Source organism: Streptomyces sp. CB01635 (assembly GCF_002803065.1).
In the GTDB taxonomy this organism is placed as follows: Bacteria; Actinomycetota; Actinomycetes; order Streptomycetales; family Streptomycetaceae; genus Streptomyces.
The window spans coordinates 335261-391964 of the sequence record NZ_NNBL01000005.1; the positions used below are offsets into that span (position 1 = coordinate 335261).

The 56704-nt window shown below is 70.3% G+C and carries 53 protein-coding genes and 1 pseudogene (1 of these 54 only partly in view); 20 read left to right on the forward strand and 34 right to left on the reverse strand.

Annotation, left to right across the window (positions count from 1 at the left end):
- From CG723_RS18940 to CG723_RS46260, 6 genes are all read right to left on the reverse strand, one after another.
- Positions 1-313 carry the beginning of an amino acid ABC transporter ATP-binding protein gene (locus CG723_RS18940; protein ID WP_100594609.1) on the reverse strand. It extends 440 nt beyond the left edge of the window, so 313 of the gene's 753 nt are visible here — the first part of the coding sequence; it begins with the start codon at positions 311-313; its stop codon lies beyond the left edge, outside the window.
- Between the two features lie 8 nt (positions 314-321).
- Positions 322-1287 carry an amino acid ABC transporter permease gene (locus CG723_RS18945; protein WP_100594610.1) on the reverse strand — a complete coding sequence of 322 codons (966 nt, stop codon included), beginning with the start codon at positions 1285-1287 and terminating at the stop codon, positions 322-324.
- Between the two features lie 2 nt (positions 1288-1289).
- Positions 1290-2237: an ABC transporter substrate-binding protein gene (locus tag CG723_RS18950; protein WP_100594611.1), complete on the reverse strand. Its 948-nt coding sequence runs from the start codon at positions 2235-2237 to the stop codon at positions 1290-1292.
- Between the two features lie 239 nt (positions 2238-2476).
- Positions 2477-3370, reverse strand: a complete 894-nt coding sequence (locus tag CG723_RS18955; RefSeq protein WP_100594612.1) for a hypothetical protein — start codon at positions 3368-3370, stop codon at positions 2477-2479.
- A complete protein-coding gene (locus tag CG723_RS18960; RefSeq protein WP_100594613.1) occupies positions 3367-4782 on the reverse strand; it encodes a phenylacetate--CoA ligase family protein in 1416 nt (471 codons plus the stop codon). The genes CG723_RS18955 and CG723_RS18960 overlap by 4 nt, the downstream gene beginning before the upstream one ends.
- A 98-nt stretch (positions 4783-4880) precedes the next feature.
- On the reverse strand, positions 4881-5030 hold the full coding sequence (locus CG723_RS46260; RefSeq protein WP_159032486.1) for a hypothetical protein: 150 nt from the start codon (positions 5028-5030) through the stop codon (positions 4881-4883).
- A 169-nt stretch (positions 5031-5199) separates the two neighbouring features.
- Between CG723_RS46260 and CG723_RS18965 the strand changes: the two genes are divergently transcribed.
- Together CG723_RS18965 and CG723_RS18970 are read left to right on the forward strand one after the other, a co-directional pair.
- Positions 5200-6087, forward strand: a complete 888-nt coding sequence (locus tag CG723_RS18965; protein ID WP_100594614.1) for a TIGR03619 family F420-dependent LLM class oxidoreductase — start codon at positions 5200-5202, stop codon at positions 6085-6087.
- A 97-nt stretch (positions 6088-6184) separates the two neighbouring features.
- A complete protein-coding gene (locus CG723_RS18970; protein WP_100594615.1) occupies positions 6185-6493 on the forward strand; it encodes a zinc-ribbon domain-containing protein in 309 nt (102 codons plus the stop codon).
- A gap of 4 nt (positions 6494-6497) precedes the next feature.
- Here CG723_RS18970 and CG723_RS18975 read toward each other — a convergent pair whose 3' ends face one another.
- The 6 genes from CG723_RS18975 to CG723_RS19000 all read right to left on the reverse strand — a co-directional run bounded on the left by CG723_RS18975 (position 6498) and on the right by CG723_RS19000 (position 12417).
- A complete protein-coding gene (locus CG723_RS18975) occupies positions 6498-7064 on the reverse strand; it encodes a 2'-5' RNA ligase family protein (protein ID WP_234374382.1) in 567 nt (188 codons plus the stop codon).
- A 44-nt stretch (positions 7065-7108) separates the two neighbouring features.
- Positions 7109-7744 carry an LAETG motif-containing sortase-dependent surface protein gene (locus CG723_RS18980; protein ID WP_107489203.1) on the reverse strand — a complete coding sequence of 212 codons (636 nt, stop codon included), beginning with the start codon at positions 7742-7744 and terminating at the stop codon, positions 7109-7111.
- Between the two features lie 106 nt (positions 7745-7850).
- A complete protein-coding gene (locus CG723_RS18985) occupies positions 7851-9056 on the reverse strand; it encodes a Gfo/Idh/MocA family protein (protein ID WP_100594616.1) in 1206 nt (401 codons plus the stop codon).
- Positions 9057-9140: 84 nt separating this feature from the next.
- A complete protein-coding gene (locus CG723_RS18990) occupies positions 9141-10484 on the reverse strand; it encodes an ABC transporter substrate-binding protein (protein ID WP_100594617.1) in 1344 nt (447 codons plus the stop codon).
- A gap of 15 nt (positions 10485-10499) precedes the next feature.
- Entirely contained in the window at positions 10500-11417 is a 918-nt protein-coding gene (locus CG723_RS18995; protein WP_100594618.1) for a carbohydrate ABC transporter permease, read from the reverse strand.
- A gap of 28 nt (positions 11418-11445) precedes the next feature.
- Positions 11446-12417, reverse strand: a complete 972-nt coding sequence (locus CG723_RS19000) for a carbohydrate ABC transporter permease (RefSeq protein ID WP_100594619.1) — start codon at positions 12415-12417, stop codon at positions 11446-11448.
- Between the two features lie 212 nt (positions 12418-12629).
- On the opposite strand from CG723_RS19000, the gene CG723_RS19005 reads away from it, so the two are divergent.
- Positions 12630-13784, forward strand: a complete 1155-nt coding sequence (locus tag CG723_RS19005; protein ID WP_100594620.1) for an ROK family transcriptional regulator — start codon at positions 12630-12632, stop codon at positions 13782-13784.
- 136 nt (positions 13785-13920) lie between these two features.
- Here CG723_RS19005 and CG723_RS19010 read toward each other — a convergent pair.
- Positions 13921-14418 (reverse strand): annotated as a pseudogene (locus CG723_RS19010) (NUDIX hydrolase); the annotation flags it as partial.
- Positions 14419-14504: 86 nt separating this feature from the next.
- Between CG723_RS19010 and htpX the strand changes: the two are divergent.
- Both htpX and pspAB read left to right on the forward strand, forming a co-directional pair.
- Positions 14505-15431, forward strand: a complete 927-nt coding sequence (gene htpX, locus CG723_RS19015) for a zinc metalloprotease HtpX (RefSeq protein ID WP_267893705.1) — start codon at positions 14505-14507, stop codon at positions 15429-15431.
- A 17-nt stretch (positions 15432-15448) separates the two neighbouring features.
- Entirely contained in the window at positions 15449-16039 is a 591-nt protein-coding gene (gene pspAB, locus CG723_RS19020) for a PspA-associated protein PspAB (RefSeq protein WP_100594621.1), read from the forward strand.
- A gap of 28 nt (positions 16040-16067) precedes the next feature.
- On the opposite strand, the gene CG723_RS47605 is transcribed toward pspAB, so the two are convergent.
- The 6 genes from CG723_RS47605 to CG723_RS19045 form a co-directional block, all read right to left on the reverse strand.
- On the reverse strand, positions 16068-16208 hold the full coding sequence (locus tag CG723_RS47605) for a hypothetical protein (protein ID WP_234374383.1): 141 nt from the start codon (positions 16206-16208) through the stop codon (positions 16068-16070).
- Positions 16208-16666, reverse strand: coding sequence for an HAD family hydrolase (locus CG723_RS19025; RefSeq protein ID WP_234374384.1), 459 nt, complete (start codon positions 16664-16666; stop codon positions 16208-16210). Before CG723_RS19025 ends, CG723_RS47605 begins: the two co-directional genes overlap by 1 nt.
- 116 nt (positions 16667-16782) lie before the next feature.
- Positions 16783-17580 (reverse strand): family 1 encapsulin nanocompartment shell protein, encoded by a 798-nt coding sequence (locus CG723_RS19030; protein ID WP_100594622.1) that lies wholly within the window; start codon positions 17578-17580, stop codon positions 16783-16785.
- Complete coding sequence (locus CG723_RS19035; RefSeq protein WP_100594623.1) at positions 17577-18617, reverse strand: Dyp-type peroxidase; 1041 nt, start codon at positions 18615-18617, stop codon at positions 17577-17579. Before CG723_RS19035 ends, CG723_RS19030 begins: the two co-directional genes overlap by 4 nt.
- A 76-nt stretch (positions 18618-18693) precedes the next feature.
- Positions 18694-19188: a DUF5709 domain-containing protein gene (locus tag CG723_RS19040; RefSeq protein WP_234374385.1), complete on the reverse strand. Its 495-nt coding sequence runs from the start codon at positions 19186-19188 to the stop codon at positions 18694-18696.
- Positions 19189-19535: 347 nt separating this feature from the next.
- Positions 19536-20708 carry a hypothetical protein gene (locus tag CG723_RS19045; RefSeq protein WP_234374386.1) on the reverse strand — a complete coding sequence of 391 codons (1173 nt, stop codon included), beginning with the start codon at positions 20706-20708 and terminating at the stop codon, positions 19536-19538.
- Between the two features lie 212 nt (positions 20709-20920).
- On the opposite strand from CG723_RS19045, the gene CG723_RS19050 reads away from it, so the two are divergent.
- Positions 20921-21139, forward strand: a complete 219-nt coding sequence (locus tag CG723_RS19050; protein WP_100594626.1) for a hypothetical protein — start codon at positions 20921-20923, stop codon at positions 21137-21139.
- 58 nt (positions 21140-21197) lie between these two features.
- Here CG723_RS19050 and CG723_RS19055 read toward each other — a convergent pair whose 3' ends face one another.
- On the reverse strand, positions 21198-22133 hold the full coding sequence (locus CG723_RS19055; protein WP_100594627.1) for an SDR family oxidoreductase: 936 nt from the start codon (positions 22131-22133) through the stop codon (positions 21198-21200).
- Positions 22134-22353: 220 nt separating this feature from the next.
- On the opposite strand from CG723_RS19055, the gene CG723_RS19060 reads away from it, so the two are divergent.
- Positions 22354-22818, forward strand: coding sequence for a pyridoxamine 5'-phosphate oxidase family protein (locus tag CG723_RS19060; protein ID WP_100594628.1), 465 nt, complete (start codon positions 22354-22356; stop codon positions 22816-22818).
- A gap of 143 nt (positions 22819-22961) precedes the next feature.
- Here the strand turns inward: CG723_RS19060 and CG723_RS19065 are convergent, their stop codons facing one another.
- Both CG723_RS19065 and CG723_RS46265 read right to left on the reverse strand, forming a co-directional pair.
- Positions 22962-24569: an MDR family MFS transporter gene (locus CG723_RS19065; protein WP_100594629.1), complete on the reverse strand. Its 1608-nt coding sequence runs from the start codon at positions 24567-24569 to the stop codon at positions 22962-22964.
- Positions 24570-24741: 172 nt separating this feature from the next.
- A complete protein-coding gene (locus tag CG723_RS46265; protein ID WP_159032487.1) occupies positions 24742-25416 on the reverse strand; it encodes a TetR/AcrR family transcriptional regulator in 675 nt (224 codons plus the stop codon).
- Between the two features lie 239 nt (positions 25417-25655).
- Here CG723_RS46265 and CG723_RS19075 point away from each other — a divergent pair, with 239 nt between their 5' ends.
- Positions 25656-26216, forward strand: coding sequence for a DUF4232 domain-containing protein (locus CG723_RS19075; protein WP_100594630.1), 561 nt, complete (start codon positions 25656-25658; stop codon positions 26214-26216).
- A gap of 179 nt (positions 26217-26395) precedes the next feature.
- On the opposite strand, the gene CG723_RS19080 is transcribed toward CG723_RS19075, so the two are convergent.
- The 3 genes from CG723_RS19080 to CG723_RS19090 form a co-directional block, all read right to left on the reverse strand.
- A complete protein-coding gene (locus tag CG723_RS19080; RefSeq protein WP_100594631.1) occupies positions 26396-27118 on the reverse strand; it encodes a PP2C family protein-serine/threonine phosphatase in 723 nt (240 codons plus the stop codon).
- 231 nt (positions 27119-27349) lie between these two features.
- The gene (locus CG723_RS19085; protein WP_100594632.1) at positions 27350-27754 is read right to left on the reverse strand and encodes a nitroreductase/quinone reductase family protein; all 405 of its coding nucleotides are present in this window, start codon (positions 27752-27754) and stop codon (positions 27350-27352) included.
- A 61-nt stretch (positions 27755-27815) separates the two neighbouring features.
- On the reverse strand, positions 27816-29300 hold the full coding sequence (locus CG723_RS19090; protein ID WP_100594633.1) for an MFS transporter: 1485 nt from the start codon (positions 29298-29300) through the stop codon (positions 27816-27818).
- Between the two features lie 257 nt (positions 29301-29557).
- Between CG723_RS19090 and CG723_RS19095 the strand changes: the two genes are divergently transcribed.
- The 8 genes from CG723_RS19095 (at position 29558) to CG723_RS19130 (ending at position 38905) form a co-directional block, all read left to right on the forward strand.
- The gene (locus CG723_RS19095; RefSeq protein ID WP_100594634.1) at positions 29558-30004 is read left to right on the forward strand and encodes a hypothetical protein; all 447 of its coding nucleotides are present in this window, start codon (positions 29558-29560) and stop codon (positions 30002-30004) included.
- 120 nt (positions 30005-30124) lie between these two features.
- Complete coding sequence (locus CG723_RS19100) at positions 30125-31033, forward strand: TIGR03619 family F420-dependent LLM class oxidoreductase (protein WP_100594635.1); 909 nt, start codon at positions 30125-30127, stop codon at positions 31031-31033.
- Positions 31034-31172: 139 nt separating this feature from the next.
- Positions 31173-32195 carry a LacI family DNA-binding transcriptional regulator gene (locus tag CG723_RS19105; protein ID WP_100594636.1) on the forward strand — a complete coding sequence of 341 codons (1023 nt, stop codon included), beginning with the start codon at positions 31173-31175 and terminating at the stop codon, positions 32193-32195.
- Positions 32196-32345: 150 nt separating this feature from the next.
- On the forward strand, positions 32346-33758 hold the full coding sequence (locus CG723_RS19110; protein ID WP_100594637.1) for an extracellular solute-binding protein: 1413 nt from the start codon (positions 32346-32348) through the stop codon (positions 33756-33758).
- Between the two features lie 30 nt (positions 33759-33788).
- Positions 33789-34736, forward strand: coding sequence for a carbohydrate ABC transporter permease (locus CG723_RS19115; RefSeq protein ID WP_100594638.1), 948 nt, complete (start codon positions 33789-33791; stop codon positions 34734-34736).
- A 32-nt stretch (positions 34737-34768) separates the two neighbouring features.
- Positions 34769-35644, forward strand: a complete 876-nt coding sequence (locus CG723_RS19120) for a carbohydrate ABC transporter permease (RefSeq protein ID WP_100594697.1) — start codon at positions 34769-34771, stop codon at positions 35642-35644.
- A gap of 78 nt (positions 35645-35722) precedes the next feature.
- Positions 35723-37324 carry a glycoside hydrolase family 13 protein gene (locus CG723_RS19125; protein WP_100594639.1) on the forward strand — a complete coding sequence of 534 codons (1602 nt, stop codon included), beginning with the start codon at positions 35723-35725 and terminating at the stop codon, positions 37322-37324.
- Between the two features lie 150 nt (positions 37325-37474).
- The gene (locus CG723_RS19130; protein WP_100594640.1) at positions 37475-38905 is read left to right on the forward strand and encodes a PP2C family protein-serine/threonine phosphatase; all 1431 of its coding nucleotides are present in this window, start codon (positions 37475-37477) and stop codon (positions 38903-38905) included.
- Between the two features lie 58 nt (positions 38906-38963).
- Here CG723_RS19130 and CG723_RS19135 read toward each other — a convergent pair whose 3' ends face one another.
- Complete coding sequence (locus tag CG723_RS19135; protein WP_100594641.1) at positions 38964-40463, reverse strand: DNA-binding protein NsdB; 1500 nt, start codon at positions 40461-40463, stop codon at positions 38964-38966.
- A 233-nt stretch (positions 40464-40696) separates the two neighbouring features.
- Here CG723_RS19135 and CG723_RS19140 point away from each other — a divergent pair, with 233 nt between their 5' ends.
- Entirely contained in the window at positions 40697-41875 is a 1179-nt protein-coding gene (locus CG723_RS19140; protein ID WP_100594642.1) for an aminoglycoside phosphotransferase family protein, read from the forward strand.
- Positions 41876-41946: 71 nt separating this feature from the next.
- Here CG723_RS19140 and CG723_RS19145 read toward each other — a convergent pair whose 3' ends face one another.
- The 6 genes from CG723_RS19145 to CG723_RS19170 all read right to left on the reverse strand — a co-directional run bounded on the left by CG723_RS19145 (position 41947) and on the right by CG723_RS19170 (position 50747).
- Positions 41947-45045: a ThuA domain-containing protein gene (locus CG723_RS19145; RefSeq protein WP_234374387.1), complete on the reverse strand. Its 3099-nt coding sequence runs from the start codon at positions 45043-45045 to the stop codon at positions 41947-41949.
- Between the two features lie 99 nt (positions 45046-45144).
- Positions 45145-46020: a sugar phosphate isomerase/epimerase family protein gene (locus CG723_RS19150; RefSeq protein ID WP_100594644.1), complete on the reverse strand. Its 876-nt coding sequence runs from the start codon at positions 46018-46020 to the stop codon at positions 45145-45147.
- Entirely contained in the window at positions 46017-47225 is a 1209-nt protein-coding gene (locus CG723_RS19155; RefSeq protein ID WP_100594645.1) for a substrate-binding domain-containing protein, read from the reverse strand. Before CG723_RS19155 ends, CG723_RS19150 begins: the two co-directional genes overlap by 4 nt.
- Positions 47222-48232 (reverse strand): ABC transporter permease, encoded by a 1011-nt coding sequence (locus CG723_RS19160; protein WP_100594646.1) that lies wholly within the window; start codon positions 48230-48232, stop codon positions 47222-47224. Before CG723_RS19160 ends, CG723_RS19155 begins: the two co-directional genes overlap by 4 nt.
- Entirely contained in the window at positions 48229-49230 is a 1002-nt protein-coding gene (locus CG723_RS19165) for an ABC transporter permease (protein ID WP_100594647.1), read from the reverse strand. The genes CG723_RS19160 and CG723_RS19165 overlap by 4 nt, the downstream gene beginning before the upstream one ends.
- On the reverse strand, positions 49227-50747 hold the full coding sequence (locus tag CG723_RS19170) for a sugar ABC transporter ATP-binding protein (RefSeq protein WP_100594698.1): 1521 nt from the start codon (positions 50745-50747) through the stop codon (positions 49227-49229). The genes CG723_RS19165 and CG723_RS19170 overlap by 4 nt, the downstream gene beginning before the upstream one ends.
- 202 nt (positions 50748-50949) lie before the next feature.
- On the opposite strand from CG723_RS19170, the gene CG723_RS19175 reads away from it, so the two are divergent.
- Positions 50950-52155 (forward strand): ROK family transcriptional regulator, encoded by a 1206-nt coding sequence (locus CG723_RS19175; protein WP_100594648.1) that lies wholly within the window; start codon positions 50950-50952, stop codon positions 52153-52155.
- Positions 52156-52480: 325 nt separating this feature from the next.
- Positions 52481-54466, forward strand: coding sequence for an N-acetylmuramoyl-L-alanine amidase (locus CG723_RS19180; protein WP_100594649.1), 1986 nt, complete (start codon positions 52481-52483; stop codon positions 54464-54466).
- Positions 54467-54535: 69 nt separating this feature from the next.
- Here CG723_RS19180 and CG723_RS19185 read toward each other — a convergent pair whose 3' ends face one another.
- Positions 54536-55036, reverse strand: a complete 501-nt coding sequence (locus CG723_RS19185) for a hypothetical protein (protein ID WP_100594650.1) — start codon at positions 55034-55036, stop codon at positions 54536-54538.
- A 208-nt stretch (positions 55037-55244) separates the two neighbouring features.
- Complete coding sequence (locus CG723_RS19190; RefSeq protein WP_100594651.1) at positions 55245-55868, reverse strand: CGNR zinc finger domain-containing protein; 624 nt, start codon at positions 55866-55868, stop codon at positions 55245-55247.
- Positions 55869-55875: 7 nt separating this feature from the next.
- Here CG723_RS19190 and CG723_RS19195 point away from each other — a divergent pair, with 7 nt between their 5' ends.
- On the forward strand, positions 55876-56631 hold the full coding sequence (locus CG723_RS19195; protein ID WP_100594652.1) for a leucine-rich repeat domain-containing protein: 756 nt from the start codon (positions 55876-55878) through the stop codon (positions 56629-56631).
- The last annotated feature ends 73 nt before the right edge of the window (positions 56632-56704 follow it).

The following is a 56704-nucleotide window of genomic DNA, read 5'->3' on the forward strand; positions in this document are numbered from 1 at the left end:
GAGCCGTCATGTGCGGGAAGAGGTTGAACCGCTGGAACACCATGCCGATGTCGCGCCGCCGGGCGGCGACCTCGCGCTCACGCAATTCATGGAGGCGGGCACCCTGCGGCCGGTGGCCGACCGGTTCGCCGTCGACGGAGAGGCGGCCCCCGTCGATCTTCTCCAGATGGTTGATGCACCGCAGGAACGTGGACTTGCCGGACCCCGAGGGCCCCAACAGGCAGCACACCTGTCCGCGTTCGACCGTCAGGTCGATGCCTTTGAGGACCTGGAGCTTCCCGAAGTGTTTGCGCACGCCCTCGGCGTGCACCATGGGCGCGTTCAACGGCCCGCCTCCTTCTGTGTGCGGCTTCGTAGGGCGGTGAGGGATCCGGCGCAGAGGCGTCGCAGTGGGGAGACCGCGGCGCCGCGGGCCGTGCCGCGCCCGTAGCGGCGTTCGAGCCACGCCTGCGGAACGCTCAGGACGCTGACCAGAGCCAGGTACCAGAGGGACGCCACCACGAGCATGGGGATGACCTGGTAGTTCTGCCCGTACACGTCCTGGATGTTGGACATCAGGTCGTGCGCCGCGATCACGGACACCAGGGCGGTCATCTTGAGCATGTTGATCGTCTCGTTGCCCAGCGGCGGGATGATCACCCGCATCGCCTGGGGCAGCACGATCCGCCGCATGGTGAGCGCCGGGCGCATGCCGAGCGAGTGGGCCGCCTCGGTCTGCCCCGCGTCGACGGAGCGGATCCCGGCGCGGACGATCTCGGAGGCGTACGCGGCCTCGTTCAGGCCGAGCGCGAGCAGGGCCGCGACGGCCGGGGTGAGCAGGGTGTTGGTGTCGGCCTGGAGCAAGGTGACGCCGCTGAACGGGATACCGATCATCACGTGCTGGTAGAGGGCTCCGGCGTATCCCCAGAAGATGATCTGGACGAGCAGCGGAGTGCCGCGGAAGACCCAGACGAACAGCGACGAGAGGCCGTACAGGACCGGGTCGTCGGAGAGCCGCATGACGGCCACGAGGGTGCCGAGGACGAGGCCGAGGGTCATCGCGGCGACGGTCAGCCACAACGTGGTGGCCAGACCGTCGAAGATGAGCCCGGCGAACAGGTAGTGGCCGACGACGTCCCAGTGCAGGTTGCCGTTCTTGGCCAGCGAGCCGATGAGGCCGGCCAGCGCGACGACGGCGGCCACCGCGGAGATCCAGCGACCCCAGTGGCGGACGGGGACGATCTCGAAGGCGTCGGGTGCGGGGGTCTCGCCCGTGCGTTGCCGGCCCGTGGGGGTGGTGGTGGCCATCTCTAGTCCACCGCCGCGTTCTTGGTGGCTTCCTTCACGGCGATGGAGGCGACGCCGTACTTGTCGCAGATCTTGGTGAGGGTGCCGTCGTCGATCAGGGCCTGGAGCGCCCGCCGGATCGCGTCGGTCAGTTGCGGAAGTTGTCTGGTGACCGCGATGCCGTTGGGTGAGGCGCGGTAGCCTGCCGGCGCCTTGGGGTCCTCGGCCAGGTCGAAGGCCTTGCCGCCGTCGGCGGTCTTGGCGGACCATCCGGCGGCGGGTTTGGTGACGACCTCGGCCGTCACCTTGCCCGAGCGCAGGGCGAGTTGGGCGTCCGAGTCCTTGGGGAAGGTCTGGATGTCGGCCGCCTTCCGGCCGGCCGCCCGGCAGTCGGCCTGGTGGGCCTCGAGCAGCTTGTACTGGTTGGTCGCCGCCTGGACACCGACCTTCCTGCCGCAGAGGTCGTCCAGCGTGCTGATCTTCGCCGGGTTGCCCTCGGTCACCAGGATGCCCGAGCCGGATCGCGAGTAGTCGACGAAGTCGACGACCTTCTGCCGCTCCTTGTTGTCGGTCAGGGCCGACATCGCGGCGTCGAACTTGCCGGCCTGGAGGGCGGGCACGATGCCGTCGAACTTGGTGGGGGTGAAGGCGAACCTGACGCCGAGCTTCGCGCCCAGGGCCTGGCCGAGGTCGTAGTCCAGGCCGGTCAGCTCGCTCTTCCCCTCGGTGACGAACATCGCGAACGGCGGGTAGGGGACGTCCGTGGCCACGCGCACGGTGCCCGCCTTCCTGATCCGCTCGGGCAATGCCTCGTGCAGTGCCGCGTCCCGCGTGACCGTGACCCCGGCGACCTTGTCCCGGGACGCCGGCCGGGCTCCGTCGGCGCCGCCGGCGCCGCAGCCGGAGATCACCGCCAGAGCCGTGCAGGCCAGCACGGCAGTCGCCCCGCGGCGGGGCACAGAGATGTACATCAACATCGTTCCCTCTCGGACGTCCGAAGCGCGCGGAATCACCTCCGCCGACGTCCCAGAAGTTACACATCAATGTTGTCGATGGCTAGATGTAATAAACGTTACGCGCCTGGCTCGGGCTCGGGCAGTCATCTGTTCCATGTCCCGGCGGCAGGTACGCAGCCCGACGCACCCATCGGCACCGGGCGGGCGTCGTCGTCGTCGTCGAGGACGGGGTGCCGGCGTGCAGGTCCGACGGTCTACGCGGCCACGGAGGCGGGCGCCGGAGCGGGCGGGCGAACGTCCGCCATGCGGCGCTCGGGCCCACGCCGCCGCAGCACCAGATGACCGGCGAACGCGGCGGGCCCGAAGAAGATCTGCGCGGGCACGATCTCGGGGAGATGCCCGGTGAGCGCCTCGACCGTGACCGGTGTGAGGGTCGGCAGCAGCGCGCCGAACACGGCGACGAGTCCGAGAGCGGTGGCGAGACCGGACCGCCCGTAGGCCTTGTACGCGACGGTGCTGTAGAGGGCGTACACGAGGAGGTCACCCATGCCGAGCACCGCGCCGAGGTCTCCGACGCGCAGGCCCGCGGAGGGCGCGAAGGCGTAGCCCTGCACGGCGTCGAAGAGCCGCTGCGTGATGGGCACGGCCGTGGCGAAGAACAGGTCGTACGCGGCGAGGGCGAGCGCGAACCGGGCGACGTGCCGCAGGCGGAGGCCGCCCTGGGCGTTGAGATTGGCGGCGCCGACCGCCATCAGCATGATGACGGTGCTGTTGATCAGCCAGTACGGGAGCGCATGGGTCGGATCGTGTTCGGCGGTGCGCGCGGCGAACCAGTCGGCCGCGAGGAGCGCGGCGATGAGGAGCCACCGGAGCCGGGCGCTTCGGACCACGGGGCCGTATGCGACGGCGAGGCCGCCCGCCAGGGTGAGACCGAGGACGGGCGGCAGGAGCGCACCGGGCAGGGCCAGGTAGAGGAACGGCAGGGCGACGACGAAGCCCATCATGATGACCATGTCGTTGCCGTTGAAGGCTCCGACTGCCGGCCGCGGCAGGGTGACGAGCCGGAAGTACGCGACGCCGGCGAGCGAGACGCCCACGGCGATGCCCAGCGTGACGAGGGTGAAGAACACGGACTGTGCGGCGCTCACGAGGCCCTCCCGGCGAAGCTGTGCTCGACCAAGTCGCAGCGGTACCGCCGCAGTTGGTGTCCCTCGGCGTCGGTGAGGGCGACGGTCGCGTCGATGCCGGCCCCGGCAAGGCGGCCGGCGATGTCGGCCGGAGTGTTGTCCCCGGCGCACGCGGCCGCGAGTTCGAGGCGTAGCCGGCCGTCGGTGACATCGGTCCGGTAGCGCATCGGCCACCTGACGCCCGGCAGTGCGTCGAGGACCTCGATGATGTCGCGCGGCATCACGGCCCCGGCGCGGGTGCTCAGCACGTGGTCCGCCTTGCCGAGAATGTGCGAGGTGGCCGGGACGTTCGCCATCTCGCAGGTGAGGGGCACGTCGGGCAGGCGCCGCACGAGATCTCGGGTGTCGTAGCGGAAGAGCGGCATGCACTCCCGGTACGGGAAGAACGGGGTGGCGACGATGGTGCCGAGCGCCCCGGGCTCGGCCGGATCCCCGGTCTCCAGGTCGCACACCTCGACGAGGCCGATCCCGGCGTCGATGTGCAGATGCCGCTGCGCGCAGATCGCGCCCGCGACCGGAGTCACCTCCGTCATGCCGTAACCGTCGTGGACCGGGGCGCCGAAGGTCTCCTCCGCGGCTGAGGCCAGCGCCGGCGACAGGACTTCGCTTCCCACGTTGATGCGCCGCAGCCGGAAGTCGGCGGGACCGAGGCCCCGTTCACGCGCGAGGACGACCAACTGGCCCAGATAACTCGGGTAGGTGACCATCAGGGTCGGGGCGGGGGTGTCGGTGCCTACGGTGAGGTCGAGGGTCTCGGCGGGGGGCACCAGGCCGACCATGCGGATCGCGGCCCCGGCCATGCGGGCCACCTGCATCTCCGCGTACGCGGTGCCGGTGGCGCGGGAGCTGACGTTGAACTGGATGAGGTCCGTGGTGCGTACATTGCCGCGCAGGACCTGCGAGAGAGCGACCAGAGCGGGCCACAGCCGCTCCTCGTAACGGGAGTACCAGACCTCGGCGGGACGGCCCGTCGTGCCGGTGGTGCGCGAGGCGAGGAACGGCTCACCGCACAGAAAGTCACGCGGCCGCTTGACGAGGTCCGTCTTCGTGGTGACGGGGACGCGGCCCATGGTGTCGACGGTCAGCGTGGCGGGGTCGACGCCCGCGGCCTCGAAGTGCTCGGCGTAGAAAGGCGACTTGTCGGCCAGTCGCCTGGCAGTGCGGCGCAGGGCCTTGTTCGTCAGGTCGGCACGCAGTTGCGGATCGGCGGCCGCGCCCCGCAGGAGTTGCTCGACATCCTCTCCCGGCGAGCCGAACTCGGCGATCGTCGCCAGAGCGTCCTCGACCAGCCGCTCGGCGGACCGTACGTCGATGGGGCGGCCGAGCACCATCGCCAGCGCCATTCGGAACTGCCGGATCCCCGCGTCGAACATGGTTCCTCCCCCGCCTCCGACACATCGCGCACCGTGACCCCCTGAAACGCAGCAAAGAGACGGGGCGGGCGGCCGTCGCCGCCCGCCCCGTCGCCGCGTCAGCTGGGACAGTTGGTGAAGAGCACCGCCGCCAGCGAACCCATGACGTACTTGGTGTGCTTGAGCGTGGAAACGATCGCGGACATTCGAAAACCCCCTCCATCGTTCGGATGACCTTCACCGGCTGGTGAAAGCACAACGATGCTCATTGCGGCAAACTCTCCTGTCAAGAACACATCCAGCGATCCATCGTCCGCACCGAAACATGCAATCGGACGAGATCGTCCCGCGTCCCGCCACTCCCGCGTTCACGCGATGAGTTCCGGCGCCGCTCACGGTCATACACGGAGCAGCACCCCCGACAGAGGAGAGCTCCCGATGGACATCCCCCGCATCGGCTTCAGCCTGCCGAGCTACGGACCGTATGCAGGCCCCGAGGCCATCGCCGAAGTGGCGCGGGCCGCCGAGCGGTTCGGGTTCGACAGCGTGTCCCTGTCCGAGCGGCTGCTGCTCCCGGCCGGACCCGACTGGCGCAACGAGGCGCGGCTGCCCGAGGCGTACGTGTGGGATCCCCTGGAGACGCTGACCTGGGCCGCGGCGCACACGAGCCGGATCAGGCTGGCGACGGGCATCGTCAACGCACTGTTCCAGCCGCCGCTGATCCTGGCCCGGCGGCTCGCCACCCTCGACCGGCTCTCCGGCGGGCGGCTCGACGTGGGGATCGGGCAGGGCTGGCTGCCGGAGGAGTTCACGGCCACCGGGGTGCCGGCCGGTCGCCGGGGCGCGGGCTTCGAGGAGCACATCGCCGCGATGCGGGCCTGCTGGGGTCCGGACCCGGTGGAGTACGAGGGGAAGTTCTACCGGATCCCGCTGTCGACCGTCGGGCCGAAGCCGGTGAACGGCCCGCTCTCCCTGGTGATCGGGGCGGGCGCGCGTTCTGCGGTGGAGCGGGCGGCCCGGCTCGGCGCGGGGTTCGTCACCGTGGCGTTCCCCCAGGACTGGGACACCGCCCGTACCCAGATCGGCTGGTACCGGGAAGCCGGCGGCGCCGGTCCCGTGGTGATCCGGATCCTCGCGGTCTCCCAGGACACACCCGACCCGGTGGCCACACTGGTCGACGGCGCGCGTGAGGAACGTGAGCGGTGCGTGGAGCTGGGTGCGGACGAGATCCAGTGGGGTGACCTCAATCTGGCGGAGGTTCCCATCAGGGACCAGGTGGCCGCGATGGAGGCGATGGCGAAGGCCCTGGACCTCGACGCCTCCTGAGGACCACTGCGCCCGACCGGCCTCGGCGTGCTCCCTTTACGATGGCGGCATACCGCCGCTCATGTGCCGGCGGGCCGCCGGTCGGGAGGGGCCACCAATGATCATTTTCGGTACGCGGGGATATCTGTACCAGCTCGCGATGCTCACGTTCGTCTGTGGTAATTGCGGGAATCCCGCGGCGCACGCGCTGCGGAAGTACGTCACGAAGTTCACGCTGTTCTTCGTGCCGCTGTTCCCCATCTCGACCAAGTACCGCTCGCAGTGCACGTTCTGCGGGATCGAGCACCACCTCGCCAAGGAGCAGGCGGAGGCGCTGCTCGCGCAGGCCGCCGCGCCCGCCGGTCACCCGGCCCAGGGCCAGCAGCAGCCGGGCCAGCCGCTCGGCCAGAACCCGTACCAGCAGTAGTCGTTCAGGGGCTGGCGGCGAACGGCGCCGTGAGGCGCAGCCGCCAGTCCCGGTCGGTACGGACCACCAGATCGACCCGCCAGGCCGCCACGCGCAGCGGAAGCAGCGGCCGCACCCGGTCCCGCACGAGCTCCGCCTCCTCGTCCGTGGCCCCCGTCGCCAGCGTGACATGCGGCTCGGGACGCTCCCCGAACCGGCCGCCGTACGGCGCGATGTGCGGCCAGCGTGCGCAGAACGCATCAGCCACGGCCTGCAGCGCGGGCACGGGCACGGCGACGAAGCGCGGCGCCACCACGAAGTCCTTGAGATCCGTCTCGACCGCCGGCAGCGATGCCGCGAGGTCGCGTACCCCGGCGTCGACGTCCGCCGTCAGCTCCGCCGCGGGCAGGAACGGGTAGAGCAGCGAGACATGGGCGGGCAGGCCCTTTCTCACCAGCGCGGGGTTGACCTCCGCCGCCGCTTCGAGCAGCGGGTTCGCCATGGGCAGGGTGATGACCAGAGCGCTCCGGTCCTCCGGGGCGCGCCCCTCGCCGACGGCCGTCATGGCCACCTCACCTCCGTGCTCGGACATGCGTGCGGGGGCGGACCAGGATCGGCCCGCCCCCGCACATCTTCTCAGCCCTGAGCGGCGCTGCGGCGCTTGCGCGTCGCCCACACGAGGCCGCCACCCGCGACGATCACCACGGCGGCTGCCCCGGCGATGAGCGGCGTGGCGCTGGACGAGCCCGTCTCGGCGAGGTCACCCGAGTCGGAGCTCGGCTTGGACGAGGGCACCGCGGCAGCGGAGCTCGTCGCCGTGCTGGGCTTGTCGCTCGGCGTCGGAGTCGCCGAGTCGGCGGGCTTCGTCGGCGTCGGCGTCGGCTTCGGCGTGTCCGACGGCTTGGGCGTGCTGCCCTCGCACACCGGAGCCGTCTTCTGCTCGTCGCGCGAGTACTGGTCACCGTCGCTGGCCTTCACGACCAGGCGGACCGTGAGTTCCTTGCTGTGCTCGGGCAGGTCCAGCTTCTTGTGGAAGTCGTTCTGGAACTTCTCGGTGGGCAGCAGGTCCTTTCCGTCCACCGTGACCGTCACCGTGTTGTCGGACCGCGACCCGTAGTTGGTCAGGTCGAGGCTGACCTGGGAGCAGGTCACCTCCCACACGGGGGTGTGCGCCTGCGCCGGGCTCGCGAAGAGCCCCACGCCGAACGCACCTGCCGTGGCGGCCGCTATGAGGGCGCCCGATGCCCGCCACGTCTTCTTGTTCTCAACCACAGAATTTTCCTCCGCGAGTGTTCGCCCCGTCTGACAGTGCGCGCACCCTACTCCTGACGCACCAGGGGCTCGCAACCGCCTCCCCTTAATCGCGCGCACCCCTGGTTCAGAGGGAGTTGGGAGCGTCCCCGAAGTCCGGGATGTCCAGACGTGCACCCCCTCGAAGGGCCGACTCGTGGGCGACGATGCCGGGCAGGGTGTAGCGGGCGGCGACCCACGCGTTCACCGACGGCAGGGTCCTCGTGGCGACGGCGGTGACGAAGTCGTCGACGAGGAAGTGGTGGCTTCCCTCGTGGCCGTTGGGCATGTGGTCGAACTCCCGGGGCAGCCGGGCGCGGTCGTGCACGGGCGCCGAACCGGAGGTGAACGCGTCCCTGAGCGCGGGCGCGATGTGCTGGAGCGAGGGATCGTCGGCCGGCAGGGTCGGCTTGGGCTGCAGGAGCTCCGAGATGTCCTGGACCCCCTTTTTGTCCTGCCAGAAGCTGACCGTGGCCAGCTGCTCCATGCTGGCGTCCGTGCCGAAGAACCGGAACCGCGATTCCCGGATGTGCGACGGATAGCCGACCCTGCGGAACTCGTTCGTACGGAACGAGCCGCCGCCCGCGACCTCGAAGAGCGCCGTCGCGTTCGACAGGTCGTTGCCGAACTGGCTGACCTCCTTGTCGAAGACCCCGTCACCGCGCTCGTCGGGCACACCGATCGCGGAGACGCTCACGGCGTGGGTCTGCCAGGCGCCGAGCACGCCGCCGACGGAGTGCGTCGGGTAGAGCAGGGGCGGATAGCTGGCGGTGGCCTTCCAGTCGTCGCCGCCGCTGTACCGGTAGGCGTCGTAGAAACCGAGGTCCATGTCGTGGACGTAGTCGCCCTCGGCGTAGAAGAGCCGCCCGAACGCACCGTCGGCGATCTGGTTGCGGGCGTGCACCGTCGCCGGGTTGTACTGGCTGGTCTCGCCCATCATGTACGTCAGCCCCGTGTCGCGCACGGCGTCGATGATCGCGGCGATCTCGTCCTCGGTGATCGCCATCGGCACCGCCGAGTACACGTGTTTCCCGGCGCGCAGCGCCTTCAGGACGAGCGGGCCGTGGGTCCAGCGCTGGGTGAAGACCGCCACGGCGTCGACCGCGTCGGACTCCAGCATGGCGTCGAACGAGGGGAAGGTGCCGGTGAGCCGCTCGGCGGCGACGAGCTGTTCGGCACGCTCCGGCAGCAGGTCCGTGACGTGGATGTCGCCGACACCGGGGTGGGCGCGGAACAGTTTGGCGAACTGCCCGGAGAACTGCCCGGCGCCGACGATGCCGATGGAGAACGTCATGAGGATCCCTTCACAGACTGAACTTCACTGAACGTCGAAGAACTTCACGGAACTTCACTGCACGCTCCTCCACTTCCCTGAACTTCACTGGGAGAGCAGGAGGTTGATCTGGCTGTTGGTGCGGTCGAGGTCGCCGACGGGCGCGTCGTTGGCGTAGATGTCCTGCATGGTGGGACGCATCAACGCGTACACGTCCGCCGCGTAGTTGGTGATCGGGAAGGAGAAGGTCGTCTTGTCGGCGACCGGCTTGGTGAACGCCGTGACGTCGATGCCGTCCTTCTTGTACGCGGCCACGGCCGCCGCCGTGCCGTCCTTGGTGGCCGGGAACACGATCCCGTGCTCGCCGACCGTCCGCTGGCAGGCGTGGGAGGCGAGGTAGGCCACCCACTTCTCGGCGCCCGGCTTGTTGCGCGCGTTCTTGGTGACGGAGTCGGCGAGGCCGTTCATCATGGTGGCGCGCCGGCCGCTCGGGCCGACCGGGGTGACGGCGGTGCCGGTCTCGATGCCCTTGAACCCGTAGTACGTCTTGATCATCCACGAGCCGTTGAGCGAGGTCGCCGCCGTACCCGAACCGAACTGCACATCGGGGCCGTTGGTCTGGGAGAAGTCCTTCTGGGGCGGGAGATAGCCCTTCTTGGCGAGACCGAAGTACCAGTCGATCGCGGCCTTGAACCTCTTGTCGTCATAGTTGTAGTGGGTGCCCCAGGCCGGCTGGTCGGTGTAGCGCCAGCCCATGGACGCGGCGAACGCGCTCCACTGGGTCTGGCCGTCGCCGTCGCCCGCGTCGTTCGTGGCGAGGCCGTAGACCTTGACGTGGTTCTTGTCGAAGCCCTTCTCGTCACCACGCACGCCGTTCCTGTCGACGGTCAGGTGCGCGACGGCCTTCTCGAAGGTTCCGCCGTCCTCGGGGTTCCAGGTGAGGTTGTTCAGCTGGCCGGCGGTCAGTCCGGCCTCGCGCGTCATCTTCTTGTTGTAGAAGAGGGCTACGGTGTCCCAGTCCTTGGGCGCGCCGTAGCGGTGCCCGTCCTGGCCGACCCAGGCGGCGGCGAGCCCGGGCTGGTAGTCCGCGTCCTTGATGCTCCTCGTGTGCGGGAGCCTGTCGAGGGGCGCGAGCACCTCCAGGTCGGCGAACTGGGCGAACTTCTGGATGTGATCGGTGAACACATCGGGCTGGGTGCCCGCGATGAAGCTCGCGGTGAGCTTGGTCCAGTAGTCGTTCCACCCCATCTGCGTGATCCGTACGTCGAGGCCCGGGTTCTCCTTCTCGAAGTCCTTGGCGCAGGCCTCGTACGCGGGCAGCTGGTTGGAGTCCCACAGCCAGTACGTGACGGTGTGCGAGGCGGAGCCGGAGGAGGATCCCGCCGAACAGCCGGACACCAGTGAGAGGGCGAGCGCCCCCGCGAGGGCGGTGAAGGCACGCAGTCGCATCAGGTTCCTGCCTCTCTACTTGATCCCGCTGAAGCCGATGGAGTTGACGATGCGCCGCGCGAAGCAGCCGAAGAGCACGAGCATCGGGAGCGCGGCCACGAGCGTCGCCGCCATCAGGCCCGACCAGTCGGTGCCGCTCTGCGGGGTCTGCGCGCGGAAGATGCTCAGCGCGACGGTGAGCACGCGCGAGCTGTCGCTGTACGACACCATCAGCGGCCAGAAGTAGTCGTTCCAGGCCGTGATGTACGTGAGGACGCCGAGCGTGATGACGGGGGTCGACGCCATCGGGAGCAGCACGCGGAAGAAGATCCGCACCTTGCCGGCACCGTCGAGCAGCGCGGCCTCCTCGACCTCGCGGGGCAGGTTCATGAAGAACTGCCGCAGGAAGAACACCGCGAAGGGCGTCATGAACAGGCCGGGCAGGGCGATCCCGAGCAGCGTGTCGACCAGGCCGAGCTGTTTGATCAGGATGAAGTTCGGCAGGAACGTGAAGATGGTCGGCACCATGAGCCCGGCGAGGAAGAGGCCGAACATCCGGTCCCTGCCGCGCCAGCGGAGCCGGGCGAAGGCATATGCGGCCATGGCGGAGAACAGGATCTGGCAGACGGTGATCAGCGTCGAGACGACCACGGAGTTCAGCAGATAGCGCCAGAAGTCGATCGACCCGCCCGCGCCGCCCTGGGCGAGCGCTTCCTTGGTGCTCTGCTGCCCGAAGACCCGGGCGAAGCCGCCGCCTGTCAGGCCGGTGGGCAGCGGGGACGAAGGGTCGGCGGTGAGCGCGGCGTTGGAGGACAGGGCGGTGCGCAGGATCCAGTAGAACGGCACCAGGGTGATGACGACGATCGCGGTCATCACGGCCCAGGCGAGGGCGCGTCCGGGCGAGATCCTGTGCCGGGCGCGGGTGCGGGGCGCTGTGGTGGTCACGGCGGCCATGGCGATGGCTCCTTTCTCTCGCTCGTCGCTAGCCGAGGTCGGTGTGTCCGGCGCGGGTGAGCCGGTACTGGATGACGGTGATCACGCTGAGGACGACCAGCAGGGCCACGGACATGGCGGAGGCGTAGCCGAACTGGAAGCGGCCGAAGGCGGAGCCGTAGATGTACAGCTGGAGGACGTTCGTGGCGTTGGCGGGCCCGCCGCCCGTCGTCACGGCGACGGAGTCGAAGACCTGGAACGAGCCGATGACGGTCATGATCAGGACGACGGCGAGCACCGGCCGCAGCAGCGGCAGCGTGACGCGCCAGAACATCCGCCACTCGCTCGCGCCGTCGACCTTCGCCGCCTCGTACACGTCGGAGGGGATGGCCTGGAGCCCGGCGAACAGGAGCAGCGCGGTGTAGCCGACGTGGCGCCATACGTTGATCAGCGCGATGGTCGGGATCGCCCAGGTCTCGTCGGTCAGGAAAGGGATGTGGTCGAAGCCGAACGCGCCGATGACGCGGTTGCCGATGCCCAGCTGGGTGTCGAGCATCCACAGCCAGACGATGCCGGCGACGACGTTCGACACGAGGTAGGGCGTCAGGACGATCCCGCGCAGCAGCGCCGACTTCGTGAGCCGCTGCATCAGGACGGCGATGGCGAGCGCCGCGACCGTCTGGACGCCGATGTTGATGATCACGTACTCGACAGTGACCTTCAACGATCCCCAGAAGATGGGGTCGTTGACCATGCGCACATAGTTGTCGAGGCCGACCCACTCGGCGGGCGTGAGCAGGTTGAAGCGGGTGAAGCTCAGATAGATCCCGCGCAGCGTGGGCCAGAGCAGGAAGACCAGGAAGCCGAGCAGCGCCGGGGCGATGAAGACCGCCGCCAGGGCGCCGTCCCCTCCGCTTCCGCCACCGTCTCGTTCCCTGATCCGGTCCTTGGTCTTGTTCCTGGCTGCTTCGGCACCAGGCAGCCGCACACGGGTGGGTGGGCTGCTTGAGGCGACAGTCATCTGAGACTCCCTCGTCCGCGACTCGTCCTCGCGCCGATTACTTTTGATGCGGAACAATCACGGCGTCAAGAGGCGTGCACCGACCTTCCCAAGGGCACCTTTCCCCGCACCGAACCTTGACATTGCTTCCGTCTCGGAATAATTCTTTGTCACAGGCTGTGACAGGCTCAGACCCGCACGCCACGCCCATCGACAACCAGCGCGAGGAGCCCATGAGCGCACGTACCGCGAGCTGGCTGCCCCTGAGCCCCGGTGAACGCGCGGTGGCGATCGAGGTGTTGACGCACGGCCCGCTGTCCCGCAGCGAGATCGCCAAGCGGCTCAGCCTGTCCCCCGGCAGCCTCACCCGCCTGACGAAGCCGCTCATCGAGTCGGGCCTGCTGGTCGAGGAGGCCACGACGGCGGCATCCCTGCGCCAGGGACGCCCCTCGCAGCCGCTCGACATCGTGGCCGGGTCACAGAGCTTCGCCGGGTTCAAGATCACGGGTGACGCGGTCTACGGGGTGGTCACCACCCTCAGGAGCGAGATCGTCGCCCGCCGCTCCGAGCCCCTGGACACGCACGATCCGGAGGAGATCGCGGACCTCCTGCACCGGATGACCACCGGTTTCCAGGAGAACTTCCCCCGCCTCGCCGGAATCGGCATCGGCGTGGGCGGCAACGTCAGACACCGGGCGACCGTCGTCGCGAACGCGTTCCTCGGCTGGGAGGAGGTGCCCCTCGCCGAGATGGTCGAGGAGCGCACGGGGCTGCCCGTCGTCGTCGACAGCGACGTGGCGGCGCTGATCGAGGCCGAGGCCTGGTTCGGCGCGGGCCGCGGCCTCGACCGGTTCGCGGTCCTCACCATCGGGGCGGGCATCGGCTACGGCCTCGTGCTCGGCGGGCGCCTGGTCCGCACCGGCGAGGACGGCCACGGCGTCGGCAAGCGCTGGATCATCAACGCCAACGGCCCGCTCACCCCGGAGGGCGAACGGGGCAGTGCCATGGCCCTGTTGACCATCCCCAGCATCTGCTACCAGGTCCGCGCGGCCACCGGCCGGAACGTGACGTACGAGGAGATCCTGGCCGGCGCCGCCTCCGGCGACCCGCTCTGCTCCCGCGTGATCGACGAGGCGGCCCGGGCCCTGGGCACCCTGGTCGCACAGATCGCCAACTTCGCGATGCCGGAGAAGATCCTGCTGGCGGGCGAGGGGGTGGGCCTGGCCGACGTAGCGGGCGGCACGGTCCACGAAACGATCCTCGCCAACCGCCACCCCAAGGCGGACCCCGTCCACCTGGAAACAAAGGTCTCCGACTTCCACGAGTGGGCCCGCGGCGCCGCGGTCCTGGCCATCCAGGTACTGGTACTGGGGACGAACGAGGGGTGACAGGCGCCTTAGCGGGAGCCCCGGGCCGGGCCGGGCCGAGCAGGACGCCGGCGATCAGATCGTGGACCAGGAACTCGCCCGGTCCACGGTTCTCCTTGAGCCGGTCCAGGTCGGCAGCACCGAACCAGCCGTACGCGGAGTGCTTGGACCACTCCAGGGCGGGGTGGCCCAGATCCCCGTCGACCTCGACGACCCAGTCTGCCTCGTGCCGTCGGCCGCCACCGTCGTCGCCGGTCCAGGTGGAGACACCGAGGAACGCATCCACCCGCCGCAGGCGCCAGCCCGTCTCCTCGTCGATCTCGCGGGCCAGCGCGCCGAGGAGACTCTCGCCCGGCTCGACATGGCCGCCGACGATGTCCCACGTGTCGGGAAAGAGGCGCCGGTCGGGGCTTCGCCTCTGCGCGAAAGCCTGCCCCTGCGCATTGAGGATCACGGCACCCACGGTCCACACCGCGCCCCGCTTCATCACGGGTAGGGCAGGTGACACGGCGGTCCCTTCGTACTGCTCGCGCGGTGGCATGGCGCCACCCCTGAAGGACACCTGCGCGACCCGGCAGGACGGCGGGAGCCGGGACTGACAGGGAACTGACAGGGTCCGTGCGCTACTGGTCGGAAGAGCCCCGGTAAGTGGCATCGTGGAAGGTGAGCGCACCGCCGGTCCCGCTCCGTGTGAGCGGCCCGTACGGCGGGGCGCGCCGCGGAGCGAAGGCGGTGACGGCTGTGACAAGCACCCTGAAGGCCGGAGGGAGCCGGTTCAAGGCCGACCGGCAGCTGACCGTGCGCATGCTGGTCACCGTGTTCCTGCTGGGCCTGCTGTACGTGGCGTTCATCGGCGCGCTCCTGGTCCTGCTCAAGTCGACGCTCCTGGTCGTCGTGCTCGCCGCGGGACTCCTCGCGTCGCAGTACTGGTTCTCCGACCGGATCGCCCTGTACGCCATGCACGGCCGGATCGTGACCCGTGAGGAGCAGCCCCAGCTGCACGGCGTCGTCGACCGGCTGTGTGCGACCGCCGACATGCCGAAACCACAGGTGGCCATCGCCGGCACCGACCTGCCGAACGCCTTCGCCACCGGCCGCAACGCCGATCACGCGGTGCTGTGCGTGACCACGGGCCTGCTGCGCCGTCTGGAGCCCGACGAGCTGGAGGGCGTCCTCGCGCACGAGCTGTCCCACGTCGCGCACCGCGACGTGGCAGTGATCACCGTGGCGTCGTTCCTCGGAGTGATCGCCGGCATCGTCGTGCGCTTCGCGTTCTACTCCGAGCTGCTCGGCGGCCGCCGCAGGACCGACCAGAACACGCTGGTCGTCCTCGCGGTGGTGGTGGGCGTCTCGGCCGCCGTCTACGCGATCAGCTTCGTCCTCATCCGGGCGCTGTCCCGGTACCGGGAGCTGGCCGCCGACCGGGCCGCGGCGCTGCTCACGGGCAGGCCGTCCGCGCTGGCGTCCGCGCTGACCAAGCTCGACGGGGACATCGCCCGCATCCCGAACAAGGACCTGCGGACGGCCCGCGCGTTCAACGCGTTCTACTTCATCCCGGCGCTGTCGAAGACCGCCCCGCTCCCCCGTCTCTTCTCCACGCACCCCTCGCTCGAACAGCGCCTCGACCAGCTGGCGGCGATCTCCGCCGACCTCGGCCGCCCGGCCTGAGCCCCGAAGGGATCCACATGGGTTTCCTGGACATCCTGCTCGGGCGCACCAGGCCCGCCCCACCGGACCTCGACCGGCTCTTCGGCCTGCCGTCGGCCGCGGTCACCCTTGAGGCGGCGGCCGGGTTCACCCCGACCGGCCTGGGCTCGGTGTGCTTCACGACCGTGGAGGGGACGGCCTTCGACACGATCCGCCAGGACGTGGGGGCGCTCCTGAACGCCGACGCGGAACGGGCCGTGGCGACGGAGTTCAGCCGGGACGAATACGGCTACACCTGGCTGCTCTCCCAACGTGCCCCCTCGGACCTCCCGGCTCTGGTCGGCGATCTCCACGCGGTGAACGCCACACTCGAAGGCAACGGCTTCGGCCCCCAACTCCTCTGCTCCCTGGCCGGCTTCCACAACGCCGAGGGCCACTCACTGGCGCTCGTCTACCTCTACAAGCGGGGCACGTTCTACCCCTTCGCGCCGCTCCCGGGCGAGAAGCGCGACAACGCCCTGGAACTGCGCGTACGCGCGGTGGTCGGCGACGACCTCCGTATAGAGCCGGACCTGGAACGCTGGTTCCCGGTGTGGGGCGCACCCGGCCTGGAAGGGGCCAGGTCCTGACGCCGCACCCAGGCGCAGAGCCCGCTCCCTACATTCGTTCCGCCTCCACGAGCCGGAGCACGGCGTCGAGCCCGCGTCGAGCCCCGGGGGCCGCCCCGGAGGGCAGGACGTAGGCGCGCAGCCCCGCGGCGACGGCCCCGCCGTCCTTGGCCGGGTGATCGCCCACCATCAGGGCCTCGGCGGGCGAGACGCCCAGTTCGTCGCAGGCCAGGAGAAGAAGCCGTCGAGCCCGCGCCGGGCGAAGGTCGCTCGCAGATCCCAGCCGACGTCACTGACGACGCCCAACGGAATCCCCCTGCCGGCAAGCCGGACAAGGGTCGCCTCCACATCGGCGTACGGCACCCAGTGTTCGGGCTCGCGCAGCTGCTCGTACAGCACGTCGGCGACCGGAGCCAGCCGCGGAGCCGACGCGTACCAGGTGGTGAAGGCGTGCCGGTGGGCCTTCGCGGACACGTCCCTGCCGAGCTGCGCGGCGACCACGTCCGGGTCGGTGAGGCCGGCTTCGAGTCCGTCGAGGATGGCGTCCATCACCGGGCCATCGACGGGCCCCAGTACGGCCCTGATCCTGTCGGCGTACGTGCCGATCTGGAACAGGGTGCCGGAGAAGTCGAAGAGAACGGCACGCACAGGCAGTTCGGATACAGCGGGTCCGGCGCGCAGAGGCCCTTCGGGCCCGGAAACGCCAGGTCGACTCATCCGGTCTTTCTAACCGCCCCGGCACGCCCCGTCAACAATCCCAGCCGTCACGCCCGCAGAGCGACAACGGCCTCGTCCGTGTACATCAGGAACGTCAACGTCTCCTGGAAGTACAGCTCGACGCCGGTCGCGTCGTGCGAGGTGTAGCCGATGGACAGGTCCTGGCCGATGCGGAGTTCGTAGTCGCCGCCGCGGGTGGTCAGGACGAACGCGCCGTTGATCGCGGGTGCCCAGATCAGATCGCCGTCGAGGAGGCGGGCGATGTGGCCGGACACGGGGAAGCCGTGGTCGGTGGTCTCACTGACCGCCGTGTACGCCTCCGCGCCGAGCAGCAGCGAGTACGGGCCGTCGACGCCGGCAAGGCGCAGAGAACTGAGGGCCCTCGCGATGGTGTCGGGGTAGTCGCGAGGCTCGGCCGGCAGACTCAGGACGGGGTTGGACGTGCGCTCGCGGACGCCTTCGATCCGGGCCGCGGCGTAGCCGTCGAAGATGGCCTGGTCCTCGGCGAAGGCCATGGTGCGGGCCGCGTCCTTGACCGGCTGCCAGTCGGAGTCGTTGGAGCCGCGCGCGACATCGTCCACGGCCTCGCGGCTGACGGTGAAGGGAACGCGCAGTTCGACGAGCGGCTGGGCCTCGCGCAGGCGTGCCATGACTCCCGGGGCGGGCGGCGTGACGGACCGCAGATGCCCGGTGCCGACGGCGGCGAGTTCGAGCCCGTCGGGGCCGGTGACGTCGAGGACGCGGCGTCCCGCGACATGACGCTGGAAGGTCCGGCCGGCCTCTTGCTCGATCTCCGCCCAGGCGGCTTCGCTGATGGGGGCGAGTTCGCGGTGCAGGTTGTTCATGACGCGGGGGCTCCTTTGAGGCCGCCGATGCCCAACGAGCCGTCGGGCGGGGCGACGACGGGCTGCGGTGACGCGGCAGGGAGGGGAAGTTCGCGTGCGGCGTCCGGCAGGGCGGGCGGGTCCGGCAGGTTGTCGAGGAAGTCTGCGGTCGGAACGAAGAACAGGTTGCCCGTGACGGCGGTGGAGAAGTCGAGGATCCGGTCGGTGTTGCCGGGAGGACTGCCGATGAACATGTTCTCGAGCATCTGCTCGGTGACCGCGGGGGTCCGCGCGTACCCGATGAAGTACGTCCCGAACTCGCCGCGCCCCAGGGTGCCGAACGGCATGTTCTTGCGGAAGATCTTCCGTTCCTCGCCGTCCTCGGTAATGGTGTTGAGGGCGACGTGGGAGTCGGCGGGCTTGGTCTCGTCGGACATCTCGATGTTGTCGGCCTTCGAACGGCCGATGACCTTCTCTTGCTCCTCCGTCGACAGAGCGTTCCAGGCAGTCATGTCATGCAGGTACTTCTGCACCACGACGTAGCTGCCGCCCGCGAACGGGGCGTCCTCGTCGCCGATGAACACGGCAGAGCGCGCCGCGTCACCGGTCGGGTTCTCGCTGCCGTCGACGAACCCGAGCAGGTCCCGGTCGTCGAAGTAGTTGAAGCCGTGCACCTCGTCCACAACGGTCACGGCGTCGCCGAGCTGACCGACGATGTGGCCGGCCAGCTCAAAGCAGAGGTCCATGCGCCGCGCCCGCACATGAAAGAGCAAATCCCCCGGAGTGGCGACGGCCCGATGCCGATCGCCGTTCAGCTCACGAAAGGGATGCAGCCCAACAGGCCGCGGCCCGCCGAACAACCGATCCCAGACAACAGACCCGATCCCGACGGTGCACGACAGAAACGAGTCGGGTGAGCGGAACGAGACCGAGCGCAGCAGCCCGTTCAAACCACCGAGCTGGTCGCGTACGCGGGGTTCGGCGCCAAGTGCCGTGGTCACCACGAGAAAAAGGGCCGCTGTCGAGTGCGGCGCCATGACAGGCTGCGTTTGCGTCACTGACTCTCCCGCAGGGGTGCACGATGCGGTCGGCTGACTTCCGTCACCCTAAGCCGGGCTCACCTCTCCCGCACGGTCAGTCGGTGACCCGCCGTGGATCACGTCCTCTGCGGACGTCCTCCACGAGATGCATGGCAGCCTCCTCTGCGGACGCGGCCGCGCCGTCGATCCCGACGTCCTCGGCGAACAGCTCGCCCTCCTCGTTCTTGCGCACGCCTTCGTCGGGCGATACGAGCCGACCGGAGCGCTCGGCCCCCACCTCGTCGTCGAGCGACTCGCCATCGGTGTCCCACGTGTCGCCAATACCGTCGTCATCAGGAACCACCAGATCGGGGACCTCCTCGGACAGACGCTCGTCCAGCGTCTCGCCGAGCCGCTGCTCCGTGCAGGTGACACCGGTGTGCTCGACCCCCCAGGGCCGCTCGGGCGGCGAATAGCCCTGGTCGAGCGGATCGGTGACGCCGCCGCCTAGCAGGGTGTCCTCCTGGTCGAGGAGCCCCTCGTCGTCCTGGACCTCGGACCCGTCGGGCTGGTAGACGTCGTCTCCCCGCCCTTGATCGTCGATGTCCACGTCGCCTCCTTCAGCGGTGGCCTCTGTCTCCATTGTGGGCAGCGAGGGGGCGGCACGTCTTGCGGAAGGACGGACGGCCCGGAAACGGAAGTGCCCCGACCGTGACGGGGGATCACGGCCGGGGCGGTCTGAGTGGTCGCGGATGGCGGTCGCCTCTCGGCGGGGGCTCCACAAGGCATCAGCCGAACGATCGTCCTTGCAGGCAAATGAGATGAGGCCCGGGGACACAGCTCCATCCGCGTCCACGTCTAGTTTAACGAAGAACCACCCCGGGGAATTCCCCGCCCCGCAACCGGCCCTATGAACTACGTCACGGACCGCACCGAACCCCGCCGCCCACCCTTCCGTCACGGCGTCACAGCCACACCCTCCAGTGCCGAGATCCGCCGGCCGATGGCCTCGAGCGCACCGGGCCGCTGCCCGGGAACCGCACGCCGCAACCGCGTAAGAGAGGCCGCAAGCGCACGGGCCTGCGCCGGATCACCAAGCTGCTCCCACTGGTGATGAGCGCGATCGACGGCAGCCTCGACATCCTCCGAGCCCACCGCCTGCCCGCGCGCGAGCCGAGCCTCGGCCGCAGCTGTCCACAGTTGGCAACTGCGCCCAGGATCCTGAGCGAGCCGCGCAAGATCGGCACGCACCTCGAGCCAGTGGAGCGCCTCCGGCGACCCCGCACCATGGGTACGCAGAGCAGTGCTCTCCCACATAGCGGCGAGGGCAGCGGCCTCACCGTGCCGCCCGGACTGCGCGGCGGCGAGGATCGCCGGGTGCGGGTCGGCATCAGGACGAGGCTCGACGACAGGTACCTCCTCCTGCCTGGCGGCCGGCACAGGCGGGCGGGGAGCCGCCGGAACAGGCCCCGGCCCACCATCGACCGCGAGGAACAGGGCACCATCCGGACCGGCCTCCCCAGCCGCCTGAGCATGAAGATGCGCAAGCGGCGGACGGTGCCCGTTACGCCATATCGAGGCGTAGGTCTTGAGATAACCGGGCACGGCGGTAGAACGACGCGGAGGAGGAGGCGAGACCCGCCCGAACAAACGAACACCCACCCCCACGCCGAACCCCCCGCCCCGCACCAGCTCCCAGGCATCCCCATCGGCCACCAGGTCAAGGACAACCGTGGTGGTGTCGGGCCGCCGCAACGCGAGTTCGCCGGTGAGCCAGTGCCAGGGCAGGGAGGTGTACCGCAGGGTCGACGGAGTGGTACGGGCCAGGGCGAGATGAAGCAGACGCTGGCGCTGATCCAGATGAAGCTGCCCGGTCACGAACAGGGCGAGAGGCCCGGGCGCGGCGACCGCCGTGCGGATGCGGGTGAGGACCGTCTGCGGGTCGACGGGATCGGCGAGTTCGACGACGGTCGCGGCGGCGGTGCCGGTCAGGGCACTGGGCGGTACGGCCGCGAGCGCGGGCAGTACGGAAGTCGCGTCGATGAGGCAGCTCTTGTTCGCCGGGGCGGCCGCAAGGAGCAGCGCGGTCCCGGTCACTGTCTGTTCCCCGTTGTCCTGCTGAGTGGTCACCACTACAGCACCGTAACTGGTCCTTCTGTGCCGCGCGTGACCGTCAGGAGCAGCTCGACTGGTGCTCATACAGGGCGATTTGGACGTAATCGGGAAGTGGCTGCCGCACGCGCACGCGTTCCGTCATTGTTGGCGGAACGAGAACGCCACGCGTCCGGCGCCGGGACCCCGTCCGGGTGCGGAGCCGATTCACCTCACGGAAGCTGAGGACTATGGACGAACCTGAAGGATTTCCCCCTGTAGTCGTGCACGCCACTCAGCCCGGCGGGCGCCGGGTGACGATCCGCGGCGAGGACGCCGGGCTGGCCACCGGGCAGGAGGACGTGCTCGAGTTCCTGCGGCGCGCGGGCCTGGAGGACGCGCGGCTGGACGACCCCGAGCTGGTCGAGTGGCGGGGTGGCGGCACGCAGGTGTGGCCGGCGCAGATCTAGACCAACCGCCGAGCCCCCAGCCCCAGCACCCAGCACCCAGCACCCAGCACCCACAGCGTCAGCGGTAAGAGCCCGCATCAGCCGGCTTGCCCGGATCCTGCACCTCGACGAGATAGCGCCATGCGTCGGGCCGGCTCCCGTCGACGTCGGTGAACCCGTACACCTGGGCAAGTGCCCCACTGGACGTCGACTGCCCGTTCCAGCGGGCCACTTCGGGGTCGGCGGCGAGCGCGGCGACGGCCCGGCCGACGTAGAACGGGGTCTCGGAGATGCCGAAGTGCGGTGTCCGTTCCAGGGCGTCGCGCCAGTTGTCCTCGGTGACGCCGTAGTGCCCGAGCATGATCTCCGAGCGGAGCCAGCCCGGGGTGAGGGCGAGGGCTGTGGCGCCCCGCGGACCCAGCTCCTGCCCGAGGGCGAAGCCCATGCGCAGGACGGAGCTCTTGGCGAGGTCGTAGAAGAAGGAGACGCGATAGTTGTCGCGGTTGTATTCAGCCGTGCCGTCGGTCACCTCGACCACGAGACCGCCGGGGTTGCGGAGCAGGAGCGGCAGTGCGTAGTGACTGGTGATGGCGTGTGTCTCGACGGCGAGGCGGAGCAGCCGAAGCCCGTCGTCGAGGTCGTGCTCCCAGACCGGGGTGTCCCAGGCGAAGAGGTTCTCGCCGCCCCAGATGTCGTTGACCAGCACGTCGAGCCGACCCTGTTCGTCGGCGATGCGGTCGACGAGGGCCTTGACCTGGGCGGACTCCAGGTGGTCGGTGGGCACGGCGATACCGCGTCCGCCGGCCGCGGTCACCAGGTCGGCCGTGTCCTCGATGGTCTCCGGCCGGTCGTACTCGGAGCGCCGGGCCCGCGTGGTGCGCCCGGTCACGTACACCGTGGCGCCGGCCGCGCCGAGTTCCACGGCGATGCCCCGTCCCGCGCCGCGGGTCGCACCCGCCACGAGGGCGACCTTGCCGTCCAGCCGGGCGCTTCCGGTCCCGGGTTCCTGCGTCATGAAGCCGCCTCCTCGCTGCTGCCGGACAGGCCGTCGTGGCCCGTCCTCGGTTCGAGCATGACCCGAAATCAGGACACCGAGTGTCGCCATTCCTGAGCGGATGACGGCGATGACGACGCCCAGAACGTGAAGCGCCTTCTCGCCCATCGGTCACATTCCAGGGCCGACCCGTGTCATAACAGTGACCAGGGAACCCGCCCGATGCGACAGGGAGACGCCGATGCAACCCGCCCGGACCGCGAAACAGCGCAAGCAGGACACCCTCGACCGGCTCGAACGCGACGAGGACGTATGGGTGGCCACGGCGGACACGTCGGACGGGGAAGGCGCGACGCCCTATCTCGTGCCGCTGTCGTTCCTGTGGGACGGTTCGACGCTGCTGCTCGCCACCCCGGCGGCCAGTCCCACGGGACGCAATCTGCGGTCCGCGGGGCGGGCCAGGCTCGGCATCGGGCCGACGCGTGACGTAGTCATGATCGAGGGCACGGTACGGACGCTGACGGCCACGGAGCTCCCGGACGACGTCGGTGACGCGTTCGCGGCGAAGACAGGGTTCGACCCGCGCGGGCTGACCTCGGAGTACCTCTATTTCCGGGTCACGCCGCAGCGGGTCCAGGCCTGGCGGGAGGCCAACGAGCTGGCGGGCAGGGAGCTGATGCGGGAGGGCGAGTGGACCGAGGACTGAACCACCGGCACCGCCGCACGAGTTGAAGCCCACCGCCACTCACCGCACCCCGAGCCCGAAAAACACAGAACGCGCCCGCCGAATACCCCTTCGACGGGCGCGCCCAGCGCCACACAAACAGCCGGCTGACCCGACCGACCGACTCAGCCGGCGGCAGGCTCCAACTCCTTCTCCTCGCCGCCCGGCCGCGCCGTCTCGTTCTCGGCATGCCAGTCCTCGTTGTCGGCGAGCGGCTTCTCCTTCAGCACGAAGGCGAGGACGAGACCGACCGCGAAGACGGGCACCAGGTACAGGAAGATCGGCACGAGTGCCTCCTGGTACGAGGAGACAACCGTGGCGCGCAGGTCGGCCGGCAGGGCCCGTACGAGCGCGGGCGTCAGTGAGTCGCTGTCGCCGACCTTCGACGCGGCGTCCGCGGGCAGGCGCGTGGCGAGCTGGTCGGTGAGGCGGCTGGCGAAGACCGCGCCGACGACGGCGGTTCCCAGGGTCGCGCCGATCTCACGGAAGAAGTTGTTCGCGGAGGTGGCGGTGCCGACCTCGGCGCCCGGGAAGTCGTTCTGCACGGCGAGTACGAGGGTCTGCATCATCAGGCCGACACCGGCGCCCGCGAGTCCGACGTACAGGCAGACCAGCCAGACCGGGTCGCTCACGTCGAGGCGGGACATCAGGAACGCGACGAGCATGATGATGACCGTGCCGACGATCGGATAGACCTTGTAGCGGCCGGTCTTGCTCATGATCGCGCCGGACGGCAGCGCCGTGGCCATGATGCCGACGACCATCGGGATGAGCAGCAGCCCCGACTCGGTGGCCGTCTTGCCGTAGACCATCTGCAGATACGTGGGCATGTAGCCGACGATCGCGAACATGCCGAGGCCGATGACGATCATGCCGAGCAGCGTGGCGACGTTGAAGATCGGGCTGCGGAAGAGGTGCAGCGGGATGACCGGCTCGGCGGCCCGCTTCTCGGCGACGAAGAACAGCACCCAGGCGACGACCGCGCCGACGCCGAGCCCGATGACCAGCGGGTCGGACCACGCGTACTGCGTGCCGCCCCAGCTTGCGAACAGCACGGTGCAGGTGACGGCGGCGGCCATCAGGGCGGTGCCGAGGTAGTCGAGAGTGACCTTGACGGCCTTGCGCGGCAGCTTGATCGCGACGGCCGCGACGAAGAAGGCGAGGATGCCGAGCGGAAGATTGACCCAGAACGCCCAGCGCCACGAGTGCTCGTCGGTGAACCAGCCGCCGAGCAGCGGCCCGACGACCGAGGAAAGACCGAACACGGCGCCCATGGGGGCCATGTACTTGGCGCGCTCCCGGGGCGGAACGAGGTCGGCGATGATCGCCTGCGAGGTGATCATGAGGCCGCCGCCACCCAGGCCCTGGAGGGCGCGGCCGGCGACGAGGGTGCCCATGTTCTGGGCGAGCCCGCAGACCACGGAGCCGACCAGGAAGAGCGCGATGCCCGCGAGGAAGATGTTCTTGCGGCCCATGAGGTCGCCGAGCTTGCCGTAGACCGGCATGCCGATGGTGGCGGCGAGGATGTACGCGGTGGTGATCCACGCCATGTGCTCGATGCCGTTGAGCTCGCCGACGATGGTCGGCAGGGCGGTGCTGACGATGGTCTGGTCGAGCGCGCCGAGCAGCATCGTCAGCATCAGCGCGCCGAAGATCAGCCCGAAGTTGTGCGGCTTGGCTATGCCGTCCTCAGGGGCGGGATCGGAGCCCGCCGGTGCGGGGGCGTGGGTCATGCTCAGGTCTCCGTACGTGAAGGGATGGGGTGCGCGGCGCGCGAGCGGTCGCCGCCCGGGGAGGCTGGGGAGCTTCGGGGCTCGGGTGGGGAGTCGTGTGGGGGCCTTGCGCGGGGAGCGCGCGCACCGGTGCGGTGGGGGCCGCAGCCGGGTCGCGCTTCGGAGCCGCGCCTCAGGCCTCCCGTTCGGTGGTGGCGTGTGGGAAGTCCGCCGGGGAGAGGAGGCCGCGCAGGGCGGTGAACGAGTCGCGCACCGAGGCCGCGGGACCGTCGGGGTGCTGCTTGTCGCGGGCCCATCGCATGAGGCCGTTGCGTACGGCGGTCATGGCGATCCCCGCGAGAAGAGCGACGGTCTGCCCGTCGGGGGCGTCTCCGGTGCGGCGGGCGATGGCGCCGGCGAGATCCCGTTCGAGCGCGTCGCACTCGGCGAGGAACGCGCCGAGGGCCGAGGGCACCTTCTCGACGATGGCGAAGACGTCCTCGAACGCTCCGGCGCCGGGCGCCATCTCGTCCACGTGCGTGGCGAACACCTCGCCCAGGTCCCGCAGCACGGCGTCCGGGTCGCGGCCGGGCGCGGAGACGAACTGCTCCGCCTCGGCCTCCGTCAGGCCACCGGGCCAGGCGAAGAGCGCGGTCTCTTTGGTGCGGAAGTAGTTGAAGAAGGTCCGCGGGGAGACGCCGGCCTCCTTGCTGATCATCTCGACCGTGACGTGTTCGAGGCCGTGTTCACGGGCCAGGCGGACCGTGGCGGCGTGCAGTTCGGCCCGGGTCTGGCGCCGTCGCCGGGCGCGCAGCCCTTCGGCCGGCGCCTGCTCGCGGACCGCCGACGTCGCGGTGCCTGATGTCATCACGCCAAAGATTCTTGCACACACTGCAATCTTTGCGCGCACTGCATCTAGGGCCCATGAACCCTCGGCACCCGTGGTCACGTCAGCGACGCAGGCGCCGGCTCGGACACCGGCTCAGGCGCTGACACGGGCACTGACATGGGCACTGACATGGGCAGAGGCATCCATCCGAGCTAGGCTCCTTAAGCGTCATTTCAGGTGAAATGCGAAAAGCCACCGTTCGCCGGGAGACCAGACTGATGCCCACTCGCACCGTTCTCGCCGCCGCCGCGCTGCTCGTATCCGCGACCGGCGTGTCAGCCACCGGCGCCTCCGCCGCGTCGGCCGACCCCCGCCCCGCTCACCCGGCCGCCGCCCTCAAGCAGTGCGCGGAGAACGCGCTGACGGTGCGGGCGGCCGCATCGGGCGAGGACCACGTCCTGCGCCTGAGCGTCAAGAACCACTCCTCGCACGCCTGCCTCGTGGGCCACGTACCGCTGGTCACTTACGGCGATCTGGACGGGGCCGCCGTCCCGTTCCCGCTCTCCGGGAGCGCCACGTACAAGCTGGACGCGGGGAAGACCGCCCACGCCGCTGTGCGCTCCCTGTCCGCGAGCGGTGACGCCGATGCCCGGTCGGTCGGCTACGTCGTGGTGGCTGCGAATCCGGAACACCATGGGCAGAAGTTCACCGCCGCCTCACTCTCCGAGCCGGGCGGGCTGCGCGTCTGGTCGCCTGTGACGACGCTGTGGCAGCCGACGCGGGACCTGGCGGACGAGGTCCTGGCCGAGTCCGTCGGCGCAGGGGCCCTGAAGCTCTGATCCCGCCTCGAACACTCGCCCCAGGTCTTTCGTGTGGATCAGGCCGGATCAAGGAGCGGGGTCATGGGAGTCCCCCCGCTCGAGTGCAGCCGAGAGCTCGGGGGGAATCGGCCACTGACGACAACGCCGCGAGGTGCGGCACCAGACCCCGCGAGCCCGGCATGATCCGAACGAGAGCCCTAGGCCGCGGCCCGGACCGCGAGGAGTGAGGCGTCGTCCTGGAGCCGGCCCTCCGCATGGCGGAGCAGGTCGGCGGCGAGGGCGTCGGTGAAGTCCTCGAGGAGCGTGTTCTCCAGGGCCGCGGCTCGCTCCGCCAGCGGGTAGAACGCCCCGCGCGCGTCCCTGGCCTCGCTCACTCCGTCGGTGTAGAGCAGCATGCACTCCCAGGCGGTGGCGGGCACCGGTTGGGCGGCGCACCAGCCGGAGTGCAGGTCGAGCAGGCCGAGCGGTGGCGCGGGCGCGGGGACCGCCGCGTGGACGGCGGCGCCGTCGCGCAGCAGGACGGGCGGCGGGTGTCCGCAGCAGACCAGTTGGGCGGATCCGTCGGGTGCGACGCTGAGCAGGGTCGCCGTGACGAAGCGGTCGGGTTCGTCGGAGCGCGCGACCAGCGAGTGCAGCCGTACGGCGATCCCTTCCAACCGCGCCTCGCGGACGGCGAGATCGCGCCAGGCACATAAGACACTGTCCGCGGTACGGGCGAGCGCGCGGCCCTTGCCCATGACATCACCCATCAACAGGCGTGTGCCGTAAGGGGATTCAACGGCTCCGTACACGTCGCCGCCCGCCGCCGCGGGGCCTGTCTCCACCGGCGCGACGGTGGCGTTCGCCAGGTGCCGGGCGCTGACGCGCAGCGTGCCGACCCTCTCGGGCAGAGGAGAGACCGGCTGGGAACGGGCAGTCATGCAGGGACCTTCCGGGGTGCGGCCGGACGTGCTGCCCGACGTGACGCGCCGCGCAAGTGTAGCCAGTCGAGCGCACCCGGTAACCGATTGTCACCGAATCCGACCAACGGATTCCGCTGCCCCGAAGTCATCAACTTCGTGCTCGCACAAGCCAGTTCACGTATCCGCACCGCGGGCCTCCGGCCTCGCCACACCCATGCCGCGCCGGCACCCGCGCGCGGACGGCGTGCCTCAGTCGGTGAGGTCCGTGAGATCGGCCCGCAGCGTCAGCAGGTTCGTGCCGAGGGTGCGCACGGCGGCGCTGTTGTACCGGGGCAGCCGCTTCAGTCGCGCGCGGGCGTCGTCGTCCGGCAGAAGGTGTGCCGTGCCGGTGTGCCAGCGTCCCTTGATCCGTACACGGATCTTCGGGTCGGCCTGGATGTTGCGCACGTACTGCGACTTGTCACCGTACTCGGACACCCACCAGAACTCGCGGCCGACCAGGAGGCCGCCGACGGGGGTGCGCCGGGGCAGCCCGGACGTGCGGCCGGTGGTCTCCAGCAGGATCTGGCCGGGGAGCCGGGAGAGGAGCGGGTTGCCGATACGCCGCTGGAACGACGTCACGGCCCTGAACTTGAACTCGCGATACCGCGACATGCGCGTCCCTCCGCCGGCACTGTGACTACCCGCCGCACTCTAGGCGACCCGGCGAACCGGGTCAGGCAGGCGCCTTCGCCGGGGAGGCGGCGGGTGCCGGGCGGGGCAGCGCCAGGGCCGCCGCCACCGCGAGCGCCCCGACGACCGCGGCGGTCAGCCAGCCGTGGCGGAACGCCGTGAGGGCCGCTTCCGCCGTACGGGGCTCGCCGATGAGGCCGACCATCACGGCCACCCCGAGGACGGAGCCCGTCTGCCGGGCCATCGTCGTGACCGCGGACCCGGTGGCGAACCGGCCGGGCGGCAGCGCCGTGGCGGCCGCCCCCACGAGGGTCGGCAGGGCGAACCCGACACCGACGCCGGTGATGAGCATGCCGGGCAGGAACGCGGCGGCGTAGTGCGGCGACGTGTCCAGGGCGAGGGCCCACCACACGAGGCCGCCGGCGAAGAGGAGGCAGCCGGCCGCGGCCGCGCGGCCGGCGCCGAGGCGTCGCACGACGGGTCCTGACGCGACGGCGAGGACGGGGACGACCAGCGGGCCCGGCGCGATGGCCAGTCCGGTACGGATCGCCGAGTAGCTCCACACCTGCTGGCACCACAGGACGGAGGTGAGGAGCATCGCGGCGAACGCCACGGTGAAGAGGAGTGCGGCGAGCGTCGCGAACGCGAAGGCCGGGATGCGCAGGAGCGGCAGTTCGACGATGGGGACCGGGTGCCGGGCCGAGCGCAGCCAGAACGCCGCCGCGAGGATCACCGCGGCGGCCAGTGAGCCGAGCACGCGGCCCGAACTCCAGCCCCACGCCTCGGCCTTGACGAGACCGAGCGCCAGGGAGCCGATGGCGAGCGTCAGAAGGACGGCGCCCGCCAGGTCCGGCAGCGGGCCGCTGCGGTCGGGACGGTCGGCGGGCAGCAGCCGCACCCCGGCCACGAGGCCGGCTATCCCGACAGGCACATTGACGAGGAAGACCCAGCGCCAGTCGGCCTCCACGAGCAGCCCGCCCGCCACGGGGCCGAGGCCCGCGGCGATGCCCCCGATGGCCGCCCAACCGCGAATGGCGCGCGGGCGGCGCTCCGCCGGGGTGGCGACGAGGAGCAGCGCGAGTGATGTCGGCATGAGGGCGGCGGCGCCCGCAGCCTGGAGCGCACGCGCCGCGACCAGCCAGCCCACGTCGGGTGCCACGGCACACAGCGCGGAGGCGACGGTGAACACCGCGAGGCCGAGCAGGAATCCGAGGCGGTGTCCGTACCGGTCGGCGAGGCGTCCGGCGGCCACGAGCAGGGCCGCGAACACGATCGCGTAGGCGTTGAGGACCCAGGAAAGGGAGGCGAGCGAGGCACCGTCGAAGGAGGTGGAGAGGGCGGGTACGGCGACATTGACGATGAACAGGTCGAGGTTCACGACGAAGACGCCCGCGGAGACGATCCACGCGGTGGCGGATCCGGTCCTGCCGGTAGCCGGACCGCTTGCGCCCGAACCCGCCTCCGCCTTCGACGTCGAAGTGCCCGATTGCGCGTCCGAGCTCGCGGTCGACGCGTCCGCCGCACCCATTGAGTTTGCTTTTCCAACCGTCATGCACGGCAACCTAGCGTGAGTGAGTTTGATATGACAACCCTGCAGTTGGGAGCGCAGGTGGATGCTCACTCCCCGCACCCCGATGCGCCGTGTCGTCGCCGCTCGCCACCGGACACCCCGCCGTCACGTCCCTCTCGCCCACCCCCGGAGCCCACCCCTCAAGCCCAGCTCCGAGCGAACGACCACACCTCCATGCGCACCCCCTCCGCGTCCGACTCGCGGCCCTCGCCGTCGTGGCGCCGGCCGGCCTCGCAGGGCCCGCCGCCACCCCGGCGCAGGCCACCGACAACGTGCCGTGCCACAACACCGTGAAGCGGGACCTGACCGACCCGTCGTCCGGGCGCACCTGGCCCGGGACCGCCGTCATGTACTGCAACCTCACGCGCGGCCACGTCCCGGTCCACGCGAGCCGCTCCCCCGGCTCCCCCGTGGTCGGCCATCTGACACAGGGCGGCGCGGCCAACTGGTTCGTCACCGAGATGAAGGGCGAGACGTACCGGGACGGCGCCGCGGAGAACAACTGGTGGGCCAGCACCCGGGCGGACAACGGCCGTTGGGGCTGGACGCCGGAGGTGCACTTCGCGGGCGGCGGCAACTACGAGGACGACGCCAGCCTGTTGATGCCGGGCTCCTACACCTGCGCCAACACCTGCGCCCCCGTGCCCTTCCGGGCCCGCTGACCCTGCGGCGTATCGGGGGTCGGGCGCGGTCGTGATCCCCGGTACGCCCGACCGGGCACCCACCCCGGCTCGACAACCCCGGTTCGACAACCCCGCCCATGATCATCAAGACTGCGGATCATGCGATTCGGCGTGAACCTTCTCAATTTCGGCTCCGGCACCACCCCGCGAACCCTCGAGCGCCAGGCGACGGACGCCCGCGCACTGGGCTTCACATTCGCGATGATCTCCGACCACATAGCCGTCACCCCCGACGTGCACGAGGTGTATCCCGCCCCGTTCTACGACCAGTTCGTCCTGGCCGCGCATCTCGCGGGCCGGGTCCCGGGGCTTCAGCTCGGCACGACCATCACCGTCATCCCGTACCGGCACCCGCTCCAGACGGCGCGGCTCGCGGCCAACATCGACCAGCTCAACGACGCCGGGTTCATCCTCGGCGCGGGCGTCGGCTGGTCGGCCGCCGAGTACCGCGCGCTGGGCGTCCCGTTCGAGGAGCGCGGCGCCATCACCGACGAGTACCTGGCCGCGATCCGCGCCGCCTGGGCGCAGGACCCGTGCACCTTCGAGGGGCACTACGTCTCGTACGAAGGCATCCGTACGGCCCCCGCCCCCGCTGCCGCGCAACTGCCGGTCTGGGTCGGCGGCGACTCGCCCGCCGCGCTGCGCAGGGCCGCGCGGCTCGGCGAGGGGTGGCACCCCTTCATGCCGACGCTCGAGGGCCTGCGCGCGAAGCTGCCGGTCGTGGCCGCCGAGGCCGAGAGGGCCGGGCGGCCCGTGCCGGCGCTCGTGCCGCGGCTGCAGATCGCGCTCGGGGCACGGCCCGACACCGAGGACCGTCCGCTCGGCCACGGCAGTCTCGACCAGGTCCGCGGCGACCTGCACGCGCTGGCCGGACTCGGCGCCACGCACGTGCTGTTCGACACCTATCCGGGCGGCCCTGCCGCGCGCGCCACGGCCGACGAGGACCGCCGGGTCCTGGAGGTCCTCGTGGAGAAGGTCGTCGACCCGGCCACGGGCGACGTGCGCTGACGCCGCCATCCCCTGAACGGATACGTTCCATGCCCAGGGCACCTGTCAGCACCTCTCAGAACCTGCTCACCGCGCCCTGGGCAACCGTTCACCGAACTTACGCAAGCAGACTGCAATTCTTGCGCTAATCTTGCGTTCCATGACACGGAGACTTGCTCAGGTGGCACAGAAGGTCGGCGTCAGCGAGGCGACGGTCAGCCGGGTGCTCAACAACAAGCCCGGCGTCTCGGAGGCCACCCGGCAGGCCGTGCTCACGGCCCTGGACGTCCTGGGCTACGAGCGGCCGACCCAACTGCGCGGCGAGCGCGCCCGCCTGGTCGGGCTCGTCCTGCCGGAGCTGCAGAACCCGATCTTTCCCGCGTTCGCGGACGTGATCGGCGGCGCGCTCGCCCAGCAGGGCCTCACCCCCGTCCTGTGCACCCAGACCAATGGCGGCGTCTCCGAGGCGGACTACGTGGAACTGCTGCTCCAGCAGCAGGTGTCCGGCGTGGTGTTCGCGGGCGGCCAGTTCGCCCAGGCGGACGCCCGCCACGAGCACTACCGACTGCTCTCGGAACGCAAGGTCCCCGTCGTCCTCGTGAACGCGGCGATCGAGGACCTCGGTTTCCCCTGTGTCGCGTGTGACGACGCCGTCGCGGTCGAGCAGGCCTGGCGGCATCTGTCCTCGCTCGGCCACGAACGCATCGGACTCGTGCTCGGCCCGGACGACCATGTGCCGTCGATGCGCAAGCTCGCCGCCGCGCGGGGCGTGGTGCGGGCAGCCGGCGGGACGCTGCCCGAGGACGCCGTCGAGCGGGCCATGTTCTCGCTGGAGGGCGGCCACGCGGCGGCGGCGCGCCTCATGCGGCGCGGCATCACGGGAATCATCTGCGCGAGCGACCCGCTGGCGCTCGGCGCGGTGCGGGCCGCACGGCGTGAGGGCCTGCGCGTGCCCGACGAAATCTCGGTGGTCGGCTACGACGACTCGGCGTTCATGAATTGCACGGAACCGCCCCTCACCACCGTGCGCCAGCCGATCGAGGCGATGGGCCGGGCCGCCGTCGAGCTGCTGGTCACGCAGATCCAGGGCGGCTCGGTGACGCCCGGTGAGCTGCTGTTCGAGCCCGAACTGGTGGTGCGCGGCTCCACGGCACAGGCTCCGTCCCGCACAGCCGTGGCATAGTCAGTTTTTTGCGGAGTCTGCACAACATCTTGCGGGCGACTGTTCGCGGTGGTTGAGTGTGCCGCGCCCCGGCTGCTCGATAGCCGTAGGCCTTCCTGCGGTTGTCGTCAGCCGTGGGCCCTCCATGCTCATGCCCGAAGGGGACCACCGATGAGAAGCTCCTGGTTCCGCCCTACCCGCCATACCTCCGCGGCCGCGGTCGCCGCCGTGCTCACCCTGACCTCCCTCGCCGCCTGCGGCACCAGCAGCAGCGACGACAACAGCGGGGCGGGCGGCGGCTCGAAGGCCGGCATTTCGGCTCCGCTGGATCCGAAGACCAAGGTCACGCTCACCATCGACTGCATGCCGCCGGCGGCGAAGGCGGCCGAGCTCAGGGAGTGGAAAGAGGACGTCAAGGAGTTCAACAAGAAGTACCCGAACGTCACGATCAGCGGGAAGTCGACGCCGGGCCAGTGCGAGGAGCCCGCCCGCTTCACCGCCCAGCTCAAGGCGAAGTCCCAACCGGACGTCTTCTACACGTACTTCACCGATCTCCAGCAGGTGCTCGACAACAACGGCGCCGAGGACATCTCCGCCTACGTGACACCCAAGACCGTGCCGGCCCTGAACTCCATCGACCCGAACGTCCTCGGCGTCCTGAAGAAGGACCGCAAGCTCTACGGGCTGCCCACCAGCAACTACACGATGGGCCTGCTGATCAACCGCAAGCTCTTCGAGCGGGCCGGGCTCGACCCGGACAAGCCGCCGACGACCTGGGAAGAGGTCCGCGCCGCCGCCAAGAAGATCGCCGGCCTCGGCAACGGCATCTCGGGCTACGGCGAGTACAGCGCGGAGAACACCGGTGGCTGGCACTTCACCGCCGCGATGTACGGCCTCGGGGCCGACGTCGTCTCCGCCGACGGCAAGAAGGCCGCGTTCAACGACGCCACCGGCAAGCAGGTCGCCCAGCAGCTGCACGACATGCGCTGGAAGGACGACAGCATGGGCAAGACGCAGCTGCTGAAGTGGGGCGACCTCCAGAAGCAGATCGCCTCGGACAAGCTGGGCATGTTCCTCGCCGCGCCCGACGACATCACGTACATGGTCCAGCAACTGGGCGCCGACTACGAGAACTTCGGCATGGGGCCGATCCCCGGCGGCAAGGCCACCCTCTTCGGCGGAAACGACTACATGATCAAGAAGGGCTCGTCGCCCGACAAGATCAAGGCGGCCGTCGCCTGGCTGAACTTCAAGAACCTCACCCCGGGCAAGGGCCAGTTCCAGTGGGACCGCACCAAGGCTGACAAGCTGCCCGTGGGCCTGCCGCAGCCGAACTTCTTCACCGGTGACACCAAGGCCGAGGACCTCGCGTCCCGCACGGAGAACGCGACGATGCCCGTCGAGAACTTCAAGCCGTTCCTGGCTAACACTGTGCCCGGCAAGGCGGAGCCGCCGAAGGCGCAGGAGGTCTACAAGGTCCTCGACAACGTGATGTCGGGCGTCCTCACCAACCGCAACGCCGACATCGACAAGCTGCTCGCCACCGCGGAGCAGCAGGTCAACCAGGTGCTGGCCAACCAGTAGCCCACGGCACCTGCACCCCGAGGAGCGACCATGTCGGCCCCCACGCTGTCCAAGAGCTCGCCGGCGCCCGCCCGTGCGCCGCATCAACTCCCCGAGCGGCGCGGCTCGTTGGCCCGAGCGGTGAAGCGCAATCTCTCCGCCCACGGCTTCCTGATCGGCGCGGTGCTCTGCTTCTCCTTCTTCTCCTGGTATCCGATGGTCAGGGAGTTCTTCCTGGCCTTCCAGAAGAACAAGGACGGCAGGACCACCTGGGCCGGCTGGTCCAACCTCTCCTACGTCTTCAACGACCCGGCCTTCTGGCAGGCCTGGCGCAACACCCTCCTGTTCACGGGACTCGCGCTCGTGCTGGGGTTCGCGGTGCCGTTCCTCGTGGCGGTCCTGCTCAATGAATTCCGGCACGGCCAGGGCTACTTGAGGATGCTCGTCTACCTTCCGGTCATGCTTCCGCCGGTCGCCTCGGTCCTGCTGTTCAAGTACTTCTACGACCCTGGCTACGGCCTGTTCAACAGGATCCTCGGCATCTTCGGGATACCTGACCAGCAGTGGCTGCAGTCCACGAGTACGGCGATGGTCTCCGTGGTCATCGCGGCGACCTGGATGAACATGGGCGGCGCGACCCTGATCTACCTCGCCGCCCTCCAGGGCATCCCCGGCGAGCTGTACGAGGCAGCGGAGCTGGACGGCGCCGGACTCTGGCGCAAGATCTGGCATGTGACGATCCCTCAGACGAGGTTGATCCTCTCGCTGATGTTCCTCATGCAGATCATCGCCACGATGCAGGTCTTCACCGAGCCGTTCCTGCTCACCAACGGCGCGGGCCCCGAGGGCTCCACCATGACCGTCGTCTACCTCATCTACCAGTACGCCTTCAACTTCAACAACTACGGCGGCGCGGCAGCGCTCGGCCTGGTCCTGCTCGTCCTGCTCGCGGGGTTCTCCGCGGTGTACGTACGCCTCAGCCGCACCCAAGAAGACTGACCCGCACGGGAGTTCACATGGCTACCGACACGATGCGTCCCCGGACCCTGATCTCGCCGGCCCAGCTCGGCAGGCGGCGCGGCAAGGTCGTCTACTGGGTCGTCTTCGCCCTGGTGACGGTTCTCTTCACGCTGGTCTTCCTGGGGCCGATGTACTGGATGGTCAGCGGCGGCCTCAAGACCACGCAGGAGTTCGTCAAGTCCCCGCCGACGCTCGTACCCACCAGCGTGCACCCCGGCAACTACGGGGACGCGTGGCGGGTGATGGATCTGGCGAAGCTGCTCGGCAACACGCTGTACTACGCGTTCGGCGCGCTCGCCTTCCAGCTCGTCCTCGACGTCGCAGCGGCCTACTCGCTGTCCAAGCTGCGGCCCCTGTTCGGCAACGTCATCCTCGGCATGATGCTGGCGACGCTGATGATCCCGGCGACGGTCCTGGTCGTGCCGCAGTACCTGACCGTCCTCGACGTGCCGATCTTCGAGCGCAATCTGCTCAACAGCCCCTGGGTGATCTGGCTGCCGTCCGTCACCAACGCCTTCAACATCTTCCTGCTCAAGCGGTTCTTCGACTCGATCCCGCAGGAGCTGCTGGACGCGGCGTCCATCGACGGGGCGTCCGCGCTGCGGACCCTGCGGTCCGTGGTGCTGCCCATCTCGCGGCCCATCCTGGGCGTCGTCTCCATCTTCGCGGTCGTCGGCGTGTGGAAGGACTTCCTCTGGCCGATGCTGACGCTGCCCGACCCCGGCAAGCAGACCCTGAACGTCGGCATCTACTCGCTGGCCAGCGGCGTTCCTGAGAACTGGCTGATCGCCGCCCTCACCATCGCCTCGCTGCCGACCCTGATCCTCTTCCTGCTGTTCCAGCGCAACATCATGAGCGGTCTCACCGCGGGCGGCCTCAAGGGCTGACGCCCGCCGCCCCTCCCCCGTACGCCGCCTCCGTGACGGCGCGCCCCGGCACGCCCTCCTGCCCGAAAGGACCACTACGTGGCAGCCCCCCATACCCCAGACACCGGCGACTGGTGGCGTTCCGCCGCCATCTACCAGGTGTACGTACGCAGCTTCGCCGACGGCGACGGAGACGGGACGGGCGATCTCGCGGGGGTCAGAGCCCGACTGGGCCACCTGGCCCGCCTGGGGATCGACGCGATCTGGTTCACCCCCTGGTACCGCTCCCCGATGGCGGACGGCGGCTACGACGTGGCCGACTACCGGGCGATCGACCCGTCGTTCGGCACGCTCGCCGAGGCGGAGAAGCTCATCGAGGAGGCGCGTGACCTCGGTATCCGCGTCATCGTCGACGTCGTGCCCAACCATGTCTCCGACCGGCACGCCTGGTTCAGGGCCGCGCTCGCGGCGGGCCCGGGCAGCCCCGAGCGCGAGCTGTTCCACTTCCGGCCCGGCCGGGGCGCGCACGGCGAACTGCCGCCCAACAACTGGCCGTCCCAGTTCGCCGGCGAGACCTGGACCCGCGTCCCCGACGGCGAGTGGTACCTGCATCTGTTCACGCCCGAGCAGCCGGACCTCAACTGGGCGCACCCCACGGTGCGTCACGAGCACGAGGAGGTGCTGCGGTTCTGGTTCCAGCGCGGCGCATCGGGCGTACGCGTCGACTCGGCGGCACTCCTCGCCAAGGACCCGGCACTCGCCGACGCCGCCGAGGACGACACGAGCGGCTATGTGGACCGCGACGAGCTGCACACGATCTACCGCTCATGGCGGGCCGTCGCCGATGAGTACGACGGCGTACTCATCGGGGAGCTGTGGGTCCCCGACCCCGAGCGCTTCTCCCGCTATCTGCGCCCCGACGAGCTGCACACGGCCTTCAACTTCGACTTCCTGTCACGCCCTTGGGATGCGTCGGAACTGCGCGAGTCCATCGACATGACGCTCGCCCACCACGCGCCGGTGGGGGCTCCCGCGACCTGGGTCCTGTGCAACCACGACGTGACACGGACGGTGACCCGCTACGGCCGGACGGACACCACGTTCGCCTTCGCGTCGAAGCGCTTCGGCACGCCCACGGACCTGGCGCTCGGCACCCACAGGGCGCGCGCGGCGGCGCTGCTGTCGCTGGCCCTGCCGGGGGCCGTCTACCTCTATCAGGGAGAGGAGCTGGGCCTGCCCGAGGCGGAGGTTCCGCCCGGCCGCATCGAGGACCCGATGCACTTCCGCTCCGGCGGCACCGACCCGGGCCGCGACGGCTGCCGCGTGCCCCTGCCCTGGACGCAGGACGGACCCTCGTACGGCTTCGGGTCAGCCGGGGAGCCCTGGCTGCCGCAGCCGGCGGACTGGGGGACGTACGCGGCCCATCGGCAGGACGCCGATCCGGGCTCGATGCTGTCGCTCTACCGCGAGGCGCTTCGCCTGCGCCGCACGGAGCCGGGATTCGGCGACGGGCCGATGCGCTGGCTCCCAAGTTCCCCTGGCGTACTGGCTCTTGCCCGGGGCGAGGGCCTGGTCTGCGTCGTCAACTTCTCCGATCCGGCCGCTCCGCTCCCGGCGCATTCACGTCTTCTGCTGGCCAGTGGCCCCTTGGACGACGAGGGGCGGCTCCCACGGGACACGGCGGTGTGGCTCCGCGTCTGAACCGGACGCCCGGGAGGACTCAGGTATATGCCAGAAGCATCACCGCACCGGGTGTTGCCAAACCCCTTACGGGGCCTGTCCGGCTGTGCAACAGTCATTACCGGTCCTTCCGTCAGTCTTGGTCGTGCCGCGCCTGTATCGGAGTACGTCATGCCTCCCCATGTCTTCGCGGACCGCCCCGCCGCCCAGCCGCCGGAGCACGGTTCGGTCGACGCGCTGATCACGCAGACGCGTCGGCTGCTCGGTGATGTCGACGCCGTGCGCCGCGAGGCCATTTCGGACGACGGTGACCCCGAGCGACGCTGGCAGCGTGCCCTCTACGAGCTCGCCGTGCACCAACTCAGCGATCTCGACAAGCACTTGGCGCAGCTGCGCGACGGGCCACCGCGCCCGACCGTGGATTCGCTGATCCCCGAGGCCCGCGACTGTGCGCCTGCCGAGCCGCCGAGCGGTTCCCTGCTCAGCCGCGTGGGCAGCGCCGAGTGGAATCTCCTCACCGACGAGGCGAGCTGGTCCGGGGAACTGTTCCAGATCCTCGGCCGCAGCCCCGACGCACCCCCGCTGACCCTCGACGAACTCCCGTCCGTCGTGCACACCGATGACCAGGCCATGCTCACCAGGATGGTGACGGACTGTCTCATCGAGGGGAAGCCGATCGACGGCGAGTTCCGCATCCTGCGTACCAACGGCACCGCCCGCACTGTGCACATGATGGGCGAGCCCGTGCTCGACGCCGACGGCTCCACCGCCTCGATGTGGGCGGTCCTGCGCGACGTCAGCGAGCTGCGCCGCACCCAGCGGGCCGTACGCGAGACCCATGACTCGCTCCAGCGCCGGCGGCACATCGAGCAGACGGAACACCGGCTCGCGGTCGAGCTCCAGGAGGCCGTGCTGCCGCCATGGCGTGGCTCCCTGCGGTTCTCCCAGGGGGCACCGCACGACCTCGACCTCGCGGCCCGGCATCTGCCGTCGTCGACGGGCGAGCCAGTCGGCGGCGACTGGTACGACGCGCTCGAACTGCCGGACGGACAGACCCTGTTGAGCGTGGGCGGCCTGACCGGACACGGCGTGGCCGTGACCTCCGGCGTGGCGATGCTCCTCGGCGCCCTGCGCGGCATGGCCGTCACGGGGACCCGCCCCGACGAGCTGATGGGCTGGCTCAACCAGCTGACCGACACGTCGGTTCAGCCGTCACTGGGCAGCGCGGTCTGCTGCCGCTACGATCCCCGGTCGCGCACGTTGACCTGGGCGCAGGCGGGACACCCCGCCCCGCTGCTCTTCCGCGACGGGGTGGGGCGTGCGCTGACGCCGCCGGAGGGCGTGCTGCTCGGAGCGACACCCGGTGCCACGTACGGGCTGGCCGAGGAGACGCTCCGCGCAGGCGATCTGCTGCTGCTGCACACCGACGGCCTGGTCCCCCACCGCAGCGGCGCCGCGGCGGCGAACAGGCTCCTCGATCTCGCGCCACGACTCGCCGAGGCCGCCACCGCGCAGGACTGTGTGCGGACGGTCTTCGAGGAGTTCGCCGCGCACGAGCGCGCGGACGAGGCCTGTGTGCTGGTCGCCAGGATCGGCTCCTGACGCGGACAGCTGGTTGCAGACAGCTACTTGTTGAATCCGGGCCACGTGCCCCGGAGGGTCACGCCTGGGCGCGCTTGCCCCCCGTGGGCTTTCCGGGGGTCTTCGGCAGCGCGAGCTTGATCTCCTCACGCAGGTCCACGATCTTCGGGTAGGTCGCGTACTGCCCGGTGAGCCGGTACATCTCGCGGAGCCGGTCCCAGGTGCGATGGGAGGAGTTGGCCCCCATCGACACCAGCGCCAGGCGCGCGTACCGGTCGGCCTGCTCCGGGTCGTCGGCGATGAACAGGGCCGACGCGAGCGAGATGTAGTCGAAGATCTGCGACCGCTGCCGCCCGTTCGCCCGCAGTTCGAGGGCTTCCTTGGCGTGGCGCTGCGCCGTGTTCGCCGCGGCCGGCTCGTGGTCGGCGAGGGTGCGGTACGCCAGGGCCTGCATCCCGTGCAGGTCCGCCTCGTCGAACATCTGCATCCAGCTGGGCGGCGGGACGTCGCCCTTGTCGGAGACGAAGAGGTCCTCCGCCTGGCCGAGGGTGCGCCGCATGGCCTGACCCTTGCCCATCGACGCCTGTGCCCAGGCCTCGATGGTGTAGAGCATCGCCCGGGTACGCGGCAGGGTCTGGTCGCCGGATCCGGACTTGGCGAGCTTCATGAGGTCGAGTGCGTCGTCGGGCCGGCCGAGGTGCACCATCTGACGGGCCGCCCTGGACAGGGCCTCCCCGGCGCGCGGCCGGTCGCCGCCCTCCCGCGCCGCGTGCGCGGCGATGACGAAGTACTTCTGGGCCGTGGGTTCGAGGCCGACGTCGTGCGACATCCAGCCCGCGAGGACGGCCAGGTTGGCGGCGACGCCCCACAGGCGCCGCTGGAGATGGTCGGGGTGCCGGTAGCTGAGCATGCCGCCCACTTCGTTGAGCTGGCCCACCACCGCCTTGCGTTGCAGGCCGCCACCGCGGGCCGCGTCCCAGGCCCGGAACACCTCGACGGAGCGCTCCAGTTCCTCGATCTCCTGCGACCCGATGGGGGCGGCCTCATAGCGGTCGAACCCAGCGGGGTCGGCGTGCAGGGGGTCTTCGAAACGTGGGGCGTCGGCCGCGAGGGCCGGATCGGTGTGCAGCCAGTCATGCATGGCGCCGCTGAGTACAGATCCTGTGGCAAGCGCGGCACCCGCGCCCACCAAGCCGCGTCGGTTGAGCATGAGGTCCATTCCCGTGAATTCGGTGAGGACCGCAGCTGTCCGCTCGGGCGCCCATGGCATTCCGTCGGGGTGTTGCACAGCCCCGTCGTCACGCCGTTTCCCCGTGCGCCCGTGCCGGACCAGACCGAGGTCCTCGATGGTCACGACACGGCCGAGTCGCTCGGTGAACAGCGCCGCCAGCACCCGTGGCACCGGATCGCGCGGGATCTCTCCCATGTCGATCCAACGCCGCACCCGTGAGGTGTCGGTCGACAGCTGTGGGTGGCCCATGGCCGCCGCCTGCCGGTTGACCAGCCTCGCGAGCTCCCCCTTGGACCAGCCGGCGAGGCCGAACAGGTCGTTCAGGCGGGTGTTGGGTTGTCCGTTCACGTCAAGCCCCCAGGTTCTCGGCTGAGTTGACAGTAACCCTCTGTCAGTTGCAGAGCGACTATTCGCCAGGGTTCGCCAGGGTGCGCCAGATGGTGTGCCAGTGGGCACCGGGTGTCAGGTAGGAATGCGCCACCCCGACCCGGTTGCCGCGGCTCACTCCCCAGGGTGCACCACGGTTCCCCGGGGCGGGTGGCGCAGGCAAATCGCAGGCACACGAAGGGATCTGTTCGCCCATGTACGCAGCATCGTCCTCCGTGTCCGCCCCGCCCCGGCCGCTCTACGCCCGGCCCCCGGCTCGCGGCAACGGCCGCGCAGGGGAGGCCCCACCGGCGGGCGGCGGCCCGTATCTCGACCCCGCGCGACCTGCGGCCGCAGCGCTCGGCTCCGGTCGGACCAGGCGCGTCCCGGGGCTCGGCACCCAACCGCTCAGCGGGAGACTCGACTTGTCCGGCCCCCAGGGGGCGCAGCTGCGCACGGCGATCGCCTCGGTGCACCGGATCTGCCCGGAGTTCAATCCGGTGCAGGTGCTGCGCCGCAGTGGACGGTCCGTGTTGCTCGTCGGCACCACAGGGCGCAGCACCGCCGTCGCCAAGTGTTTAGTGGACCACTCCCCGATCTGGGCCGAGCGGATCCGCCACGAGATAGCTGCATACCGCTCGTTCGTCCGGCACCGGCCACCGGTCCGGGTGCCGCGGCTCATCGCCGCGGACCCCGACAACTGCACGCTGGTGATCGAGCGGATGCCCGGCCGGGTCGCCGCCCTGCAGCGGCACCCGGCCGAGGCACCGCCCCGGGCGGACGTGCGGGCCGCGCTCAGCGCGATCTGCCGGCTCAACCTCTGGCGTCCGCCGGCCGGCACGTTCAACGCGCCGCTCGACTACGCGGACCGGATCTCCCGCTACCACGACCTCGGGCTGCTCACCGACCGGGACATGGGCGATCTGCAGAAGCTGCTGCACGGCATCGCGCACTCGTCGGGCCGCCAGGGCATGGGCCAGTTCTGTCACGGTGACGCACTGCTGTCGAACATCCTGCTGTCACCGGCGGGCCCGGTGCTCGTGGACTGGGAGCACGCGGGCTGGTACCTGCCGGGGTACGACCTGGCGACGCTGTGGTCGGTGCTCGGTGACGCGCCGGTGGCGCGCCGCCAGATCAGCCAGCTCGCGCAGTCCGGCGGTCCCGCGGCGCGGGACGCGTTCCTGGTGAACCTGATGCTCGTACTGACGCGGGAGATCCGGACGTACGAGACGGCCGTGCAGCGTTCGATGCACGACACGACCCCGGCGGCATCGGGCACGGCCCCGCACGGTGCTGCGCCGTCCGGCGAGGAACAGCGGCTGCTGCTGAGGCGGCTGCACGACGACTGCCAGCTGGCCCGCAGGGCCGTGCGTGCGGCGGTCGGCACTCGCTGAGGGGACAGGAATCCGCGGTGCGCCAGGACAGCGGCGCACCGCGGATTCTCGTGTGCCCTTGTCCCTAGGGGCTACGGGTTGCTGAACTGCACGGCGTCCACGTCGAACGAGTTGTCCTGCGGGGACTTGAACACGAGGTACAGCTTGTGTGTGCCGGTCAGCGCGTCGACCGGGACGGCGGGTGTGGCCTGGTAGGTGTCCCAGTCGCCGGTGTTCGGGACGGGCGTGGTGGCCAGGAGCTTGCCGTCGGGGGCGTCCGCGCGCAGCTCGATGGAGCCGACTCCGTACGGTGACGACAGTTTGTAGTTCACCTGTCCGATGCCCTCGACGCTCATCGGGTCGAACTGGACCCAGTCGCCGTCGCTGACGTCGCCGATGCGCTTGCCGTTCTCGGCGCCTTCCTGTGCGACGACGCGCGTGCCGGACTGGCCGTCGTAGTACTCGGCCTGCTTGTGCCTGGGCTGGAGCACGGACCGCCCGTAGCCGGTCAGGGCGCTGACGCCGTCGCCTCCCTTGTCGGTGTACTTGGCGTTGAGCACGTAGGTGAGGTCCGCGCCCTCGGGGTGGCCGCCCAGGTCACCGGTGTCGACGGTGCCTTCGCAGCCGGGGATGTCCGTGGTGGGGTGCTCGTGGTCGTCGTGGCCGAGGGCCGGGTTGACGGTCACCTTGGAGCAGTCGACCGTGCCGTCCTCCGGGTCGGTGACGGTCACCTTGTACGGGATCTTGTCGCCGAAGTCGATGAGCTTGCCGTCGACGGGGAACTCGATCTTCACCTTGGGCGCGGTGTTGCCCGCGGTGACGGGGACGTTGGCGTAACCGGACTTGCCGGTGGAGTCGGTGACTTTCAGCTGGGCGTTGAAATCACCCTTCGCCGTGTAGGTGTGGCTCGGGCTCGCCTCGGTGGAGTCGTAGGTGCCGTCGCCGTCGAAGTCCCAGGCGTAGGTGAGCGGGTCGCCGTCGGGGTCCTTGCTTCCCTCACTGGAGAAGGAGACCTCGAGCGGGGTGGGGCCGTTGGTGACGGAGGCCTTCGCCTCGGCGATCGGTACGCGCTGTCCCTGCGCGTAGTCGATCCGGTAGAGCCCGGAGTCGTTGTTGCCGCCGCCGAACTGACTGCCCCATTCGAGGACGTAGAGCGAGCCGTCGGGACCGAAGGTCATGTCCATCGGCTTGGCGAACTTCGCGGTCTTCAGGAAGTCGTTGATCTTGAGGAGTTTGCCGTCCTGGTCGAAGCGGATCTCCTTGACCTGGTCGCGGGCCCATTCGTAGAAGAAGCTCGCGCCCTCGAAGTAGGCGGGGAACTTGGTCTTCGACGGGTTCTTCGCGTCGTAGTGGTAGACGGGCCCGCTCATCGGCGCGGAGCCGCCCTCGCCCATCTCCGGGAACTCCTTCGACTTGCCGTAGCCGTACCAGATCACCGGCTGCTGCACGGGCGGCAGGTCCTTGAGGCCCGTGTTGTTCGGCGAGGGGTTGACCGGCTTGTCGCAGTCGAACTTGGCGCCGACCTCCTTGGTGTCCGGGTTGTACGGGGCGTACGGCTGGTTGTTGCCGTGGCAGAAGGGCCAGCCGTAGTTGCCGGGCTTCTTGATGACGTTGTACTCGACGAGGCCCTCGGGGCCGCGGTCGGTCGTCGGGGCGCCGCGGTCGGGGCCGTAGTCGGAGACGTGGAGGGCGCCGTTCTTCGGGTCGACGTTGAAGCGGAACGGGTTGCGGAAGCCCATCGCGTAGATCTCGGGGCGGGTCTTGGCCGTGCCCTTGGCGAAGAGGTTGCCCTTGGGGATGGTGTAGCCGCCCGCGTTCGTGGGCTTGATCCGCAGGATCTTGCCGCGCAGGTCGTTGGTGTTGCCGGCCGTACGGGCGGCGTCCAGCATCTGCTTGCCCGGACGCCAGTCGATCGGCGCGTAGCCCTGCCAGTCGGGGTCGAGGTTGGGCGGGGTGTCGTCGCCGACACCGAGGTAGAGGGTGCGGTCCGGGCCGAACTCGACGGCGCCGCCCGTGTGTCCGGGCTCGGGGAAGCTGCGGTCGCGGTAGGCGGGGACGTCGAGGAGCTTCTTCTCACTGCCGAGGTCAAGGGTGTTGTCGGACTTGACCGTGAAGCGGGAGAGCCGGTTGACGTCGTCCTTGGCGTCCTTCGGCGCGTAGTACAGATAGATCCAGTGGTTGTCCTTGAACGACGGGTCGAGCTCCATGCCGACGAGGCCGTCCTCGCCGCCGGTGTAGACGTCGAGCTTGCCCGCGGTCGCGGTGGCGTGGGTGGCTGGGTCGTAGACCTTCACCTCGCCGCTGCGCTGGATGTAGAAGACCTTGCCGTCCTTGGCGACGTCGAGCTCCATCGGGTCGGCGGTGTTGTCGTCGAGGGCGGTCTTCTCGTAGCCGGACCAGACGGTGCCGCCGCAGTCGCCGGGCTTGTTGCCCGCGGCCCACTGGATACCGCCGAGCACGTGGGAGCGGAAAGCGGGTTCGGTGTACGAGGCGCTGTCGTGGCCCATGGCGGTCGCCCAGACCTTGCCGCCCTCGGCGTTGCGGCACCATGAGATGGGGTGGTCGGCGCCCATCGCGGAGCCGCCCGGGTCGTACGTGGTCTCGTCGGCGGTGACGAGGACGTGCACGTCGCCGCGCGGGTCCTTGTCGAAGTTGTACCACTCCTCGGGGCGCTCCCAGCGCTCGGGAAGTCCCTTGGTGGAGGGGTGCACGCGGTCGGCGACCTTGGCCGTGCCCTGGAGCACGCCTGGTGAGTGGGCGGGCATGTGGGCGCCGCCGTTGATGGTCTCGTCCCACCAGGGGAACTGCTCCTCGACGCCCATGTCGAGGGTGTTGTGGACGGCGACGACGCCCTTGCCGCCGCGGACGTACTTCTGCAGGGCCTCGCGCTGGCCGGCGGTGTCCCAGACCATGCCGGAGTTCTGCAGCATGATGATGACGTCGAAGTCCTTGAGCTTCGCGTCGTCGAAGACGGTCGAGTCGTCGGTCTGGACGACCTCGAAGTTGTTCGCCGCGGCCTCCTCCTCGACCATCTTGATGCCGTCCGGGATGGAGCCGTGGACGTATCCGACGGCCTTGGTGAAGAGCAGCGCGCGGAAGGCGGGGGCCTTGCCCGCGGCTGTGGCGCCGGTGGGCAGGAAGCCGACGGCGAGCAGCAGTGCGGTCAGTAACGCGAGGGCAGCTCTTCGCATGCCTCTGATGTCACGAGCATGACATCCCATGAGGTGGTCCTTTCGGTGGAAACAGTGGACGGACTTGCGGGGTGCCGGAATGCGGAGGAACTCAGAGGTTCAGCGGCTTCGGCCGGTCGCGGCGCGCAGGAAACGCAGGCCGTCCGTGGCCAGGGCGTCCTGGCTGCCGGCGAGCGGGCGCCACACGGAGGCCGCGACCGCGATAGCGTCGTTGTGCGCGGTGAACGACTCGATGCACAAGGGGCCTTGGTAGCCCGCCTCGCGCAGCGCGTCCAGGAAGCCGCTCCAGTCGAGGTGGTCGGCCCCGGGTGTGCCGCGGTCGTTCGCGCAGACCTGGACGTGCGCGATGCGGTCCCCGGTCGCGCCGACGGCGGCAGGGAGCGAGTGTTCCTCGATGTTCTGGTGGTACGTGTCGAGCGCGACGCCGATCCCGTCGTGCGGCAGCCCGTCGAGGGCGTCCAGGGTCTGGGCGACGGTGTTGAGCAGGCTGGTCTCATAGCGGTTGAGGGGTTCCACCGCGAGGCGCACCCCGGCCGCGCGGGCGTGCTCGACGAGGGGGGCGAGATGCGTGCGCAGTTCGTCGTACGCGGCCTCGCGTGCGGCGCGGTCCATGCGCCAGGTCCGGCCGACGGAGGCGTACAGGGGTCCCGCGACGACCGGCGCCCCGATCGCGTGGGCGGCGTCCACGCAGTGGCGTAAGTAGTCCTGTGTGGTGCGCACCGTGGCGGCGGCCGCGTCGACCAGCTCGCGGCCGTGCGGCATGACGGCGATCACGGCGGCGGGGGCGAGACCGGTCGCGTCGAGGAGCTTCGCCGCGTCGCCCGGGTCCCAGTCGCCCGCGCTCTCCATGGGGAGTTCCACGCAGTCGAACCCCCAGGCGGCAAGCCGGGGCAGCGTGTCGGCGAGGGCGTGGCCGGTGACCGGCGAGTGCCAGATCCAGGGGTTGGCGCCCAACTTCCAGGCAGGCGCCGTCACTTCTTGCCTCCCCAGTCCTTCGGGTAGCCGGGCAGGTCCTGGCAGCCACACATGGCATAGTGCAGGGGCGGCATGCCCTCCTGGAGGTACTCGTCGAGGTTGTCCTGGGTGACGGTGGGCTGCGGCAGCTTCCACTCCTTGGGGACCTGCTTGCCGTCAAGCACGCGCAGGGCGGCGATGACCGGCGTACGCCACTGGAAGGTGGGGTACGTGGGCGCGATCGCGGTGAGTTTCTTGTCCTTCCACGCCTGGAGGAAGTCCTGCTGGTCCTCACCGGTGATGGGTGGGACGTCCACGCCGGCGTCCTCGAACGCCTCGACGGCGGCCACGGATGTGGCGCCCGAGTCCATCCAGACACCGTCGACCTTGCCGTGCCGGGAGATCGCGTCCGCCACGATCGACTTCGTCTTGGCGGGGTCGCCGTCGGTGAACTTGACGTCCACCACGTCGAGTCGGCTCTTGTCGAAGGCGAGCTTCGCGGCGGACCAGCGGGTCTCCAGGACATCGACGCCGGGTGAGATGCGCAGGGCGAGGATCTTGCCCTTGGGCTTGACCTTGCCGACGAGGAAGTCCGCGGCGACGGCCCCGTAGCCGTAGCCGCCGATGGGGTTGATGAAGGTGACGGCGCAGTCCGTCTCGACGCCCCGGTCGAAGACGATGACGGGCAGCTTTCCGCAGGCCTCCTTCACGGCCGGGGTGAGCGTCGCGGTGGTGTTCGGGGACACGATCAGGGCGTCGCAGCTCTTGTTCCCGGCGAGTTCCTGGATGTCGGAGATCTGTTTGTCGTCCTTGCCCTGGGCGTCGAGGACGGTGAAGTCGGTGATCTCCTTGTGGAGTTTCACCTCGGCCTTCATGTCCTTGAGGCCGACCTGGCGCCAGGGGTTGAAGACTCCGGCGTTGGAGAAGCAGAGGTGGGTGCCGCCGGAGCCCTTCTTCTTGTACTGGGCCGTGTCGGCCATCTCGGGTTCGAGCATCTGCTCCCAGGGCTTGTCCGCGGGCCCTTCGGGCGTGACCTCGGCGAGCGCCAACTGCCTGTCGTACTCGGCCTGTTGGAAGAACTTCGACGGCTTGTCGGCGCCCCCCTTCGTGGCACTCTCCGGCGCCGTGCCCGCTGCGGAGTCGGCCGGCATGTCGCTGGAGCACGAGGTGAGCAGGGCGGCGGCCGCGAGAGCGGCGGCGACAGCGAGTGGACGTCTGCGGGTCATGAGGGGGTCCCTCCCGAGGGATGAGTACGACGGCGGCGCAGGCGGGAGAAGTCGGCGGCTCCGAGACCTACGGCGGCGATGACGATGACGCCTTGGACCGTGGATTCGAGGGCGCCCGAGACGCCCTGCAGATTGAGCAGTGTGAACAGGGCCTGGAGCGAGAAGGCCCCGGCCATCGCGGCGACGACGCTGCCGCGGCCCCCGCCGAGTGCGACGCCGCCGAGCACGACGGCTGTGATGGCCTCGAACTCGTAGCCGCGGCCCGCTTGCGCGGACACTCCGGAGAATCCGCCGACGAGTACGGCAGCGAGCGCGGCCGCGACGCCCGACAGCACGAACGCGATGATGCGGGCCCGGTGCACGCGGACGCCCGCGAGGGCGGCGGTGCGTTCGCTGTCGCCGGTCGCGATCAGCGTGCGGCCGAAGTCCGAGCGCATGAGGAACACTGCGGCGGCGCCCGCGACGAGGCAGGCGAGGACCGCCCAGGGCAGCCAGCCGCCCGCCGTGCCGCGGCCGAGCCGGCGGAACTCCTCCGGGAGCGATCCGTGCGGCGAGCCCCCGGTCCAGAAGAAGACGGCGCCTTCGAGGATCAGCATCATGCCGAGCGTGGTGATGAACGACGGCACGCGCAGTTTCGTCGTGATCAGCCCGCTGACGAGACCGGTCAGCGCTCCGGCGAGCAGCAGCCCGCCCGTCACCACGATCCAGGAGGCGCCCGGGTACGAGCCGTAGAGCTCCGCCGCGACGACGACACCGGCCGTGACGACGGCCCCCACGGAGAGGTCGAACTCCCCGCAGACGATGACCAGATACTGGCCCGCCGCCAGGATGACGAGCGGCGCCGCGCGTTTGACGAAGGCGAGGAAGCGCTCGGGTTCGTAGAAGCCGGGGTCGGTGGCGGCCAGGGCCACGAGGAGCACGGCGAGGAGTACGTAGACGGGGGCGCCGGCGCCCAGGGATCGGGCAACTCGCTTGTAGAGGGCGGCCGTTGGGTTCGCGGCGGTCATGCGGTCCTCCGTGTGCCGCGCCGGGCGTAGAGGGCGACGGCGGCGATGATCACGACGCCGCGTACGACGTTCTTGAAGAACGGGTCGACGCCCAGCTGGTTGAAGACGGAGTCGAGCACGGCGAGGACCAGGACGCCGCCGAGCGTGCCCGCCACTCCCCCACGGCCGCCCGCGAGCGCGGTGCCGCCGAGGACGACGGCGGCGATCGACTCGAGGTCGTAGCGGGCCTCGGTGCCGGCCCAGGGGGCGCCTGCGCCGAGCCGCGCGGCGAGGAAGAGCGCGGCAGCTCCCACGCACAGCGAGCACAGGACGTGGGCGGCGACGACGGTGCGCCGGGTGCGGACGCCGGAGAGGCGGGCCGCGTGCTCGTCACCCCCGGTCGCGTAGAGGTGGTGGCCGAATCGGGTGCGGCGGGTGACGAGCCACAGGGCGGCGGCGACCGCGGCGAGCAGGAACACGGAGACGGGGACGGGCCCGATGCGGTCGTAGCCGAGATGCTGGAACGAGGCGGGGACCTTGCCCGCGGGGCCCGTGTAGTTGTCCTCGATCCAGCCGCGCAGGATGAACGCCGTGCCCAGGGTCGCGATGAACGCGTTGACCTTGAGGCCGGTGACGACGAGGCCGTTGGCCAGGCCGACGGCGGCGGAGAGCGCGAGTACGGCGAGGACGGCCGTGACGAGGCTGCCGTCCTCCATCGTGGTGGCGGCGACGAGCGTGCCGAGGCTAATGAGGTACGCCACGGAGAGGTCGAGGGAGCCGCTGAGGATCACGGCGGTCTGCCCGACGGCGACAAGTCCGAGTGCCACGCAGTTCTGGAGGATGCCGACGACGTTGGCGAGGGTGAGGAAGTCCCCGCCGCGCGCGGCCACCACGATCCACCCGGCGGCGGTGACGGCCGCGGCGGCCAGCCAGACGCCGACGGCGGGGTCAGCGAGGCGGATTCTGCGCGGCGGGGCGGACTTCGCGACGGGCGGCGGGGCGACGGCGGTCCCGGTCATGCGCTTCCTTCCGGTGAGGCGGGGGCGGGCGGGTGCGCTGCCGGGCCGCCGCGTGTGGCCAGGCGCATGACGTCCTCCTCGCTTGCGCCGGCAGGGAGTTCACCGGCCAGGCGCCCTTCCGCCATGACGAGGACGCGGTCGCTCATGCCGATGAGTTCGGGGAGTTCGGAGGAGACGATCAGAACGGCGAGGCCCTCGCGGGCGAGGTCGCGGACGAGGGTGTGAATGGCGGCCTTGGCGCCGACGTCGACGCCCCGGGTCGGCTCGTCGAAGAGCAGGATCTGCGGGCGGGCGGCGAGCCACTTGGCGATGACGACCTTCTGCTGGTTGCCGCCGGAGAGGAACTGGGCCTGCTGGTCCTCGCCGCGCGCGTGCAGCCGGACCCGCTCCAGGAGGGCGGTGAGGTCGCGGGCCGCGGGCGGCCGGCCGCGCGCGGGGACGGCCCGCGTGACGAGGAGCGCGTTGTCGCGCACGGACTGGCGCAGGGCGAGGCCCTCGGCCTTACGGTCCTCGGTGACCAGGGCGATCCCCGAACGGATGGCCTGACGCGGGCTCGTGGGACGCAGGTCGCGCCCGCCGACGGTCATGGCGCCGGTGGTGAAGGGCGCGGCCCCGAACAGGGCACGGGCCAGGGACGTACGTCCTGATCCCTGGAGGCCCGCGATGCCGGTGACCTCTCCCGAGCGCAGGGTCAGGTCGATGTCGCGCAGGCGCGCGTTGCCTCCACCGCGCACGGTCAGCCGGACGTCACCGGCCTCGCCGGGGCGGGCGCGCGGCGGGTAGTAGGCGCTGAGCTCGCGGCCGACCATGGCGCGGACGACCTGGTCGGTGTCGGTGTCCTCGGTGCGTACGGTCGTGACGTGCCGGCCGTCCTTGAGGACGGTGATGCGCTGCGAGAGGTCGAAGACCTCGCGCAGGCGGTGCGAGATGTAGAGGATGCCGAGGCCACGGGCCGCCAGTCGGCGTACGAGAGCGTGGAGTTGGGCCGCCTCGTGGTCGGCGAGCGGGGCTGTCGGCTCGTCCATGACAAGAACGCGGGCGGGCGCATCGTCGGAGGCGAGTGCTTTGACGATCTCGACGGTCTGCTGGCGCGCGACCGGCAGATCGCGGACGTAGGTGCGCGGGGTGATGCCCGACTCGCCGAGTTCGGCGAGGAGTTCGGCGGTGCGCGCCTCCATGGCGCGACGGTCGACGAGTCCGCGCCGGGTCGGTTCGCGGCCGAGGAACACGTTCTCGGCGACGGTGCGGTGGGGCAGGAGTGCGAACTCCTGGTGGATGATGCCGATTCCGGCGGCCTGGGCCTGCGCGGGATGGCTGAAGGACTGCTCGGCGCCGTCCAGGGTGATGGTGCCCTCGTCGGGGACGTGCTCTCCCGCGAGGACCTTCATCAGGGTGGACTTTCCCGCGCCGTTCTCCCCGACGAGCGCGTGCACCTCGCCCGGAGCGAGGTCCAGGGAGACCCCGTGCAGCACCCGTACACCGAGAAAGCTCTTGGACACGCCGTGCATCGCCAACATCGTCTGTGTCGCCTGCATCGTTCAGCCTCTCCGGCCTCTTCGGCAGTCTTCCGCAGCGGTCTGCATTGCAATGTGCTGACCCTTCTTTGACCTGTCAAGGGCCCAACCCTGGTCCGTACAAAGGAAATTGACAGGTACTTAGGTCGATCGGCGAACAGCATCGGGCTTGTGAGCAGCGGAACTCGTCCCTATCGTGACTGCCATGTCTGGAGCGCCGGATCACCCCAGTTCCGCGCCGCCGTCGTCGCCCGGCGAGGTCCTCGCCCTGCTGCGTACGGGGGCCGCCGCGACCCGCGCGGACATCGCGCGGATCACCGGCCTCGCGCGGTCGACCGTGTCGCAGCGCGTCGACGCACTCATCGCGCACGGCTTCCTCACCGAGGCCGGGGCGGAGGCCGGGGACTCGACGGGTGGCCGGCCCCCGCGCCGCCTCCATCTGCGCACCCGCGAGCACGTGGTGGCGGGCGTCGACCTGGGCGCCTCGCACTGCCGGGTCGCGCTGCTCGACATCGGCGGGGATCAACTCGCGCTGCGCGAGGACCAGTTGTCGATCGCTGACGGTCCTGCGTCGATTCTCGGCCACGTCGAGCGGACGCTCCACGCGCTCCTCGACGAGGCGGGCCTCGACCCGGCCTCACTCCAGTCGATCGGTGTGGGCGTGCCGGGCCCCGTCGAGTTCACCACCGGCCGGCCCGTGGATCCGCCCATCATGCCCGGCTGGCACCAGTACCCGATCCCGGAGTTCTTCGCCGACCGCTTCGGCGTGCGGGCCCTCGTCGACAACGACGTGAACGTGATGGCGCTGGCCGAGCAGCGCCGGGCGTTTCCGGACACCCGCTATCTCCTCTACATCAAGGTCGGCACGGGCATCGGCTGCGGCATCGTCGCGGACGGCCGGCTGCACCGGGGCGCGCAGGGCAGCGCGGGCGACATCGGGCACATCCGGGTGGGCGACAGCCGTCAGGAGACGGCACCGTGCCGGTGCGGGAACTCGGGGTGCCTCGAGGCGGTGGCGGGCGGCGCGGCGCTGGCCCGCGAGCTGTCGGACCTGGGCCTGGACGCCGCGTCGAGCCGCGATGTCGTGCGCCTGGTGAAGTCCGGCAACCGTGACGCCGTACGGATGGTGCGCGAGGCGGGCCGTGCGGTCGGCGAGGTTCTCGCGGGGCTGGTGAACTTCTTCAACCCGGACACGGTGGTGGTCGGCGGCGCGCTGGCCGCCGTCCACGACCAACTCCTCGCGGGCGTGCGGGAGGCCGTGTACCGCCGCTCCCACCCGCTGGCCACCCATGTCCTGCGCATCGAGCCGAGCCGCACCGGGGCGAACGCGGCCGTGGTCGGCGCGGCCATCCTGGCGATCGAGCACGCCCTCTCGCCGGAGCAGGTGGACCGGGTCCTGGGCGGCACATAGCCGCGCCGGACACCCCTGGCCGGCTATGAGGGAACACCCGCGTGGTCGATCCCCCGATCAGGTGGAGTGCGCTGTGAGCGCGCGGCGCCCTCCCGTATGCCGAGACGGCGGCCCCACTCTTTCCGGACGGTCATTGGTCCACTCCACTGACGCGCCGCAGGCGGTGAGGCCTCCCCGGCGAAAGCCCGCCGAACGGGCGCTGACATGGGAAGTCCCCTGCCCTGAGCATGATTGACGGATCGTCGGCAAGCCGATACCACTGACCCACGATCGCCCCGCACACCGTCGAGCTCATCCGTCCCAGGACAGTTCCCAGGAGGCCGCTTTGCCCTCGACCACCAGCGACCACTCCCCGGCCGCCCGCAGACGCACCAACCAGGCGGCCCGGGCGGCGGGGACGCTCGCGACGGCGGCCCTGCTGCTCCCCCTCCTCGGCGCCGCGCCCCCGAGCGAGGCCCGGGGGGCGTCGGACGCGGGCCTCCAGCACGCGTTCGCGACCGCGGCGGCCGAGTACCGGGTGCCCCAGAGCGTCCTGCTCGGTGTCTCCTACCTCCAGTCCCGGTGGGACACGCACGGCGGTGCGCCCAGCGTCACCGGCGGCTACGGCCCCATGCACCTCACGGACGCCCGCGCCGCGCTCGCCGGTGTGGCCGCGCACAGCGAGGCCGAGGGCGATCCGCGCGGTGACACGTCACGGCCGGCGCTCACCCCGAAGACGAAGGTGCCGCGCAACTCCCAACTCCCGGCCCGCCTGAAGTCGTTGACGCGTGCCGCCGAGCTCAGCGGCATCCCCGCCGAACAGCTGCGCTCCGACCCCGCGGCCAATGTACGCGGCGGCGCCGCCCTGCTCGCCGCGTCCCAGAAGGCCCTCGGCAAGCCCCTCAGCTCCGACCCGGCCGACTGGTACGGCGCGATCGCGAAGTTCTCCGGCGCCGACGACACCGCCACGGCGGCGACGTACGCGAACGACGTGTTCGCCGTGATCCACGACGGCGAGCGGCGCACCACGGACGCCGGGCAGCACGTGGAGCTAGCGGCCGACCGCAGCCTGAAGCCCGACGCGGCGCAGGTCCGGAGCATGGGTCTGCGCAAATCCGACGAGAGCGGCACCGAGTGCCCGGCGACCGTGTCGTGCGAGTGGATCCCGGCGCCCTACGAGGAGTTCGGGGACGGCGACTACGGCAACCACGACCTCGCCGACCGGCCGAACGACCAGAGCATCGACTACATCGTCATCCACGACACCGAGGCTACGTGGGACACGACGCTTCAGCTCGTCCAGGACAAGACGTATCTGGCCTGGCACTACTCGCTGCGCTCCACGGACGGGCACATCGCCCAGCACGTGAAGGCCAAGGACGTCGGCTGGCACGCGGGCAACTGGTACGTCAACGCCAAGTCCCTGGGCCTGGAGCACGAGGGCTTCCTCGCCCAGCCGGACTCCTGGTACACCGAGGAGATGTACCGGGCGTCGTCGCGCCTGGTGAAGTACCTGGCGAAGAAGTACGATATCCCGCTGGACCGGCAGCACATCCTCGGCCATGACAACGTGCCCGGCACGACACCCGCCGGGATCAAGACGATGCACACCGACCCCGGTCCGTACTGGGACTGGGCCCACTACTTCGCGCTGATGGGCAAGCCGTTCAAGGCGACCGCAGGCACGAAGGGCGGCCTCGTCACCATCGCCCCCGACTTCGCCAGGAACAAGCCGGTGTACACGGGCTGCGTCAAGGCGGGCGAGACCTGCGCGGCGCACGGCTCCGGCGCCGTACGGGTGTACACCGCGCCCAGCGAGGACGCGCCGCTGATCAAGGACATCGGGCTGCGGCCCGGCGGCGAGGACTCCACGACCGATGTGAACGACATGGGCGCACGCCTGTCGACCGGCCAGCAGTACGCGGTCGCGGAGCGCAAGGGCGACTGGACCGCGGTCTGGTACCTCGGCCAGAAGGCCTGGTTCAAGAACCCGAAGAAGCAGCCCACGGCCGTGAACGCGGCAGGCCTGGTCGTCGCCCCGAAGGCCGGTCGCACCGACGTCCCCGTGTACGGGCGCGCCTACCCCGAGAAGGAGGCGTACCCGGCGGACATCACGCCGCAGGCGATCTCTCCGCTGCCGTACAAGCTGCTCGCGGGGCAGCGGTACGTCGCGGGTGGCAGGACGACCGGTGAGTACTTCTTCTCGCCGACGTTCGACACGACGTCGCACCGGGTGGTGCGCGGCAAGGACGTCTACTACGAGATCCAGTTCGGTCACCGGGTGGCGTACGTCCGGGCCGCCGACGTGCAGGTGCTGCCGTCGGGAGCCTAGAGCGCACATGACTCGGCCGGGTCCGGATCTGCCGTGGGGGCAGGTCCGGGCCCGGCCGTTTCTCCTGGCTCAGGCCTGCTGGAACAGCTCGGGGGGCAGCGGCTTCAGAAGCGCGTAGAGGTCGTCCGTGATGGGCCGGTCCCAGGCCGCGATGGTCACGAGGACGTTGTCGCTGCGGTCGAACTGCACGCAGGAGATACGGCTCTCGGAGAGCTTGAGGCGGCGCACGATGAGGAGGTTGTCGCCCTGCATCACCGGGACGTCCTCGGTGCCGACGACGGTGACCTCCTCGTCGTTCTCCAGCGCGAGAAGGAGCTGGGCGACCTCGAAGGGGATCTCGCCCTCGGCGGTCTCGCGGGCCGATGAGCCCTCGGGGAGATTGCCGATGATCATCGCGGGGCCGCGGCCGCCGAACAGGTCGTAGCGCAGGAAAACGCCCTGGCAGCTGCCGTCAGGGGCGGGCAGCAGGCCCGCGCCGAGATTGCCCGGCCAGTCACCCGGGTCCATGGCGAGGACATCGAAGTCAGGACCCGCGGGTGTGGCGGAGCTGCGTCGGCGGAGGAAGGACATGCCGCAATGGTACGTGCACCGGGGCGGTCCGCGGCGCGGGGGCCGCGGCCCCGACGGGGTCGTGACCGGGCCGACGCGGGCGAATCCCGGGGCGTCGCGGGTTCCCGAGGCGGCGCAATGGTCTGCTCATCGGTGTGCAATCGGCCGGGGACGACGGCCGGTGCCCCCGCCGGTGCACTCACTCAACACCCACTCCCCCGCGGCGAGTTCAGTCTTGTACCGCCTCCGCGCGGTGCCGCTCGTGGTGCCGGGCGACCCGTGCGCGGTTGCCACAGGACGGCTTGCACCACTCCTGACGGGGATGATCCTTGAGGAAGTAGCGCACACAGCGCGGGGCGTGGCACGCCCGCAGCCGCTCGCGGTCGTCGCTCGCGAGAAAGCCGACGGCGGCGCGGGCCAGGGCCGCGGTGAGCAGGTCGGGGGCGGGCGCGGAGGTGCGCGCCTCATGGCGTACGAGGGGAATGGCGCCGTCGTCCCAGGTGAGGACGGGAACGGTGGGGGTGAGCGCCGCCGCCTCGTTGAGCCGCCGCACGGCCTCGCTCACGGGGAGCAGCCGGTGGGCGTCCGCCGGGCTGGGCTCGCCGGGGCGCACGGCGTGGGCGAACAGCGCGCGGGCGGCGGCCCGCACCTCGCGCACCTCGGCGAGCGCGGTCGCGTCCGCTTCGAACCCGGCGGCGCCCGGCAGCACCTCGGCACGCTCCCGCACCCAGGCCGTCAGCGCCTCGGGCCGGTCGAGGTCATCAGCGACACCGCCGTGCCCGTCGTGGCGGATGGTGAGGACGAGGTCCAGGGCGAGCGGCGTGCCGTGCGGGCCGGAGCTGATGTCGCGCATGAGGCTAATGATAAGGTCCCGCACATCCATTACATCTCGGGGGAGGCCGGCTGTGCTCTCGTACTGGCGGGCGGGCCTGAGCGACGTACCGGACGAGGTGTGGGATCACCCCCGCCTGGAGGTCCTCCTCCTGCCCGACAACACACTCACCCGGCTCCCCGACCGCATCGGATCGCTCCCCCACCTGCACACTCTCGATCTCGGGCACAACCGACTCGCCTCCGTCCCGGACACGCTCGGTGACCTGACGAGCCTGACCCGTTTCCTCTACCTGCACGACAACGAGCTCACCGCGCTCCCGGACTCGCTCGGCAGGCTCTCGCGGCTGGCCTATCTCAACGTCGGCGAGAACAAGCTCTCCGGACTCCATGAATCGATCGGCTCGATGAAGGGCCTCGTGGAGCTGCGCGCCCAGCACGCCACCCTCACCCGGCTCCCCGAATCGATCGGCGGCCTGACCGCGCTGCGCGAGCTGTGGCTGCGCGGCAACCGCCTCACCGCCCTCCCCGATTCCGTACGGCACCTGCGTGAGCTGCGGGAACTCGAACTGCGCGAGAACGCCCTCACCGACGTGCCCGGATCCCTGCGCGGACTTCCGCTGCTACGGCGGCTCGACCTACGGTCCAACCGGCTGCGCGACCTGCCCGACTGGATCGTCGCGCTGCCCGCGCTGGAGAAACTGGACCTCCGGTGGAACGACATGCACATGCCGTCCGGGCTGCTCGAGGCCCTCACGGCGCGGGGGTGCGTGGTGCTGCACTGATCCGCTGAAGTTCTTCTAGTGTCCTGCGCCGGAGATTCGTCGGCAGAAGCGGGCGAGTGAGTCGAGGATCTCT

Coding starts and splice junctions, on each gene's coding strand:
- CG723_RS18945 (WP_100594610.1), bottom strand. CDS start 1,287: ATGGCCACCACCACCCCCACGGGCCGGCAACGCACGGGCGAGACCCCC.
- CG723_RS18950 (WP_100594611.1), bottom strand. CDS start 2,237: ATGTACATCTCTGTGCCCCGCCGCGGGGCGACTGCCGTGCTGGCCTGC.
- CG723_RS18960 (WP_100594613.1), bottom strand. CDS start 4,782: ATGTTCGACGCGGGGATCCGGCAGTTCCGAATGGCGCTGGCGATGGTG.
- CG723_RS46260 (WP_159032486.1), bottom strand. CDS start 5,030: ATGAGCATCGTTGTGCTTTCACCAGCCGGTGAAGGTCATCCGAACGAT.
- CG723_RS18965 (WP_100594614.1), top strand. CDS start 5,200: ATGGACATCCCCCGCATCGGCTTCAGCCTGCCGAGCTACGGACCGTAT.
- CG723_RS18970 (WP_100594615.1), top strand. CDS start 6,185: ATGATCATTTTCGGTACGCGGGGATATCTGTACCAGCTCGCGATGCTC.
- CG723_RS18975 (WP_234374382.1), bottom strand. CDS start 7,064: ATGTCCGAGCACGGAGGTGAGGTGGCCATGACGGCCGTCGGCGAGGGG.
- CG723_RS18985 (WP_100594616.1), bottom strand. CDS start 9,056: ATGACGTTCTCCATCGGCATCGTCGGCGCCGGGCAGTTCTCCGGGCAG.
- CG723_RS18990 (WP_100594617.1), bottom strand. CDS start 10,484: ATGCGACTGCGTGCCTTCACCGCCCTCGCGGGGGCGCTCGCCCTCTCA.
- CG723_RS18995 (WP_100594618.1), bottom strand. CDS start 11,417: ATGGCCGCCGTGACCACCACAGCGCCCCGCACCCGCGCCCGGCACAGG.
- CG723_RS19000 (WP_100594619.1), bottom strand. CDS start 12,417: ATGACTGTCGCCTCAAGCAGCCCACCCACCCGTGTGCGGCTGCCTGGT.
- CG723_RS19005 (WP_100594620.1), top strand. CDS start 12,630: ATGAGCGCACGTACCGCGAGCTGGCTGCCCCTGAGCCCCGGTGAACGC.
- pspAB (WP_100594621.1), top strand. CDS start 15,449: ATGGGTTTCCTGGACATCCTGCTCGGGCGCACCAGGCCCGCCCCACCG.
- CG723_RS47605 (WP_234374383.1), bottom strand. CDS start 16,208: ATGGTGGGCGATCACCCGGCCAAGGACGGCGGGGCCGTCGCCGCGGGG.
- CG723_RS19030 (WP_100594622.1), bottom strand. CDS start 17,580: ATGAACAACCTGCACCGCGAACTCGCCCCCATCAGCGAAGCCGCCTGG.
- CG723_RS19050 (WP_100594626.1), top strand. CDS start 20,921: ATGGACGAACCTGAAGGATTTCCCCCTGTAGTCGTGCACGCCACTCAG.
- CG723_RS19055 (WP_100594627.1), bottom strand. CDS start 22,133: ATGACGCAGGAACCCGGGACCGGAAGCGCCCGGCTGGACGGCAAGGTC.
- CG723_RS19060 (WP_100594628.1), top strand. CDS start 22,354: ATGCAACCCGCCCGGACCGCGAAACAGCGCAAGCAGGACACCCTCGAC.
- CG723_RS19065 (WP_100594629.1), bottom strand. CDS start 24,569: ATGACCCACGCCCCCGCACCGGCGGGCTCCGATCCCGCCCCTGAGGAC.
- CG723_RS46265 (WP_159032487.1), bottom strand. CDS start 25,416: ATGACATCAGGCACCGCGACGTCGGCGGTCCGCGAGCAGGCGCCGGCC.
- CG723_RS19075 (WP_100594630.1), top strand. CDS start 25,656: ATGCCCACTCGCACCGTTCTCGCCGCCGCCGCGCTGCTCGTATCCGCG.
- CG723_RS19080 (WP_100594631.1), bottom strand. CDS start 27,118: ATGACTGCCCGTTCCCAGCCGGTCTCTCCTCTGCCCGAGAGGGTCGGC.
- CG723_RS19085 (WP_100594632.1), bottom strand. CDS start 27,754: ATGTCGCGGTATCGCGAGTTCAAGTTCAGGGCCGTGACGTCGTTCCAG.
- CG723_RS19090 (WP_100594633.1), bottom strand. CDS start 29,300: ATGGGTGCGGCGGACGCGTCGACCGCGAGCTCGGACGCGCAATCGGGC.
- CG723_RS19100 (WP_100594635.1), top strand. CDS start 30,125: ATGCGATTCGGCGTGAACCTTCTCAATTTCGGCTCCGGCACCACCCCG.
- CG723_RS19105 (WP_100594636.1), top strand. CDS start 31,173: ATGACACGGAGACTTGCTCAGGTGGCACAGAAGGTCGGCGTCAGCGAG.
- CG723_RS19110 (WP_100594637.1), top strand. CDS start 32,346: ATGAGAAGCTCCTGGTTCCGCCCTACCCGCCATACCTCCGCGGCCGCG.
- CG723_RS19115 (WP_100594638.1), top strand. CDS start 33,789: ATGTCGGCCCCCACGCTGTCCAAGAGCTCGCCGGCGCCCGCCCGTGCG.
- CG723_RS19120 (WP_100594697.1), top strand. CDS start 34,769: ATGCGTCCCCGGACCCTGATCTCGCCGGCCCAGCTCGGCAGGCGGCGC.
- CG723_RS19130 (WP_100594640.1), top strand. CDS start 37,475: ATGCCTCCCCATGTCTTCGCGGACCGCCCCGCCGCCCAGCCGCCGGAG.
- CG723_RS19140 (WP_100594642.1), top strand. CDS start 40,697: ATGTACGCAGCATCGTCCTCCGTGTCCGCCCCGCCCCGGCCGCTCTAC.
- CG723_RS19145 (WP_234374387.1), bottom strand. CDS start 45,045: ATGCGAAGAGCTGCCCTCGCGTTACTGACCGCACTGCTGCTCGCCGTC.
- CG723_RS19155 (WP_100594645.1), bottom strand. CDS start 47,225: ATGACCCGCAGACGTCCACTCGCTGTCGCCGCCGCTCTCGCGGCCGCC.
- CG723_RS19160 (WP_100594646.1), bottom strand. CDS start 48,232: ATGACCGCCGCGAACCCAACGGCCGCCCTCTACAAGCGAGTTGCCCGA.
- CG723_RS19165 (WP_100594647.1), bottom strand. CDS start 49,230: ATGACCGGGACCGCCGTCGCCCCGCCGCCCGTCGCGAAGTCCGCCCCG.
- CG723_RS19170 (WP_100594698.1), bottom strand. CDS start 50,747: ATGTTGGCGATGCACGGCGTGTCCAAGAGCTTTCTCGGTGTACGGGTG.
- CG723_RS19175 (WP_100594648.1), top strand. CDS start 50,950: ATGTCTGGAGCGCCGGATCACCCCAGTTCCGCGCCGCCGTCGTCGCCC.
- CG723_RS19185 (WP_100594650.1), bottom strand. CDS start 55,036: ATGTCCTTCCTCCGCCGACGCAGCTCCGCCACACCCGCGGGTCCTGAC.
- CG723_RS19190 (WP_100594651.1), bottom strand. CDS start 55,868: ATGCGCGACATCAGCTCCGGCCCGCACGGCACGCCGCTCGCCCTGGAC.
- CG723_RS19195 (WP_100594652.1), top strand. CDS start 55,876: ATGATAAGGTCCCGCACATCCATTACATCTCGGGGGAGGCCGGCTGTG.